Origin of the sequence: Nonomuraea composti (assembly GCF_012034275.1) — a bacterium.
In the GTDB taxonomy this organism is placed as follows: domain Bacteria; phylum Actinomycetota; class Actinomycetes; order Streptosporangiales; family Streptosporangiaceae; genus Nonomuraea; species Nonomuraea composti.
The window spans coordinates 57,672-115,342 of sequence record NZ_JAATEP010000034.1 but is presented as its reverse complement, the minus strand read 5'-3'; the positions used below and the strand labels follow the sequence as shown (position 1 = coordinate 115,342).

Below are 57,671 nucleotides of genomic sequence, written 5' to 3'. Positions count from 1 at the left end.
ACGACACCCCTCGGCGACGGCTTGACCGTGTCCGCAATCGGCTTTGGCGCGATGGGCATGAGCGCCTTCTACGGCGGCAGCGACGAGCGGGAATCGATCGCGACGCTGCGGCACGCCGTCGACTCCGGCGTCACCTTCATCGACACCGCCGAGGCGTACGGGCCTTTCGAGAACGAGAAGCTGATCGCCCGAGCCCTCGGCGACCGCCGCGACGAGGTCGTGCTGGCCACCAAGGCCTCGGCGGAAACCGACGACGACGGCACCGTGCACGGCCGCAACGGCACCCCCGCCTACATCCGGCGCGCGGCCGAGCGGTCGCTGCGCCATCTCGGCACCGACGTGATCGACCTGTACTACCTGCATCGCGTGGATCCGAACGTGCCGATCGAGGAGTCGGTCGGAGCGATGTCGGAGCTCGTGGCCGCCGGCAAGGTCCGCCACATCGGCCTGTCGGAGGCCTCGGCGCCGACCATCAGGCGGGCGCACGCCGTACATCCCCTGGCCGCCGTGCAGTCGGAGCTGTCGCTGTTCTCCCAGGACGTGCTGCACAACGGCGAGAAGGCGGTCATGGATGAGCTCGGCATCGGTCTCGTGGCCTTCTCTCCGCTCGGGCGCGGCGTGCTCACCAGCGGCGTGCGCAGTCTCGACGACCTCGCACCCGAAGACGCCCGCCGCGGGCTGCCGCGCTTCCAGCCCGACGCCTTCGCCGCGAACCTCGCCCTGGTCGAGCGGCTGAAGGCCATCGCATCCGACAAGCAGGTCACGATCGCGCAGCTCGCCCTGGCCTGGGTGCTGGCCCAGGGTGCGGTCCCGATCCCTGGCACCCGCCGCCGCGCCCGCCTCGACGAGAACATCGCCGCCCTCGACGTCGAACTCACCGGCCCCGACCTCGGCCGCCTGGCAGGCGCGTTCACCGCCGCCGAGATCGTCGGCCATCGCGACTTCGTCGCGGTCGCCGAGGGAACCGACCGCTGACCACTCTGGCCCCACTCCGCGCTGGAGGCCACGTCGGTGATCCGGTCTCGGAGGGCGACGCGGGGGAGACCCACCGACCTCCAGGAGATCGCGGCGCTTCCAGGACGGGTCATGGCCCGTCGGTGAGTACGAACCGCGCACGGCGCGGCCAGGAAGAGTCTGCCGTCGAAGCGTATGACCGGCGACATGGTGCCCCTGACGGCGTACCGGCGGCCCTCACCTCTGAAAGGACGTATGACGATGAGCCCCGTGATCGTGGGCGTGGACGACTCCGAGGCCGGCCTGCGGGCCGTGGAGTGGGCGGCGGGCGAGGCCGTACGCCGACGGCTACCGTTGGAGATCGTGCACGGCTTCTCCTGGCCGCGCTTGGGAGTCCCCCTCGGACCGGCGCCGGGCGCGCCTGCCGGCCAAGGCGGGCTCCGGCACGCCGCCGAGCGGATCGTGGCCACCGCGCTGGACCGTGCGCAGGCGGTCGCGCCCGGTCTCGACGTGACCGCCGCCATGATGGAGCAGGCACCCGCGTCCGCTCTCCTGCGACGTTCCCACCACGCGGAACTTCTCGTCGTGGGCAGCCGCGGACTCGGCAAGATCGGCGGCCTGGTGCTCGAATCGGTCGGTGCCGAGCTCGCCACCCGGGCCCCCTGCCCGGTGGTCGTCGTGCGCGGCTCGGTCACGCCACGTGGTCCCGTCGTGGTGGGCATGGACGACCGCCACGACAACGACGCGCTGATCGCCTTCGCGTTCGCCCACGCCGCCCGGACCGCGAACGTCGTGACCTTCGCGCATGTCAGCGGGGGATCCACGAGCCCCACGAAGCCGACCCTGCCCGCACACCTTCTCCTGAGCTCCTGGTACGAGCGATTCCCCGAGGTCGCGGTCGTCCAGGAGGACCTCACCGGTCGCCCCGGCAGGACACTCGTGCGTACCGCGCAGCAGGCGTCCCTGCTCGTGGTCGGCTCCCGCCACCATTCCGAGTTCGGCGCGTTGATGAAGGGGTCGGTCAGCCAGACGGCACTGCATCAGGCGGCACTGCATCAGGCGGCCTGCCCAGTGGCGATCATCAGCCTCCACCCGTAGACCTCCTCAACCTGATCTCGACGAGCAGGTGGCGCGGCGACCGCGCCATGAAGAGCACCCGAACGGGTCGTTCCTCCAAGGAGAACCATGAAACACCCCAGAAAGCGGCCATCATGACCGACTACGGACATCCCATGAGCTTCGGGCTGAGTCTCGATCCCGACGCGGACCGGCTCACCCGGACCAGGCAGCTGGCCAGGGCCGCCGCGGACGGCGGCCTGGACTTCCTCGCCGTGCAGGACCACGCCTACCAACCCGGTCACCTGGACGCCTGGACGCTGATCACGCACCTCGCCACGCAGACCGAGCGCATCTCGTTCCTCACCGACGTCGCGGATCTGCAGCTGCGCCCGCCGGCCATGCTGGCCAACGCCGCAGCGTCGCTCGGCGTGCTGGCCGAGGGCCGGATCACCCTCGGCGTCGGCGGCGGGGCGTTCGCCGACGCCATCGCCGGGATGGGCGGCGGACGGCGCACCGGCCGCGAGATGGTGGCCTACACCGAACAGGCGCTGCACATCATGCGCGCCGCGCTGACCGGCGGCGCCGTCCGGCTGCACAGCGACCAGCACACGATCGAGGGCTACACCGCCGGCCCCGTCCCGGCGTCGCCCATCCCGCTGTGGCTCGGCAGCCAAGGGCCCCGGATGCTCGCCGTCACCGGCCGTTCCAGTGACGGCTGGATCTCGCCGCTCAACATCTACGTCCCCCCGGACGAGGTCCCCGCCAAACAGAAGATCATCGACGACGCCGCTCGCTCGGCCGGGCGCGACCCGGCGGCGGTCCGCCGGGTCTACAACGTGATCGGCGTGATCGGCGATGTGCGTGGCGGCCGCGGCCTGGTCGGCGACGTGCGGCTCTGGACGGAGACACTCGCCACGTGGGCGACCGAGCTGGGTTTCGACACGTTCGTCTTCTGGCCGATGACCGCACCCCTGTCCCAGCTCGCGGTGTTCGCGGCCGAGGTCGTCCCCGCCGTCCGGGAGCGAGTCGGCCAGATCCGGGGACGACGATGACGCCGAAGCCGTCCACGGTTCCGCCCGAGCTGGAAGGCAGAATCGTCACCCCTGGGGACGCGCGGTATCGCCTTCTGCGCTCCACGTACACCACAATGGCCGAGCCCGCGGCCGTCCTGATTCCCGAGAGCACCCGCGAGGTCGTCGCGGCGTTGCGCTTCGCCCGCGAGCAGGGCCTGCCGCTGAGCGTGCGCAGCGGAGGGCACGGCTTGTCCGGGCGTTCCTCCAACAACGGCGGCGTGGTCATCGACCTGTCGGCGCTGAACCGCATCGAGGTGCTCGACCGCGAGGCGCGGCTCGTCCGGGTGGAGGCCGGCGCCCGCTGGGCCACGGTCGCGCAGGCTCTGGCGCCGCACGGGCTCGCGATCAGCTCCGGCGATCACGGCAACGTGGGTGTCGGCGGCCTGGCCACCGGAGGCGGCATCGGCTGGCTGGTCCGCCGCTACGGACTGACCATCGACCACGTCCGCGCGGCGGAGGTGGTCCTGGCCGACGGCACGACCGTGCGGACCGACGCGGAGCATGAGCCGGACCTGCTGTGGGCGGTTCGCGGCGCCGGGTCCGGGGTCGGCATCGTGGTGGCGTTCGAGATCGAGGCAATGGAGCTGCGCGACGTCGGGTACGCGCAGATCGTCGTGCAGATCGACCGGGGCGGCCACGCGCTGCGGCAATGGGCCGAGCACCTGGCATCGGCCACCCGCGACGTGACCACTGCCGTCACTCTGCAGTCTCATGGCTCGGCCCTGATCGCCGCCATCACCGCCGTCGTCGCCGACGCGGACGAGCCTCGCCTGCGGGCAGCGATCGAACCGCTGCTGAAGATCGGCACCCGGTTGCTCGACCTGCACGCGCAACTGGCTCCGTACCCCGCTCTGGTCTCCACCGCGCACCTGCATCCCAACACCGGCCAGCAGCCCAGCACGACCACCAACGGCCTGCTCATGGCCATGACCGACGATGACGCCGCGGCCCTCACGGCCACCGCGACCCTGCCCTCGCACCCTTTGGTCCAGCTGCGCTCGGTGGGCGGCGCGGTCAACGACGTCCCGGCCGACGCGACCGCCTATCCGCACCGGCATCAGAACACCCTGGTCATCGTCTCGACGTTCCCGCCGCAAGGCGGCGTGGAACTCGACGCCGCCTGGCACCTGCTGGCCGGACGAGTCGACGGAGCCTACACCGGCTTCGAGAGCCGCCCAGGACCGGAGGCCTTCTCCCGCGTCTACCCGGGTGCGACAGGCGAACGCGTCATCGGCTTGTGGAACCGGTACGACCCCGACCGCATCTTCCGTGCCTTCTGAGCCGCACATGCGAATCCCGTTCACGGCGCGGACGTGGCCGACAGACGCCAAGCGGAAAGGACCCCGGTGCACACATGGATGCCTCCAGCCAGCACGACCCTCCGACCGGCCCGGCGAGGGCCTCCGTCACCACGATCACGCTCAGCCATCGGCATCTGCCCGGCACGAGCGTGATCGCGGTCGGCGGCGAGGTCGACCTTGCCAGCAGCGGCCGGCTGGCCGACTACGTCAAGGGTGTGCGCCGGCCCGGCGACCATGTGGTCTTCGACCTGACCGGCTTGCTGTTCCTGGACTGTTCCGGTCTGCGGGTTCTGATCGCCAGCGCTCGGCAGGCGGCCGCGGACGACGCGATGGTACTCCTGGCGGGGGCGCACGGCGTACCCGCCAGGCTGATGCACATTGTCCGGATGCACTCGTTGCTCCCTATGGTGAGCACGGTCGAGCAGGCCCTCATCACCCTGCCCATCACCGCCTGCGCAGGGACCAGGTGAACCCTGACGGCCAGTACCACAAGCCCTGCGCACGGCTCTCCGGCAGCCTTCCCGTACGCGTCCGCATACCCGCCGAGCGCGCTCGCCCGCGCACCCTTGGCCCAGGTGAAGCCCGCACCGGCCAGTCAGGCCGTTCCCGCGGGCCACATCACCTGAGCGGAGATGCGACCGGGTCCGCCTGTCGCCACAGGCTCAGCCGGTCCTGCCCGCGATCCACGCACGAATCACACCGACGCATGACAGGCGGCCACCATGACGCTGCAGCGAACTCGCCACGATCACGCCCCACGCCCACCCCTGCGCTGGATGACCCGCGCCGCCTGCCAGGATGCCGATCCCGGCCTCTTCTTCCCGATCACCGGGGAGACCTCGCAGCAGGGCCCGGCCGACGATCAGGCACGGCGCATCTGCCAGGCCTGCCCCGTACAGCCGGCCTGTCTCGACTGGGCCCTGCGCACCGGCGAACCGGACGGCCTGTGGGGCGGTACCACCCCGGCGGAACGCCGACGGCTACGCGCCCGCCGGCAACAGGCCCCGGCCACGGCATGACTGTCCGCCGGGCCCGCCGCGCAGGCCCCGCCGACGCGCCGGACCGGGCGTTTGACTTGAAGCGCTTGAGGTGATGCAGGCTGTGGACATGGCAACGACGGGGAAGAACGCAACCGTCTCCGCGGTGTCGATTCAGGACGTCTCTCGAGTGAGCGGCCTGTCCGAACCGACGCTGCGTTACTACGAGAAGATCGGCCTGATCGGCCCGGTACCCCGGGACGAGAGCAGCGGCCACCGGCGCTACGACAGCAGGGCCGTCGAGACGATCGAGGCACTGAGCTGCCTGCGGGCGGCCGGGATGAGCGTGCAGGACATGCGCGCCTACCTCCGGTACCTGGACGGTGCCGAGGGCAACGCGGCCGAGATGCGGGATCTGTTCCTGAGGAACGCCGAGCGGGTGGCGCAGGAAATCGAGCAGATGCAGGTCCGGCTGCGCTATCTGCAGCTCAAGGCCGACTTGTGGGCCGCCCGCCAGGACGGCGACACCGCCAGGGAACGCCAGGTCGTGCAGGACATCACCAGCACCATCGCTGACCTTCGATAAAGAAAGAAGAACAACATGTCCCACAGTACGGGCCTTCAGCAGGCCGAAGAGTCAGGCGACGGAGAACTGGTTCTGGTGACCGGAGGTAACGGTTACCTGGGGTCGCATGTGATCAGCTCCTTGCTGCGGGCCGGTTACCGGGTGCGCACGACGGTGCGTTCGCTGGAACGGGCCGGCCAGATCCGTGCGACAGCGGCCGGCGCCGGTCCCGATCCCGGAGAACGACTGGAAGTTGTCCAGGCCGATCTGAACGCCGACGAGGGCTGGCACGAGGCGGCGCGGAACTGCACCTACGTCCTCCACGTGGCCTCGCCCTTCCCGGCGGGTCAGCCGCGGCACGAGGACGAGGTGATCGTCCCCGCTCGTGACGGCGCGCTGCGCGTCCTGCGGGCGGCACGGGACCAGGGCGTCGAACGGGTGGTGATGACGTCGTCCTTCGCCGCCATCGGCTACACCCGCAAGCCGGGCGACGAGTACGACGAGAACGACTGGACCGACCCCGACGACGACCTCACCCCGTACATCAAGTCCAAGACCGTCGCCGAGCGGGCAGCATGGAACTTCATGCAGGCCCAGGGCGGTGACCTGAACTTGACCGTGATCGCACCCACCGGCATCTTCGGCCCGGTCCTCAACGACCACCTGGCCGTGTCCGTGGCCTTCGTCAAGGCGATGCTCGAGGGAGCAGTCGCGGTCGTGCCGCCGCAGTACTTCGGCGTGGCGGACGTCCGTGACGTGGCCGACGTCCACGTGCGGGCGATGACCTCCCCGGAGGCCGCAGGGGAGCGGTTCCTCGTCAGCAGCGGTGAGGCGATCAGCTTCCTGCGGATAGCGAACATCCTCGCCGAGCACCTGGGCGAGCGCGCCGCCCGGGTACCCGTCCGGGAGCTGACCGCGGAGCAACTGCGCGAAGCCGCGCGCACCAATCCTGCCCTCCGGGAGGCTCTCACCCAACTGGGCAAGATCCCCGTCCTGCGCACCGACAAGGCCCGCAAGCTGCTCGGCTGGCAGCCACGCGACGTGGTCACCACCATCGTCGACACCGCCGAGAGCCTCTTCCGGCACGGGCTGATCGACGGTCAACCGGCTCCTCGGCCGGCAGAGCACGATCAGGCCTGATCCGGCAGGCGTCCAGAAGTTTCAGCAGCGGCCCTTGGACGCGGGGTGGCAGGCCATGCCGCGAGGCCCGGCGGGTGAGCTCCACCCAGCCGACTTGTACAGAATCGCGGGGTTGGCGAGCGACGCTCGACAGCGGCCGCTTGGCTGCGAGGTGCTGGTAGGCGTCCTCGACCCACTCGCGCAGGCCGACGGGGGCGATCCGGTCGGCCGGGACGGCCGCCGGGAGGAGGGCGGACATCTCGGGGTCCGCGATGCGCGGCCATCGCAAGGCGCAGACCGCAGAGCGGCTGGCCGCAGGGAAGATCTGGCAAGACAGCGGATTCGTCTTCACTGGCGAGCTCGGCCGCCCGCTGCATCCGCGGCACGTCAGCGACCAGTCCTACCTGCTGTCTGCGTCCCTGATGGTGGCGGCCGGAGTCGACCTGACGATCGTGCGGGAGACGCTCGGGCACGTCTCCTCCACCTTCACGCGCGACACCTACACCAGCGTCTACCCGGAGGTGGCTCGCGCGGCCGCCGAGTCCACCGCCGCACTCATCCACGCCGTGCCGGACACCGGTCACGACCCCTTCGCCTCGACCTACCACGGGGCGGCCGGCGGCGGAAGGGGAACCGGCCATTACTCCATTCGGGCCGTCAACAGCGGTCACAATGACATGCATGGCCGCGCGCTGAAGGCATCCAGCGACAAATGCGAATCTCATCGGGTCACACCTTGCCTTCGGAAAGCAGCGCCGGCTCGGTGATCAGCGAGATGCTAGGCGCGTTGTGGCGCCGTCATCTGCGCGTGCACCTGCGCCACGAGCCGCTCGACGGTCTCGGGAGCGATCCGGCCGCCGCTGTAGAGCGCCATCTGCTGGAGGGACATGCCGAACGCCGGCGCGAGCGTCTCCTCGTCGGCTCCCTGGAGCAGGCCACGGAGCAGGTCGCCGCCGACCGGGTGCTCGAGCCACTCGAGGACGGTGTTGTCGCCGGAGAGCGGAGCCGCTGTGCGGAGCGCGGCGGCACGCGCGGCCGCGCTGCGCGCCGCCGTCTCGGGGGCGACCGGGATCACCGACACCGAGCTGGTGAGAGCGCGGTCCGCGCCCGGGTGGTGAACGCCGCCGGTGAGCGTGACCGACGTGCGCAGGTGAATCTGCGCGGACGACCCGCCGATGAAGAGCTTGATCTTCCCGGGCTCGACGAGCCAGCCCTCCTCGGGATCCCACAGCGCGAACATGCTCGCGGGCACCGTCGCGGTGACCCGCACCGCGGCACCGGCCTCCAGCGACACCCGCCGGAAGGCGACCAGTTTGCGGCGGGGGCGCACGCTGCGTGCGATCACATCTTGGCCGTACACCTGGACGACCTCGTCGCCGGCGCGGTCCCCGACGTTCGCCACCGTGAACGACAGCTCGATCTCGCCGTCGGCCGGCACTTCCGGCCGGCTGATGTCGAGGTCACGGTAGGCGAAGGTCGTGTAGCTCAGCCCATGCCCGAACGGGAACGTGGCCCCCGCGCGTCCCTCGACGTAGGCGGGAGTCTGCGCCGCTCGCCAGTAGGGCAGGGGCGCGCTGCCGGCGAAGTCGAGGAAGGAGACGGGCAGCCGCCCGGCGGGGTTGACGTCGCCGAAGAGCACGGCGGCCACGGCACTGCCGGCCTCCTCCCCGCCGAACCAGCTCGTGACGATCGCGGGTACGGACTCGGTCATCCACCGCAGCGAGTAGGGGCGGCCGTGGCTGAGCACGACGACGGTCGGCGTGCCCGTGGCCGCGACCGCCTCGACCAGTTCTCGCTGCACGCCGGGCAGCTCGCACGTGGCGCTGTCCAGGCCCTCACCGACGGTGCCGAAGGCGTTGATGCCCGCCTGGTCTCCGACGACGACCACGGCGACCTGCGCGGACCTCGCCGCTTCGACGGCCGCGGGGATGCCCGAGCGGTCCTCGTCCTGGATGGGACAGCCGGGCTCGTACAGCACCGTCGCCCCGGGGGCCCGGTCGCGGATCCCGTCGAGGAAGGTGACCACCGGGACGGACTCCACCATCAGGCGGGCCCGGTCCGCTCCCGTCGAGCCGCCGAATTCGGCGGCCTCGTCCGCGCGGGCCGTCGGGTCCGCGGCGAGCGCGAACCGCTTGGCCATGCTGTCGAGCACCGGGTAGCTGTAGTTGCCGAGTTGCCCCAGCAGACGGTCGGCGTTCGGGCCGATCACCGCGATCGTGGCGATGCCCGGATCGAGCGGAAGGAGGGGACCGCCGTTGACGGGCTCGTTACGGAGCAGGACGACCGACCGCTCGGCGATCTCACGGGCCAGGCCGCGCGTCTGCGCGGAGTCGAGCGTCTCCGGCACCGCGTCCAGGTCGACGTAGGGCCGCTCGAACAGCCCCAGCTCGAACTTCGTCCGCAGGACCGTGCTCACCGCCAGGTCCAGGTCGGCCATCGGCAGGAGCCCGGACTCGACCGCCTCGATCAGATGGCCGGTCGCCGGCCGGGGGACGAGGTCCAGGTGCACCCCGGCGCGCACGGCCTGGGCGCTGGCGGCGGCGTCGCTGTGCGCGGTGCCGTGCTTGGTGCGGAGCTGGTTGACGGCGCCGAGGTCGGAGATGACCAGCCCGTCGAAGCCCAGCTCGTCGCGGAGCAGGCCGGTGAGGTGCGCGCGCGAACCGGTCACCGGAACGCCGTCGATGTCGGCGTACGCCGGCATGATGCCGCGTGCCCCGCCGTCGCGGATCACCATCTCGAACGGGACCGCATGCACCTCGCGCAGCTCACGCGGGCCGATCGAGACCGAGTCGGTGTTACGGCCGCCGGCGCCGGCGCTGTAGCCGAGGAAGTGCTTCACCGTGGCGACGAGCGGCGTCCCGGCATCGGCCTCCTGCATGCCGCGGACGAACGCGGTGGCCATCAAGCCGACGAGGTACGGCTCTTCTCCGTAGGTCTCCTCCACCCGCCCCCAGCGTGGATCCCGCGCCGTGTCGGCCAGCGGCGACAGCGCCTGCCGGACGCCGGTACGCGCCATCTGGGCCCCGATCGCGGTGCCCATCCGCTCGATCAGCTCCGGGTCCCAGGTGGCGGCCTGGGCGATCGCATCGGGGTACATGGTCGCGCCCTGGATCTTCAGCCCCACCAGAGCTTCCTCGGCGACGAGAACGGGAATGCCCAGCCGCGTGTCCTCGACGTGCTTGCGCTGCAGTTCGTTGACCGCCGCGGCACTCTCGCGCGGGGACCTTTCGAGGGTCGCCAGCGCCGCGACGACGGCCCCCCATCCGGTGGGCGGCGGGTCGTGGACGTCGATCGCCGGTGCGGTGGGCGCGGCGAGTTGCGCGGCCTTCTCCTCGAGGGTCATCCGGCCGAGCAGGTCCGCGACCCGGTCGGCGACCGGCAGCGAGGCGTCACGGTAGGGCGGTTCGGAATGCAAGATGAATGTCCTTTCAGCGCGTACGTGAGGTCGCGGCCAGCTCTTCCAGCCGTTCGACGGGCAGGTCCAGGCCGGAGATGGTGATGAACTGGCGCATGGTCATCGACCTGACCATCGCCATGTGCTCGTCGGAGATCGTCGCGTCCGCGAATCCGAGCGCTTCCAGGGTGGGCGCCGAGATGACGGGGTGTTCGAGCCAGGCGCCGATGGTGGAGTCGAGCGTGACCTGCCGGGCGACGATCTCACCGGCCAGTTCGACGCTCACCGTCACCTCGACCGTGTGCGCGTCCGGGCCGACCTGCACCTCGTACGTGCCCGGCGCGACGACCCACGCGCCGGCGTCGATGTCCCAGTACGCGAACGCCCGCCGGCCGAGCTCGAACCGGACGGTTTCTCTCTGCCCGGGGCTGAGATCGATCTTCGTGAACGCTCGTAGCTCCCGTACGGGGCGCCGCACCGGGCCGGCCGTGGTCGCCACGTACACCTGTACGACGTGCTTGCCCTCCCGCCCGCCGGTGTTCTCCACCTCGACCTCGACCGTGACGCTGTCCGGACCAGTGGCCCGTGCCGTCACCGAGCGGGTGACGAAGCTCGTGTACGACAGCCCGTGGCCGAACGGGTACCGGACCGGGGTGCCGAACGTGCTGAACTGCCGGTAGCCGACGTAGATCCCCTCGCCGTAGCGGACGTGGCCCTGTTCGCCCGGGAAGTTCAGCGAGCTGGCGTGGTCGTGCAGACGCACCGGAATCGTCTCCGCGAGGTGGCCCGAGGGGTTGCGCACGCCGAACAGCAGCTCGGCGATCGCGCGCCCGCCACCCTGCCCGAGGACGAAGGCCTCGAGCACGGCGTCGACGTCGTCGTGCCACGGCTCGAGCGAGACGACGCCGCCGTTGGACAGCACCACGACCGTCCGCGGGGCGACGCCGGCGGCGGCGCGGATCAGCTCGACCTGCTCGGCGGGCAGGTCGAGCGAGTCGCGATCGACGCCTTCGGACTCCCGGCGCTCGCTGAGCCCGGCGAAGACGACGGCGGCGTCGCACTGCCGGGCCGCCGCCACCGCTTCGGCGAGGAGCTCCGGGGAGCCGGACGCGTCCAGGCGATAGCCGGCGGCGTAGGCAACGGCCGATCCGTGTGCCGCGGCCACCGCCCGGATCTCCTCCACCGGGATATCGACCCGGTAGGCGTTCACGTGCGCGCTGCCCCCGCCCTGGATGCGCGGGCGCTCGGCCAGCTCTCCGAGCACGGCGATCCGGGCGCCGCCCGTCAAGGGCAGCGTGTCGTGCTCGTTGCGGAGCAGGACGGCGCATTCGGCCGCCAGCTCGCGGGCCAACGCATGGTGGGCGTCAAGGTCGGCCTCGGCCGTGCCTGCGGCGCGCCGGGCATCAAGCACGGCGATGCGGCGCACGCTCGCATCGACGACGGACGCGTCGAGGTCGCCGGCGCGGACGGCTCGGAGCACCTCGTGGTCGCGGCCCGCGTCACCCCCCGGCATGTCGAGGTCGAGGCCGGCTCGCAGTGCGGCGACGCGGTCGACGACGGCGTTCCAGTCGGAGACGACCGCACCCTTGAAACCCCACTCCTCGCGGAGCAGGTCCGTCAGCAGCCAGCGGTTCTCGCAGGCGAAGACGCCGTTGATCTTGTTGTAGGCCGCCATGACGGTGGCCGGTCCGGCTTCGCGCACCACGTGCTCGAACGCCGGCAGGTAGATCTCCCGCAGGGTGCGCGGATCGACGTCCGCGCTGATCGTCTGCCGGTTGGTCTCCTGGTTGTTGGCGGCGAAGTGCTTGACCGACACGCCGGGTCCCTGCGCCTGCAGGTGCCGGACGAACGCCGCTGCGAGCGCTCCGGACAGGTACGGGTCCTCCGAGTAGTACTCGAAGTTGCGTCCGCACAGCGGGGAGCGCTTGATGTTGACTCCGGGGCCGAGCACGAGGTGGACCCCTTGGGCGACCGCCTCCCGGCCGATGGCGGCGCCGACGCGCGCGGCGACGTCGACGTCCCAACTGGTTCCGACGGCGACCGCCGGAGGAAAGCAGGTGGCCGGGTCGCTGTCGTACATGGCCAGGTGGTCGTGCTCTCCGGACTGTTTGCGAAGTCCGTGGGGCCCGTCCGCCATGGTGACGCCGTCGATGCCTGCCTCCGGCAGGCTCTGGGTGGCCCAGAAGTCACGGCCGGACAGCAGGGTGACCTTCTTCTCCAGCGGGATGCCGTCGAGGGCAGCGGGGTGCTGCTCGTGTGTCACAGGTACTCCAGGAATCGAGAATCAGCGCACGCTGCGGATCTTTGCCGCGGTCACCACGGCACCGAGGCCGAGGACCGCGCCTGACAAGAACAGGCCGCCGTAGTTCCCGCCGCCGCCGAGCCGCAGGATCACGGAGGCGATCAGCGGGGCGAGGACGCCCGCCAGGGTGCCGGACAGGTAGTAGATGTTCATGTACTTGCCCGCCTTGTCCTTCTCGGGCATGACGTCCGAGGCGAGGGCGAGGTCGACCGAGTTGAACGCTCCGGTGCCGGCCGACAGCAGGATCCCGCCGACGGCGAAGAGCAGCATCGAGGGTGCGCTCGCGGCGACCGCGAGGCCGGCCACGATGAGCCCGGTCGCGAGGAAGATGAACGGCTTGCGCCGCTTGAACCGGTCGGAGAGTGTCCCGCCGGCGATGGAGGAGCCGACCAGCGCCAGCAGGCTGAGCCCGCCGACGGCCCCGAGCTGACGTCCCGCCTGCTCGGGGGTGAAGCCCAGACGATCTTGCAGGAGGTACAGCTGGTAGGTGCTGAAGAAGGTGGACCCGAACGACAGGCAGAATTTCCCGAGCCAGACCAGCGCGAAGTCCGAGTGCTTGAGCGGGTTGAACCAGATGTTCCTGAACACGTCGAGGATCGATCCGACCCGCACGTCCTCGGACGCCGGCCGGTCGGGGATCACCACCAGGTACAGCAGAGCCGCGATGCCGAGAACGGCCACCGGAGTCAGGAACAGCACAAAGATGTTTCCGGTCAGGAAGCTGCCGAGCAGCGTCGCCCCGACGCCGGCCACCGCGGCGGTCACTCCACCGAGCGCCCCTACCGTGCCGCGCTGCTCCGCCGGCACCTGTTCGGCGAGGAACGGGTTGATGGCGGTGCCGATCGCGGCGTTGGCCAGTCCCACGACGACATAGCCGGCCAGCATGAACGTGATCGCCGGGGCTACGGCGATGATCAGTGCGCCGAGAGCCGACAGCACGAGACCCGCCGCGAGGAAGGGCCGCCGGCGGCCCCATGCCAGCCGGGTGCCATCGCTCAGCACGCCCGCAGGCAGGCCCACGAGCAGGCTGATCAGCCCGCCGACGCCGAGGACGAAGCCCAGGCTCGCATCCTTGCCCGCCGGATCGATCAGTTGCACCTTGTAGGCGAGGCTGAACAGAGCGGGCAGCAGCAACGTCAGCTGGAAGCCGAACATCGTCAGCGCGTAGACCGCGATGGTCCAGACACCGACACGGGGCGGGTTCTCCGGGGGCGCGGCGCTTGCGATGAGCTCCTCGTGACCGGCGAGGACTGCCTCGGCGGCGGCTTGCGGCGGTTCGGCAGGAGGGGTGGGAGTGGTCACGATGCCTCCATGGGCGAACGGGGTGGGGCTAGGACGTCAGAGCGTTGGCCTGGGCGATCTGTCCGAGCCAGCGAAGGCTGGGCTTGGGCCGGCGTTCGAAGGTTTCCCGGTCCACGGCGATGAGGCCGAAGGTGGGTTCCCAGCGGCCCCATTCGAAGTTGTCGAGCAGGCTCCAGTGCAGGTATCCCCGCACGTCGGCGCCCTCGCTGATGGTTTCGTGCAGCGCCGTGAGCGCGCCTTGGGTGTAGGCGATGCGCCGGGAGTCGTCGGAGGTGGCGATGCCGTTCTCCGTGACGACGAGGGGGACGTCGCCGACGACGTCGCGGGTGTGCCGTACGGCGATGCCGAGCGCGTCGGGCCGGTAGGCCCAGCCCATGATGGTGTTGTCCGGGTGGTCGGGGTGCGGGACGACGCCGTTGTCGTCCACGAGCTGGCTGGTGTAGGACTGCACGCCGACGAAGTCGTCGCCGCGGGCAGGCTCGAGGTACATGTCCTCCCAGATGTGCCGCACCTCGGCGTGCTTGCTCTCACAGCCGGGGGCGGGCAGGAACGCCTGGTTGGCGACCGTCCAGCCGACCTTGGCGCCGGTCGCCGCGCGGACCAGTGGCGCGGCGGCGCGGTGGGCGGCGATGAGGGCCTGCCCGATCTCGGCGTCGGGCAGGGCGCCGACGAACTGGTACTCCTTGCCTTCCGCGAGGCGTCGCTGCTGGCCGTGGTTGACGGCGACGATGTTCGGCTCGTTGATCGTGCAGACCCACTCGACGCCGTCGAGGATGGTGCAGGCCTGCTCGACATAACGGCAGAACGCGTCAACGGCGCCGTCGCCGAGCCACGCCCCGCGCTCGCCGAACCAGATCGGATGGGTGAAATGGTGCAGCGTGACCACAGGGGTGAGACCCAGCCCGAGAGCCGTGTCGATCATGCGGCGGTAGTGGGCGAGTTCGGCTCGGGAGAACCTGCCGGGACTCGGCTCGATCCGGGACCACTCGATGCTGAACCGGTAGGCGTTGCAGCCCGCATCGGCCAGTAGGCGCATGTCTTCCTGGTAGCGGTGATAGCTGTCCGCCGCGTCCCCGCTGAACTGCACCCCGTGGTCCGCGGCGGCGTGCTCCAGTTGCCACCAGTCGTTGTTGAGGTTGTTGCCTTCGATCTGGTGAGCAGCGGTGGAGGCTCCCCACAAGAAGCCGTTCGGAAAGGATCGGGACATCGGATTCTCCGGGGTCGGTACTGATGAACGGCCGAGCGTCCGCGGCGGGTAGGCGGCGCGTTTCGCTGGGGGCGACCACTCCGGTCGCGGTGGCGAGTCAAGCGGCAACTTTCGCGTGCAAGCTTGCCGGTTACCGTAGCTTCCTCAACTTTCACGCACAAGTACTTGCGCGCGAAAGTTAGTCTGCCTACAGTGGGGGCCTCGTCCGCCCGGCAGGCGGAGGCGCGTGGGACGCGGGGCATGCGTCAGGGACGCCGAGCCGCGCCGGCCATGCGTGGCGACGCCCGCACCCACTCAGGGAGACTTCCGTTGAAACGCCTGCCCATGAGCGCCTTGCGCCGGGCCCCCGACATCGTTCTCGATGGCACGTGGGAGTTCCGTCTCCTGCCGGATGAGCAGGAGTGGAAGCGGGTCCAGGTGCCCGACCTGTGGACCATGAGGGAGAAGGCCGACCCGCCCCACTACCTCAACATCGCGATGCCGTTCGACGAGGTGCCCCCCGCCGTCCCGGAAGCCAACCCGACCGGTGTCTACCGGCGAACGGTGGATCTGACGCCATCTGCGGGACGCCGGATGATCCTGCACGTCGGTGCGGCCGAAGGTCACCTGAGCGTCACCGTCAACGGCCATGCCGTCGGGACCAGCACCGACTCACACCTGGCGGCCGAATTCGACATCACCGACGTCGTGACGGCGGGCTCCAACACGATCGAGCTCGAGGTGGCCAAATGGTCGGAGGCCACCTATCTGGAGGACCAGGACCACTGGTGGCAATCCGGCCTGTCCCGGACGGTGTTCCTGTACTCCGTGCCGCAGGTGCATGTGGCCGACGTCGCCGTCGTCGCGGACTACGAGGCGGAGCACGGAAGCCTACGCGTGACGGTGGCCACGGCCGGGCTGGACCATCTCCACGAGACCGACTGGTCGGCGCGCATTTCGGTGCTCGGCCGGACACAGACGCGCAGGATCACCCCGCGTGTTGTCGAACCGGCCTTCGCGCCGCCGTTGACCGATCGCACCAAGCGGCCCGAGCCGCTGGGCGTTGCCGACGGTGTCATGGATCTGCTCAGCTTGCGCGCGGCCGGCGCCCCCATACCCGCGGAACTGCGCCCGGTGGCTGAGCACGTGATGCCCTCCGGGAAGAAGGCGGGCACCGCGGTGTTCACCCTCGACGCGCTCGACGTGCGTCCGTGGACCGCGGAGACGCCGCATCTTGAGGAACTGCTGGTCGAGTTGATCTCTCCTGAGGGCGGGGTGGCGGATACGGCACGGCTGCGGATCGGCTTTCGCCGGGTGCGGATCGAGGGGCGTGATCTGCTGGTCAACGGCGAGCGTGTGCTCATCCAGGGTGTCAACCGCCACGATGTGGATCCGCGCACCGGCCGCGTCGTCTCCCGGGATCTGATGCTCGCGGAGCTGTCCCTGCTCAAGCGATTCAACGTCAACGCGATCCGCACCTCGCACTATCCCAACGACCCGGACTTCCTCGACCTGTGCGACGAGATCGGCTTCTACGTCATCGACGAAGCCGACATCGAGGGGCATGCCTTTACCGCCACGCTCGCCCACGACCCGCGCTACCTGCCCGAGTTCGTGGAGCGGGTCTCGCGGATGGTGCTGCGCGACCGCAACCATCCCTGCGTCATCGTCTGGTCGCTCGGCAACGAGACCGGTTACGGCCCCAACCACGACGCCGCCGCCGCATGGGTGCGCGGCACGGATCCGACCCGGCCGCTGCACTACGAAGGCGCCATCGCGCGCGACTGGCACGCCGGTCACGCGGCCACCGACCTGGTGTGCCCGATGTACCCCTCGTTCGAGGCGCTGGCGGCGTTCTCGGCCGACCCGAGGGCCGACCGGCCGGTCATCGTGTGCGAGTACGCCTACTCCCAAGGCAACTCGACCGGCGGCCTGGCCGAGTACTGGCGGCTGTTCGAGAGCCTGCCGGGCCTGCAGGGCGGCTTCATCTGGGAGTTCAAGGACCACGCGCTCGACCCCGACGGTGACGGCCGCTACCGCTACGGCGGCGACTTCGGCGACGAGCCCAACGACGGCATCACGCTCCTCAACGGAGTCGTCTTCCCCGACCTCACCCCCAAGCCGGCACTGTACGAGGCGCGCGGCCTGTTCAGCCCGATCCGCATCACCTCGAGCGCCGAGGAGGCCAGGGCCGGGACGCTGCGCATCCGCAACCGGCAGACCTTCGCCGGCCTCGACGCCTACGAGCTGCGATTCCAGGTGGAGACCGAGGCCGGGCCGGCGGGCGCGGTCACGCTCGCCGCACCACCCGCGACCCCGGGCGCCGAGACCGCGATCGAGTTGCCGGATACGATCCGCGCCCTGCTCGGCACCGCCCTGGCCCTCACCGTGACCGTGCACACGAGGCAGGACGCCGTGTGGGCGCCGGCGGGAACGGAAATCTCCGCCCATCAGGTCACCATGCCCCGCCCGCTGCCGCACCTTCCCCGCGGCACCGGCACCAGCCCCGCCGAAGTGCGTCACCCGCTGCTGCGCCGGGCGCCGCAGCTGTCGCTCTGGCGGGCCCTCACCGACAACGACCAGTCGTTCGCCCTGGACAACCGGTTCCTCCGCAGCGGCTTCTTCCACCTCACCCCCATCGACGTCCGCGCCGACGGGGCCACGACGACCATCCGCTACCGCGCCGCCTTCGGGGACGAAGTCGTGCACACCCGCACCGTCACCGTGCTGGAGGAGGGCGACTACCTCCTGGACGAGCACGTGACGCTGCCCGGCACCGGCGCCGACGGGCTGCGGGTGGGCATGGAGTTCGAGCTCGCCGACGGCTTCGACCAGGCCCGCTGGGTCGGGCTGGGGCCCTGGGAGAACTACCCCGACCGGCGCGCCTCGGCCCTGCTCGCCGCCTGGGAGAGCCCGATCGACGAGCTCGCCGTGCCCTACCTGAAGCCGCAGGAGAACGGCACCCGCGGGGAGGTCACGGAACTGCGGCTGTCCGGCCCCGCCGGAACCGTGCGGACCCTGCACGCGACACCCCTGCACATGAACGTGAGCCGGCACTCGGTCAGCGAGCTGGAGACAGCCGGCCACTGGTGGGAACTGCGGCCGAGCGCCAAAACCATCGTCCACCTCGACATCGCCCACCGCGGTGTCGGCACCGGGATGCTGGGCCCCGACACCCGGCCCGCGCACCGGCTGTCAGAGCCTGAATACCGCTGGCAGTGGCGCCTGACGCTCTCAGCGGCCGGCCGAGACGACGCCGAGCCCTCACCTCCGGCCTACGTGAGATCATGAGAAAGACTTACGCGTGCAAGCCCTGCCCTCCTCAGAGGTGAAGCTCCCGTGACGCAACGCAAAAGGCGAGTCACCGCAACCGACGTGGCCCGCTCGCTGGGATTGTCCCGCGCCACTGTGGGCTACGTGCTGAACAACACCCCCGGGCAGAGCATCCCCGCCGCCACCCGCGAGCGGGTCATGGCCGAGGCCGCTCGCCTGGGCTACCGGCCGCACCGGGCAGCCCAGGCCCTCGCCAGCGGACGCAGCATGATCATCCTGCTGGTGCTGCCCGACTGGCCGATGGAACACAGCCTGCGCCTGACCCTGGAGACCGCCTCGCACGTCCTCGACGAGGCCGGCTACGCCCTGGTGACCTACACCCGCCACGAAGGAGGTCAAGCCCGGCCCCTGTGGGAGTTGCTCAACCCGGACGTCGTCATCGCCTGGACGGCCATCAGCGCCGCCGAGCGCACCTCCATGCAGGCCAGCGGCATCACCAAGATCCTGCCGGTGCTGCAGCAGGAGCAGGCCGTACTGTCCTCACCCACGCTCACCGCAGGCACGCACCTGCAGATCGCGCACCTGTACGAGCAAGGTCACCGGCGGCTCGCCTTCGCCACCAGCGTCAACGAGCGCTTCTCCCTGCTGGCCCGAGGACGGGCGGCAGCGGCACGCGAGGAAGCCGACCGGCTCGGCGCCGAACTGCTCGACCTGCGACCCGTCGATCACCGCGACGGCAGCGTCGTCCGAGCCGTACGGGAATGGCATGCGCAGGGCATCACCGCCGTCGCCGCCTTCAACGACGACATCGCCGCGATGACCGTGGCCGCCGCGCAGCGGGCGGGGCTGTCCGTCCCCGGCGATCTGGCGGTCATCGGTCACGACGACACGCCCATGGCCGGCATGCTCTACCCGTCCCTGTCCAGCGTCAGCATCGACAACGTCGGCCAGGGGCACTACCTCGCCGACCAGGCCCTGCACGCGGCCGAGGATCGCCCCCTGCCCGAAGCGCCGCCAGACCTGCACGCCGCCATCGTGGTCCGCGAATCCACCCGGCGGTAATCCGCACCCCTCGTCCCCTCGGGGACGACAGAGCGGCCTCGCGACAGAGGCCGCCCAGGAGCCACATCATGACGACAACACCCATCATCGCCGGGTTCCACCCCGACCCGACCATCTGCCGTGCGGGAGACACCTACTACATCGCCAACTCCAGCTTCGAGTACGCGCCGGGAGTGCCGATCCACCGCAGCACCGACCTGGTGGCCTGGACGTTGGTGACCAACGCGCTGCGACGTCCCGGCCAGTTGACCGTCAGCGCCGCCCCGGCGAGCACAGGAATCTACGCACCGACGCTTCGCCACCACGAAGGAAAGTTCTGGCTGGTCACCACGAACGTGGTGGAGATCCACCGCGGCCAGCTGATCGCCTCGGCCGACGACCCGGCTGGGCCCTGGTCGGAGCCGGTCCATGTGGACGGCGCTATCGGGATCGACCCGGACCTCGCCTGGGACGAGAACGGCACATGCCACCTCACCTGGGCGTCATCCGGACCCGAGCTGACCGGCATCACCAGCGCGCCGATCGACCCCGCGACGGGCACGATGCTCGCTCCGCCGAGGGTGCTCTGGACCGGCACCGGGCTGGCCTATCCGGAGGGCCCCCACCTCTACCGACGTGACGGCTGGTGGTACCTCATGCTCGCGGAAGGCGGCACGGAACGGGGGCACGCGGTCACCATCGCACGTTCCCGCTCTCTGCATGAGCCCTTCGAGGGGGCGCCCGCCAATCCGATCCTCACCCATCGCAGCACGAGTCACCGCGTGCAGAACACCGGCCATGCCGACCTCGTCCAACTGGCCGACGGATCCTGGGCGATGGTGTATCTCGGGGTACGTCCCCGTGGCCAGAGCCCGATGTTCCATGTCAACGGCCGCGAGACGTTCATCGCGGGCGTGGAGTGGATCGACGGCTGGCCGGTGGTCGATGAGGAACGCTTCACGCCCGATCCGCCGGACCACTCGTTCGTCGATCGGTTCGACTCGCCTGACCTCGACCCGCGCTGGGTGTCGCCCAACGTGTTCCCGCACACGTTCGCCAGGTGGCAGGCGCCCGGCCGCCTGGTGCTGACAGCACCTGCCGAAGGCGAGCCGCGGCCGGTGCTGGCGGCACGAGCACGCGATCTCGAGTGGACCGCGGAGGCCCGGCTCGACACCTCCCGGGGCAGCGGGCGCCTGCTCGTCGGCATCGACGGTGCCCACTGGTACGGGCTGACGGCCGACGCCGGGACGGTGGAGGCCACGCTCGTCATCGGACCTGCGAGCACGACCGTCGCGCGGGTGCCGGTTCCCCCGGGCGACGGCGTGAGGCTGCGCATCTCGGTCCGGGAGCCCGCGGCGGCCGGCCTCATGCCGCCGCGGGAGCCCGACATCGTGGAGCTGGCGGTCCTGGCCGCTGACGGGACGCCGCAGGTCCTCGGCGCTTTCGACGGACGCTACCTGTCAACGGAAGTGGCCGGCGGCTTCACCGGTCGCACGTTCGGTGTCGAGCCGGTCGCCGGCGAGGTCGTGCTCCACCAGGTCTCCTACCGCGCCCACACCTGACGGGCGGCTCGCGCCCCAGCGCGTCGGCCCCGCGACCGCCCCCATCACCCCCGCACCCTGTCTTTCACACCTGTCCGCTGAGGAGCTTGCCTCATGTCGTTCGTCACAGCGCCGTTCCCCGCCGAAGCGCCCTACTTCCGGCGCGAGTTCACCTCCGGCGGGCCGCCGGACCACGCCCGGCTCCAGGTGACCGCCCTGGGCATCGTCGAGCCGTACCTCAACGGCACCCGCGTGGGCGATGAAGTGCTGGCGCCCGGCTGGACCTCCTACCGGCACCGGCTCCAGGTCAGCACCTATGACGTCACCCCGCTGATCCGCTCGGGCGCCAACGCCCTGGGTGCGATCGTCGGCGCGGGCTGGGCCGCCGGCCGCCTCGGCTACGAGGGCAAGAGCCAGCACTACACGCAGCGGCCCGCCCTGTACATGCGGCTGGAACTCACCTACGGCGAGCACACGGTCATCGTCACCACCGACGGGCAGTGGACGGCCGGCACCGGCGCGGTGCTGGCCGCGAGCCTGTATGACGGCGAGGACTACGACGCACGCCGTGAACCGGACGGCTGGAACCTGCCCGGGTTCACCGGCGCCTGGTCGCCGGTGGAACTCCTCGACTGGGACCTCGGCGCGCTCGTCCCCACGGTCGCCACCCCGATCCGCCGGGTCGAAGAGCTGACCCCGGTGGAGACGTCCGTCAAGGACGGCAGGACGATCGTCGACTTCGGCCAGAACATCTCCGGCTGGATCCGGCTGACCACCACCGGTGAGGCGGGGCAGAGCGTGACGATCCGCCACGCGGAGCTCCTGCGAGCCGGTGCCCTCGACACCGAAACCCTGCGCACGGCCAGAGCCACCGATCGCTACACCCTGCGCGGCGGCGGCCAGGAGGTCTGGGAGCCGCGCTTCACCTTCCACGGCTTCCGCTACGCCGAGATCGACGGCCCGTTCGACGAGGTCAAAGCCGTGGTGGTGCACAGCGACATGCGCCGGACCGGCTGGCTCGACACCTCCCACGACCTGCTCAACCGCCTGCACGCGAACGCCGTCTGGTCGATGCGGGGCAACTTCGTCGGCGTGCCGACCGACTGCCCGCAACGCGACGAACGGCTCGGCTGGACCGGCGACCTCAACGCCTTCGCCCCCACCGCGGCCTTCCTGTACGACGTTCGCGACGTTCTCGCCTCCTGGCTGGAAGACCTCGCCGCCGAGCAGCGGGAGAAGGGCTACGTGCCCTGGGTGGTGCCGGACGTGCTGTCCACCCCCTCGTCACCCACCGCCCTGTGGAGCGACGTGGCGGTCAGCCTGCCCTGGGTCCTGTACCAGGAGTACGGCGACGAGGAGATCCTGCGGCGCTGCTACGACTCCATGGCCGCCTTCATCCGCGACGTCGAGACCAGGCTCGACGACAAGGGGCTGTGGAGCAGCGGCTTCCAGTTCGGCGACTGGCTCGACCCCGACGCGCCCCCGGAGAACGCCGGCGGCGGCAAGACCGACCGGCATCTGGTGGCCGCCGCCTACCTGGCCAAGACCACACGCGAGATGGCCGACACCGCCCGGATCCTGGGCACCGCCGATGCCGCACACTTCGCGTCGCTGGCCGAAAGGACGCGGGAGGCCTTCCGCGCCGAATACGTCACCAAGAACGGCCGTGTCGCCGGTGAGACCGCCACCGCCTACGCGCTGGCCATCTGTTTCGATCTGCTCGACCCCGCCCAGGAAGCGCACGCCGGCACCCGCCTGGCCCAGCTGGTCGCCGAGGCCGGATTCAAGATCTCCACCGGCTTCGCCGGGACCCCGCTGATCCTGCCCGCCCTCAGCCGGACCGGTCACCTGGAGGAGGCGTACCTCATGCTCCTGGAGACCGGCTGCCCCTCCTTCCTGTATCCGGTCACCATGGGCGCGACCACGATCTGGGAGCGCTGGGACGCCGTCCGCCCCGACGGCAGCCTCAACTCCACCGGCATGACCTCGCTCAACCACTACGCCCTCGGCGCGGTCTGCGACTGGCTGCACAAGACCGTCGGCGGGCTGACCCCGCTCGAACCCGGCTACCGGCGCATGCGCATCGCCCCCCAGCCCGGCGGCGGTCTCACCCACACCACCCTCACCCACACGACTCCCCACGGCGAGGTCCGCATCGGCTGGCGCGTCACCGACCGGTTCACCCTCGACGTGAGGGTTCCCGACGGCACCGATGCCCTGGTCGAACTGCCCGACGGCCAGACCGCCGAGATCACCGGCGGCAGCCACTCCTTCGGCTGCGAACTGCCCGGCCGCGACGGCCCCCGCGAGCCGTACACCATGGACACCCCCTTGCAGACGCTCGCCGGCGACCTGGCGGTGTGGCGGGCGCTGACGGAGGTGTTCGCCAAGCACTTCCCCGGCATCCCCCTCGACGGCACCGCCCCCGAGGCGGCCGCATATTCGCTCAACCAGATCGTCGGCTTCGTCCCCGGTGATTCCGAAGAGCTGCGGAACGACCTGGAGACCGTGCTGGAAGGTTCGCGGTGAGTTCCCAATCAGTGGAACACCCGCGTCCGCTGTCGCCGGCCGGCCGGTGTACTGGCCTTCGCCGGGACTCGCCCCTTGTCAGGAGGAACCATGGCTCTACAAGGCCAGCGCTTCGCGTTCACCAAGATCCTCGTCGGCGACGTCGAAGCCGAGGTGGGCTTCTACTCGGCGGTCCTGGGCCTGGTCACCAGGCACCGGCTGCCCGCCGGAGAAGGTGAGGAGGTGATCCTGTGCGCCGAGGGCCACGAGGAGCCTTCCCTCGTCCTGCTCCACCGCCCGCACCAGGCACGCCCCGAGCCCGGTGAGGCCGTGCTCGGCTTCGTCGTCGACGACGTCGAGCAGGTGGTGCGGGCGGCGGAAGGAGCCGGGGGAGTCGTGCGGGTCGCGCCCAGGGTCGTGCCGCAGGCCGGCGTGACCGTCGCGCAGGTGGAAGACCCCGATGGGCACCTGGTGGAACTGCTGCAGCGCCAATGACCGGCCGGTGCGGCGACGAACAGGGCCGAGCGTCCAAGAACGCAGAGGAGAGGGAAGAGATGATGTTCGATCTGTCGGGCCGCACCGCGTTGGTGACCGGAGCCGGTCAGAACGCCGGTGCGGGCATCGCCCGCGCGCTGGCCGCGCAGGGCGCCGCCGTGGCGGTCAACGACCTGGTGCCGGAGCGCGCCGAAGCGGTGAGCAAGGAGATCACCTCCGCGGGCGGGCGCGCCGTGCCCGTCGTCTTCGACGTCACCGATCTGGAGGCGGTGCGGGACGGCGTCGGACGGGCCCGCGCGGAGTTCGGCCGTCATCTCGACATCCTGGTCCACAACGCGGGCATCCCCGCCGACTTCGGGCAGGGACCGTTCCGCACGCTGGCGCCGGACCGGTGGCGGGCGCCGGTGGAGATCAACCTGTACGGGGCGATGAACTGCGTGTCGGCGGTCGCCGACGACATGTGCGAGGCGGGCTGGGGACGGATCGTGCAGATCTCCTCCGGAGCGGCGCGCACCGGCTCGGCGGCGGGCATCTCGCTGTACGGGGCGGCCAAGAGCGGGGTGGAGGGCTTCATCCGGCACCTGTCCCAGGAGTTCGCCCCGTTCGGCGTGACCGCCAACTCCCTCGCGCTCGGGCTGCAGAGCAACGCCGCCGGAGACAGCACGGAGGAGTTCGCGCGGCGCATCCCGACCCGCAGGCTCGGCACTCCGGAGGACGTCGGAGCGGCCGTCGTCTATCTCGCCTCGCCGGAGGCGTCCTGGATGACCGGCCAGACTCTCAACCTCAACGGCGGCAGCGTCACGAGCTGAGCCCCGCGGCGCGTGCGGGGCGGCTCAACCCCTACGGTGGAGGGGATCGTGAGGAGTGCCATGCCGTCCAGGAAGACTTCACCCACCGCCGCACCCACCGCCGCACCTGCCGCCGGCCAGGTGGTGGCCCGGGTGGTCGACGAGATCACGCAGATGATCGTGTCGGGGGAGTTGCTGCCCGGCCAGCAGATCCGGCAGGAGCACATGGCGGCCGCCCTCGGGGTCAGCCGGCTGCCGGTGCGCGAGGCACTGCGCCAGCTCGCCGCGGACGGCCTGGTGGTCCATGAGCAACACGTCGGTTTCGCCGTGACCCGGCTGAGCCGATCGGAGTTCGACCAGGTGTATCTCATGCGCAGGCTGCTGGAGACGGAGGTGATCCGCAGCCTGCCCCGGCCCGGCACTGACGAGCTCGACCACATCGCGGCCCTGGCCGAGGAGGTCGAGCGCGCCGCCGCCGAGACGGACCTGCCGCGCATGCGCGTCCTCAACACCCGGTTCCACTTCGCGATCTTCGACTTGAGCGAGCTGAACCTCGTCGTGGGCCAGATCAAGCGCGTCTGGACGTGGGCGCTGCCCTATCACGCGGTCTACCTCCACGACGAGGCGGGACGGGCGCGGATCCTGGCCGAGCACCGGGAGATGGTCGCCGCGCTCGGTGCCGGCGACGTGGAGCGGCTGGTGGAGCTGATGGACACGCATCGCGCGGGATCGGCGGACCAGCTGAGCCTGATGCTGGCCCCAGGCGTGCCACGCTGACCGTCCGCTCAACGGAACATCGTCCCCTTGGGCGGGCTCCGGCCCCATAGCGTGAACCGGACCGAAGGAGGAGTCCGGTTGACGACGAGCATCCATCTTCCCCCGCACCGCCTCGGTGAAGCCGCCCGACGGCTTCGCGACGACGTCCGGAGCTTTCTGGACGGCGAGCTGGCGGCAGGCACCTTCGTCCCGCGCTGCGACGCGTGGATGTCGGTGGCCGATCCCGCCTTCAGCCGCCGGCTGGGCGCGCGCGGCTGGATCGGCATGACGCTGCCGAGCGCCTACGGCGGCCATGACCGCTCCCCGCTGGAGCGGTTCGTGGTGACCGAGGAGCTGCTGGCCGCGGGCGCGCCCGTCGCCGCGCACTGGATCGCCGACCGGCAGATGGCGCCGTCCATCCTGCGGCACGGCAGCCCGGCGCAGCGCGAGCGCTACTTGCCGGCGATCGCCCGCGGCGAGTGCTCTTTCGCCATCGGGATGAGCGAGCCCGACGCCGGCTCCGACCTGGCGTCCGTACGCACCCGCGCCCGGCAGGTCGACGGCGGCTGGGAGATCACCGGCACGAAGGTGTGGACGACCGGGGCGCACTTCGCCCACGCGATCGTCGTCCTGGCCCGCACGGACGGCTCGCCGGCGGACCGGCACGCGGGGCTGTCGCAGTTCATCGTGGACCTGCCGGCACCGGGCGTCGAGATCCGGCCGATCCGCACGATCGACGGGGAGCACCACGTCAACGAGGTCATCTTCGAGGCGGCCGTCGTCGCCGAGGACAGCCTGCTGGGCGAGCGCGGTGCGGGCTGGCGGCAGGTCACCGCCGAGCTGGCGCACGAACGGTCCGGGCCGGAACGCTACATGAGCACGGTGCCGCTCCTGCGAGCGTGGGCGGAGCACGTGCGGCAGCAGGGCGACGCGTCCGCCGAGCGGGAGCTGGGCGGGCTGACGGCACGCGCCTGGACCCTGCGGCAGATGTCGCTGTCGGTGGCGGCGGCCCTGGCCGAGGGGCGGCCGCCGGAGATCGCCGCCGCGCTGGTGAAGGATCTCGGATCCCGCTTCGAAGCCGACGTGGTGGAGACCGTGCGGAGGCTGGCGGGCATCGAGCCCCGCAAGAACGGGCCGGGCCTGGACGGGCTGCTCGCCGAGGCGATCCTGCACTCCCCGGCGTTCACCCTGCGCGGCGGAAGCAACGAGATCCTGCGCTCGGTCGTGGCGCGCGGACTGGGGGTCCGATGAACGACGATCCGCGCGCGGAGATCCGCGCCACGGTGACCGCCATCGTGGACCGGCGGGGCGAGGACCGTACCGGCAGGGCGTGGAAGGAACTGAGCGAGGGCGGCTTCCACCTCATCGGTGTTCCGGAGGAGGCCGGCGGCAGCGGGGGCGGTCTCGGCGAGCTGTCGGTGGTGGTGGATGTCGCGGCCTTCCACGCCGTGCCTGTGCCGGTGGCGGAGACCGCTTTCCTCGCCGGTTGGCTGCTGGCCCGCGCCGGGCTGTCCGTGCCCGCGGGCATGACCGTCGCCTCGCTCGACGAGGCTATCGGGCACCGGCAGGACGGTGTGCTGCGGCTGTCGGGGCGCCTGCGCGTGCCGTGGGCCCGGCACGCCGGCCACGTCGTCACGATGGTGCGCTGCGCGGAGGAGAACCTGGTCGCCGTCATCCCCGGCGATGCCGGGGTTGACCTGGTGACGGCGGAGAACCTGGCGGGCGAGCCGCGCGACCTGCTGGTCCTGGACGGAGTGGCGGCAGCCGCGTCCGCCGCCGCGCCGCCCGGCCTGGACGCCGCCGCGCTGCTGAGGCGGGGCGCGCTGGCCAGGTCCGTCCAGCTCGCGGCGGCGGCCCGCGCGGTGCTGGTCTCGGCCCGCCGCCACGTCACCGAACGCGAGCAGTTCGGCCGCCCGCTGGCCCGCTTCCAGGCGGTGCAGCAGCACCTGGCGGCGCTGGCCGCGCAGGTCACCGCGATGCAGGTGAGCGCGCAGGCCGCCGTGGCCGCGGTCGAGCACGGGGACGCGGACGCCGCCGTGGCCGTCGCCGCGGCGAAGGCGACGACCTCGGCCGGCGCGCGGCAGGTCGCCGCTATCGGCCATCAGCTGCACGGCGCGCTCGGCTACTCCAGCGAGCACCACCTCGGGGCGGTGACCACGCGGTTGTGGGCCTGGCGCGAGGAGTTCGGCAACGAGAGCCACTGGCACGACCACCTGGCCGCCGCCCTCCACGACCGCGCCTGGTGGCCGCTGCTGACCGGGGACGCCGGATGAGCGGTGCCGCCCGCGGCGTGCGGGTGCTCGACCTCAGCCGGGTCCTGGCCGGGCCGCTGTGCGCGCAGATGCTCGCCGACCATGGCGCGGACGTGGTCAAGGTGGAGGCGCCCGCCGGCGACGAGACCCGCCGGTGGGGCCCGCCGTTCGTCGACGAGGCCGAGACGACCAGCGCCTACTACCAGGGCCTCAACCGCAACAAGGCCAACGTCGTGCTCGATCTGCGCACGCCGCCGGGCCGTGAGGTGCTGCACGATCTCATCGCCCGGGCGGACGTGGTCGTGGAGAACTTCAAGCCGGGCACGATGGAGGGATGGGGGCTGGGGTACGAGTCCCGGCTCGCGCGGGAGTTCCCCCGGCTGGTCTACTGCCGCATCACCGGTTACGGCGTGGACGGCCCGCTCGGCGGCCTGCCCGGCTACGACGCCGTGCTGCAGGCCTACGGCGGGCTGATGAGCCTGAACGGCGAACGCGACGGCGACCCGCTGCGCGTGGGGGTGCCCATCGTGGACCTCACCGCCGCGCATCAGGCGTTCGCGGGCGTGCTGCTGGCGTTGCTGGAACGCGCCGGCAGCGGGCGGGGCCAGCTCGTGGACGTGACGCTGTTCGACGCGGTCCTGTCGATCCTCCACCCGCACTCCGCCACCTACCTGCAGTCCGGTGCGGTGCCCGAGCGGACCGGGGCCGCGCACCCGACCGTGGCGCCCTACCAGGTGTTCCGGACGAAGGGGCAGGGCCGCCTGTTCGTCGCCGCCGCCAGCGACGCCCAGTTCGCCGCGCTCACCGAGGTGCTCGGACGCCCGCACCTGGCCGGCGATCCGCGCTTCCGGCGCAACAAGGACCGGGTGAGCCGGCGGGCGGAGCTGCTGGCGGAACTGGAGCCGCTCTTCCTGCGCCGCGATGCCGGCGACCTCGCCGGAGAGCTGGCGGCGCGCGGCGTGCCGGCGAGCCCGGTGCACGACATCGACGGCGCGCTGTCCGCGCCGCACACCCGCCATCGCGCCATGGTCGTCCAGGACGGGGCGTACCGCGGGATCGGGGTGCCGATCAAGCTGAGCCGGTCGGCGGCGGCGCCGCCGCGTGCCCCCGCGGCGGCAGGGGCCGACACCCGCCGCGTCCTGACCGGGCTGGGCTACAGCCCGGAGCGGATCTCGGCGCTCCGCCGTTCGGGGGCCTTCGGGCCGCACTCACCCTGACGAGGCCCGGACGGCGGCGACCGTGCGGACGCCGTCGAGCACCATGCGGAAGGCCTCCCGCAGCAGATCGGCGACGTCCTGGCCGGAGTCGGAGGTGATCCACCGCATGAAGACGTGCCGGGTGGCCTGCACCACGAGGTAGGCGGGCAGCGAGCGTTCCAGCGGGCGCTCGCCCCACCCGAGACGCTTGCCGAGGAACTCCGCCACGGCCTCGGACAGCTCCTCGTCGACCTCCATCCAGCGCAGCCGGTACTGCGGGCTGGCCGCCATCACCGCCAGGAAGCGGCGCTCGGAAGGACCGACGGTCTCCTCCTCGAGCGCCGACATCCACACCCCGACCAGCACCTCGATGAGATCCCCTTCGCAGGGCGCCTCCCGCAGAGCCCTGATGACCAGCCGCGAGCTGTGGCGGAACAGCGGCCGGACGACGTCCTCCTTCACCGGGAAGTGGCGGTAGAACGTGCGGGTGGCGATGCCCGCCGCCTCGGCGATGCGCTCGACCGTCGCCGAGGTGTCGCCGTCGGAGACGAAGATCTCGGCCGCCTTGCGAGCGATCGTCATGCGCAGTTCTTCGGTACGCCGCTCCGTCAAGCTCTGCCGGATGGGCTTGGTCATGGGCAACACCTCACAGCCTCCCAGTCTCCCAGAGGCTCGGCACCATCCCGATCCACATTTCGTATGCGGAAACTGGATCCAATGTGTTTACACCGCTGCAACCGGGTCGTAAGCTCACGAGGTGTCAGTTTGTGCCATGCAGGCACAATGTGCAACCGGCGATGCGGCCGGGGAGGCGGAGCATGACCACGGCACAGAGCCCTGGCTCACCCATCACCATGATCGACAGGGTGGCGTCCCTGCTGCAGGTCTTCGACGGTCACCCTCGCCTCACCCTGGCGCAGATCGCGCGGCAGGCCGACCTGCCGCGTTCCTCGGCGCACCGGATCCTGCAACGGCTGGTGGAGCTCGGCTGGGTGGAACGGCAGGGCTACCAATACCGCCTGGGCCTGCGCATGTTCGAGCTGGGCAGCAAGGTCGTCCAGCGCGAGCGCCTGCACCAGGCGTGCCTTCCGTTCATGTACGCCCTGCACCGCTCCACCGGCTTGACGGTGCACCTCAGCACGCTGATGTCGGGCGAGGTCCTGCATCTGGAGCGCATCGGCGACTGGCCGGAAAGAGGGGAGACCTGGCGTCCCGGAGGCCGCCAGCCCGCCGTGCACTCGGCCGCGGGCCGCGCCATCCTCGCGCACCTCACCGAAGCCGACTGGCCGGACCTCACCTTCCCCCCTCCGGCCACCGTGTACGGCGTCCGCACCCGCACCCAGCTGCGACGCGACCTGGAACGCGTGCGCGACCGCGGCGGCGTCGCCGTCGACGTCCAGGGCTGCACCGCGGGCATCATCGCGGTGGCGGCCTCCATCGGCCCCTCCGGCGGCAGCCTGCGCGCGGCCCTGTCGCTGTGCGGGCCCGCCGAGACGATGCCGGTCCAGGAAGCCGGCGACGCCGTGCGCATCGCCGCCATGGACGTCTGGTACGCCGCCTCCGGCCTGACCCGCCGCACCGCGCGGGTCCCGGCGATCACCCGCGCCTGCTGAAACCCCCCATGCGAAGGAACCACTGACCCATGACGCTGATATCCCCGGACCAGCCCACCTACGTCCTGGCACCGGTGACCGACATCGATCGCCAGGCCCTCGACGCGGCCATCGACGTCGCCGAGCCGGGCGCCCTGCTGATGGCGCTGGTCCACCACAGCGGGGACACCGCTCTCCTCGACGAGTTCAGGGCCAGACTGGAGCAGGAGCGAAGCCGCACCCAGGCGATCATGGGGGAGTACCCCGCGACGGTCGCGGCCGAGGTGCGCGAGCGCGCCCGGCACCTGCTCGCAGGACCGCTGATCCCCCGGATCGCCGTACCGGACGACGCGCTGTTCCGCCGGATGGCCGAGCTGTGCGTGGCCGACACCGTCGGCGAGGAGTACGTCCCCCACCTGCGCGAGCAGGGCGGCTTCGAGCCCGCCCGCCGGGTCGTTCCGGCCACCCGCAAGCCGCCGGCCGGCTTCACCGTCGCGATCATCGGCTGCGGCATGATCGGCCTGAACGCCGCGATCGAACTCGGTCGGGCGGGCTTCCGCTACCAGGTGTTCGAAGAACGCGACGACCTCGGCGGAACGTGGTCGCGCAACACCTATCCGGGCGCGGCCGTCGACACGCCGAGCCACTTCTACTCCTACTCCTTCGAGCTCAACCCGGGCTGGTCGAAGTACTACCCGACAGGACCGGAGTACCTGCAGTACCTGCACCACGTGGCCGGTAAGTACGGCCTCCACCCGCACATCACCTTCTCGGCCAAGGTGCTCGGCTGCCGCTGGCAGGAGGACGACCAGATCTGGGAGATCACCGTCCGGCACAAGGACGGCTCGGTGCGCACGCACCACGCCAACGCCGTGGTCACCGCGACAGGCGTGCTCAACGCGGCGGCCATCCCCGACATCGACGGCATCGACACCTTCGACGGTGAGACGATGCACACCGCCGAGTGGCGCCATGACGTGGACCTCAGCGGAAAACGGGTGGTCGTCCTGGGCACCGGCTGCACGTCGGTCCAGGTGGTGGCCGCGATCGCCGAGCAGGTGAAGTCCCTGGACGTCGTGATGCGCCAGCCGCACTGGGTCATCCCCGAGCGCAAGGTCGCCGCCGACGTGCCCGAGGGCATGAGATGGGCGCTGGAGCACATCCCCTATTTCCACCAGTGGTTCCGCGTCAAGACCTACTGGTGGGCCGCCGACAAGGGCTATTCCATCCCGCGCATCGACGAGGAGTGGTACGCCACGCACGTCTCCTCGTCCCCGGCCAACGACATGGTGATGCGGGTCTGCCTGGACTACCTCGACCGGTCCTTCGCCGACCGTCCCGATCTGAAGGAGATGCTGACGCCGGACTTCCCGCCGTTCGCCAAGCGGATCGTCAAGGACCCCGGCTTCTTCGAAGCCGTCAAGCGCGACAACGTGTCGCTGCACCGCGGCTCGTTGCGGCGGATCCGCCCGGACGGCGTGGTGACGACGGAGGGCGAGTTCATCCCCGCCGACGTCATCATCTGGGCCACCGGCTTCAGGCTCGAATACCTCGGCTTCCTCGACGTCGTCGGCCGCGGCGGCATCAGGCTGGCCGAGGAATGGGCCGAGGAGAACCCGAGGGCGTACCTCGGCATCACCGTGCCGGGCTTTCCCAACTTCTTCGTCACGGCGGGCCCGAACGCCGCGCCCAACCACGGCGGCGGCCACAACGTCACCAGCGAGGAGCACGTCCACTACGTCGTGGAGAGCCTGCAGTACCTCGTCGAGCACGGCCACACCGCGATGGAGCCGACGCGGGAGGCGACCGAGGACTACAACCGGCGCGTCGATGAGGAGCTGGACAAGACCGTCTGGAAACACGGCGGCACGGCGAACGGGTACTACCGCAACAAGGCAGGACGCGCCTGGGTGGCCTGCCCGTGGCGGCTGGTCGACTACTGGGCCATGCTGCGCGCGCCGGAGCCGCGCGACTACGTGTTCACCGGCTGATCACCACCCCCGGGGGTGCGGGCGGCCCGCATCCCCGGCGCGGTCATTCCCCGCGGAACACCGGTGGCCGGCGCTCCAGGCTCGCCGCGATGCCCTCGGCGCAGTCCGCGGTCGCCCACAGCCGCGCCTGCTCGGCCAGCTCGTGCTCCAGCGCCTCGGCGACCCGGCGCGCCAGACCGGCCCGCAACGTCGAGCGGATCGACCGCACCGCCAGCGGGGCAGCCGACGCCAGCTCGCGGGCCCAGGCCAGCGCCTGCTCGCGCGGCCGGCCGGGCTCGGCCAGCCGATCGGCCAGACCGATGCGATGGGCCTCCTGGCCGCGCACCGGCCGGCCGCTCAGCAGCATGTCGGCCGCCGCCTGCCGGCCGACGATCTCCGGCAGCGTCACGCTCAGCCCGAACCCCTGATGAAAGCCCAGCATCGCGAAGTTCGCGACGAACCGGGTGTGCTCATCGGCGACCCGGAAGTCGGCCGCGCAGGCCAGCCCCAGCCCTCCGCCCACGGCGGCGCCCTGGACCGCGGCGATGATCGGGGTCCGGATCTCGAACAACGGCGCCGCCCGCCGGTACAGGCGCCGCGCCACGGCCACCCGGTCGCCGTCGAAGGCGCCGCCCGTCCCGAAGTCGGCGCCGGCGCAGAAGTGCCTGCCCTCGGAGGCCAGGACGAGCACCCGGCAGTCCGCGCTGCCGTCCAGTTCGCGGGCGGCGTCCACGAGCAGCCCGATGAGCTGCTCGTCGAAGTAGTTGGCGGGCGGCCGGCGCAGCTCCAGGAGCCCGACCCCGTTCTCCACCGTGACCGACAGGTCCTCGCTGTCTGCTCGCACGAGCGGCCTCCGCAACGTCGGGGACGAGTACGCCTCTCACCCTGCCCGACACCGGTCGCCGCTTCCGCCGAAGCGTCCGCTCAGTGGACGTCCGCCCTCAAGACGACCGGGATCAAGAGGACAGTACCTCTCCATGACCTCCGACATCGCCAACCTCCTGCACGCGTTCGCCCGCCTGGCCGACGAAGGAACCCCGCACGACCTCGGCGCCCTGCTCACCGACGACGTCGAGTGGGCGATGGCCGGCGCGCGCTGGCGCGGACGCGAGCAGACCGTCGCCGGGCTGACCCGGATGCGCGAGCTCGGGCACGCCGGCCCCGGCTCGGGCAACCGGCACGTGATCACCAACCTGGAGGTGCACACCACCGGCGACCGCGCCACGGCGCTGTCGTCCTTCCTGCTCGTGTCCGCCGGCCCGCCCGCGGCGATCGTCGCCATCGGCTCCTACCGCGACGAGCTCACCCGCGGCGGGGACGGCCGCTGGCTGCTGGCACGCCGCGAGGTGACGACCTGAGACGCACAAGCCGTCCACTCACCGGAACACCGTCCAGCAACGGCGTCGCCTCCGCCCTAGCGTCGGGTCACCAGCCCGCAAGCGACGCCGCTCACCGCAGGGGGACAGCACATGACCACCACCGATCCTCGCCTCGGCAAGGCTCTTGATCGCGCGCTTGACCTGGGGGAGATCGGCATCGCCGTGGCCGCCTACCACCGCGGCGAGCTGATCGCCGACGCGGTCGCCGGAGTCACCGACACCGCCACCGGCGCGCCCGTCGACGAGCGCACCCTGTTCCCGGTGTTCTCCGTGACCAAGGGCGTCACCGCGACCGCGCTCCACCTGCAGGCCGAGCGCGGGCTGGTCGACCTGCACGCGCCGATCGCCCGGTACTGGCCGGAGTTCGCCGCGGGCGGCAAGCAGGCCATCACGGTCGAGCAGGCCCTGTCGCACCGGGCGGGCATCCCGCAGATGCCCGAAGGCGTCACCCCGGAGCTGCTGGCCGACTGGGAGTGGATGACGGACCGGATCGCCGCCTTCACCCCGCTGTACGAGCCGGGCACGACCAGCGCCTACCACGTCCTGGTGTGGGGCTGGATCGTCGGCGAGGTCGTACGCCGCACCGATCCGGCGCACCGGCCCTTCGACGTCTTCGTCGCCGAGGAGATCTGCGCGCCGCTCGGCGTCACCGACTTCCACCTCGGCGTCCCCGATGACGACCTCGCACGGGTGGCCACCCTGTACGGCGGCAACACGTTCGCGATCACCGACGAGCACAACATCAGCCCCCAGGCCGTCTTCCCCGGCTCCGACGTGCACAACCAGCCGGTCATGCAGCAGGCCGTGGACCCCGGGGCGGGCGCGATCGCCACCGCGAACGCGGTGGCCAGGATCTTCGCGATGCTCGCCGAAGGCGGGCGGCTCGACGGCGTCCGGCTGCTGTCGCCCGACCGGGTCGCCACGTTCACCCGCCCACGCACGGACCCGCACGCCCCCGACCAGGTGCTGACCATCCCGGTGTGGTTCGGCGCGAACGGGTTCTGGCTCGGCGGCGAGCCGGGCGCCTCCGACCCGCTCGTGGGCGATCACCGCTCCGTCATCTACAGCCCCGGCGCGGGCGGCTCCGTCGCCTGGGCCGATCTGCGCGACCGGCTCGCGGTCGCGATCTGCCACAACAACATGGACGCCCCGGTGAGCGCGGGACCCGGCAGCACCTTCGAGCCCGTGGTGCGCGCCATCCGCGAGATCGTCGCCGAGCGTGAAGGGAGCCTGCGATGAGCACGCCCAAGGACCTGTTCGGCGGCGGCGTCGCCGTCATCACCGGAGCCGGTGCGGGCATCGGCGCCGGCCTGGCCCGGTACGCCGCCCGCGAGCTCGGCATGACGGTCGTGCTCGCCGACGTCGACGCCGCCGCGATCGCCGCTCTGCGCGCCGAACTGGAGCGGCACGGCGCCCGAGCCCTCGACGTCGTCTGCGACGTGCGCGACCCCGACGCCGTCGAGCGCCTGGCCGCGACCGCCTTCCGGGACGCCGGTCCCGTCAGGCTCCTGGTCAACAACGCCGGCGTCGAACAGTTCGGCTACCTGTGGGACACCCCCGTCGCCAACTGGGAACGCCTGGTGTCGATCAACATCAGCGGCGTCTTCCACGGCATCAAGGCGTTCCTGCCGCGCATGATGGCCGAGCCCGGCCGCTCGTGGGTGTGGAACCTGTCGTCCATCGGCGGCGTCAGCGCCGCCCCGCTGCAGGCGCCGTACATCATGAGCAAGCACGCCGTCCTGGCGCTCACCGAATGCCTGCGCCAGGAGGTCGAGCTCGCCGGGCACGGACATCACGTCCACGTCCAGGCCGTTCTTCCCGGCGCCGTGGCCTCGAACATCTTCGAGTCCGCCGGCGCCGTCGAGGACGGAGACGTCGCCGCCGCCGAGGACCACCGCGCGGCCATGCTGCGGATCAAAGCCCAGGCGATGGACCCCATCGACGCCGCCCGGGTGTTCTTCGACCAGGCCGCCGCGGACGAGTTCTACCTGCTGTCGCAGCCCTTCGTCGCCGACACCATGGCAGAACGCGCCGACACCCTGACCCGCCGCCGCGCCCCGCGCCTGCCGCAGGGCGAGTTCACCGTCCCCGCCTCATGACCTCGCCCGCCGAACTGGACCCGGACGCCGCCGCCATCGCCGCCGCCCTGGCCGACGTGCCGCCCATGCGCGAGCGCGGGCTGGCCGCGATCCGCCACGCCATGGAGACGATGCCGCTGCCCGCGGACCTGCCCGTCATGGCCGTCACCCAGGACCATCTGATCGACGGGCCGTGGGGGGAGATCCCGCTGCGCGTCCACCGCCCCACCCTCGACGAGCGCGCACCGGTGCTCGTCTACTTCCACGGCGGCGGCATGTGCCTGGGCTCCAACCACTCCTTCGAGCCGCTGGCCAGGCACCTGGCCCGGCACAGCGGCGCCACGGTGGTGTCGGTCGGATACCACCTCGCGCCCGAGTCGCCGCCCCCCGCCCAGTTCGACGACGCCTACACCGCCACCGTCTGGACCGCCGAACACGCCGCCGACCTGCACATCGACCCGGACAGGCTGGCCGTCGTCGGCGACAGCGCGGGCGGCACCCTCGCGGCGGCGGTCGCCCTGGCCGCGCGGGACCGGGGCGGGCCGGCGATCAGCTGCCAGGTGCTCGCCTACCCCGGCCTCGACCGGGACCTGGCCGCCCGGTCGATGGCGCGGTACGCGCAGGCGCCGATCCTCAGCCGGGACGACGTCCTGTTCCTCAACGAGAACGCCGACGCCGGGCAGGGCCACCCGGACAGCGCCTACCGCATCCCCGCCTACGCCGCCGACCTGAGCGGGCTGCCGCCGGCCATCGTGGTGACGGCCGCGTGCGACCCGATCAGGGACTGGGGCGAGCGCTACGCCCGCCGGTTGCGCGAGGCCGGCGTCCAGACCACCCACACCCGCTACCCCGGCACCTATCACGGCTTCCTCGCCCAGTCGGACCACCTCGCCCGAGGCCGGCTCGCCGTCGCCGAGATCGGCGCGCTGCTGCGCGCCAAGTTCGCCCACCCGCTGCCCTTCTGACCTAGGAGAACCCGTGGCCGATCCGTTCGCCCACGCCCGCGTGCTGGCCGCCGAACAGCTGTCGAGCGGCTACACCTGGGCCGAATGCCCGCGCTGGCACGACGGCGCGCTGTGTTTCAGCGACATGTACGCGCACCGCGTCGTCCGCCTGGACGACGACGGCACCCCGCACACCGTCCTGGACCTGTCGCGGCGCACGTCCGTCAACGGCACCGAGGTCATCCCCGGCGGGTTCGGCTGGCTGCCCGACGGCAGGCTGATCGTCACCTCCATGCACGAGCGGCTCGTCCTGGCCTTCGACGGCGAGCAGGTCACCGTCCACGCCGACCTGCGGGAGCTGGCGAGCGGGCCGATCAACGACATGGTCGTGGACGGCGACGGCCGCGCCTACGTCACCCAGCTCGGCTTCGAGCTGTTCCAGGGCGAGGAGCCGCGCGACTCGCCGCTGCTGGTCGTGGAGCCCGCCGGCACCGCACACGCCCTGACCGGCCTGGGCGGCATGTCCGGCGCGAACGGCATCGCGATCACCGCCGACGGCAGCCGGGTGCTGACCGCCGAGGCGTTCGCCAACCGCATCACCGTGCTGGACCGCGACAAGTACGGCCGCCTGACCGGCCGGCGCGTCTTCGCCGAGACGCCCTCCTTGCCGGACGGCATCTGCCTGGACGACGACGGCGGGGTCTGGGCCGGAATGCCCGGAGTGGCCGTCGCGCGCTTCGCCGACGGCGGCGCCATCACCGACGTGGTGCCCTTCGACCCCGCCGAGGCCCTGCCGCCCGCCTGCGTGCTCGGCGGCGCCGACCGGCGCACCCTGTACATCTGCACCGGCCTGGACGTCATGGACTGGGAGGAGTCCCGGCGCAACCGCCGCGGCACCATCTGGCAGGTACCGGTCCAGGCGAGCGGCGGGGCGAACCGCCCATGACCGAGAAGGGATCCACTGTGGACCTGCTTTCCTTCCATGACCGCGTGATCGTCGTGACCGGCGCGGGGCGCGGCATCGGCCGGGCGCACGCCCTGCTGCTGGCCGCCCGTGGCGCCGCCGTCGTCGTCGCCGACCTCGGCGCCCGCGTGGACGGCTCCGGCGTCGACGGCGACGACCCGGCTGCCGACGTCGCCGCCGAGATCCGCGCGGCCGGAGGGCGGGCCGTCGCCTGCCGCGCCGACGTCGCCACCGAGGACGGCGCCGCCGCCGTGGTCGAAGCCGCCCTGGCCGCGTACGGCCGGCTCGACGCGGTGGTGAACAACGCCGGCATCGTCCGGACCGGGCACTTCGACGAGATCCCGATCGAGGAGTACCGGCGCCACCTCGACGTGCACTTCTTCGGGACGCTGTACCTCTGCCGCGCCGCCTGGCCGCACCTGATCGCCTCCGGCAGCGGCCGGGTGGTCAACACGGTCTCCGCCGCGATGCTCGGCAACCCGCTGATGACCCACTACGGCAGCTCCAAGGGGGCCGTCTTCGCCCTCACCCGCAACCTCGCCATCGAGGGCGCCCCGCACGGCGTGCTGGTCAACGCCCTGGCGCCCGGAGCCGGCACCCGCATGGCCGAGAACTCGGCCGACTCGCTGTCCCCCGACGTCATGCAGTACCTGCGCACCCAGCTCCTGCCCGAGCACGTGGCCCCCGTGGCCGCCTACCTCACCCACCCCTCCTGCCGGGTGAGCGGCGAGGTCTTCAACGCCGCCGGCGGCACCGTCAACCGGCTCGCCGTCGTCACCACCGAGGGCATCCACGAGCCCGGCCTGACCATCGAGACGGTGGCCGAGCGGTTCGACGACATCATGGCCCTCACCCCGCAGGCGCGACCGGAAACCATCACCCTGACTTCGACGGAGAGATGATGACCACCCCCATCGAGTTCCCCTTCGCGCCCCGGCCCCCGGCCGAGGCCGTGGAACACCTGCGGCGCCTCATGGCCGACCGCCCCATGACCAAGGTCACCATGCCGTACGGCGGCGACGTCTGGATCGTGCACCGCAACCGGGCGGCCCGGCAGATGCTCAGCGACCGGCGCTTCGTCCGCGAGCCGTTCCGCACGGGGGAGCGGGAGGTGCCGTTCTTCGTGCCCTTCCCCGGCTTCCTGCGCACGACGCTGCAGTTCGAGGACCCGCCCCAGCACACCAGGCTGCGCAAGCTGGTGCAGAAGGCGATCTCGCCGCGGCGCGTGCGCGACATGCGCGACTCGGCGGTCGCCTTCGCAGGCGAGCTGATCGACGGCATGGTCGCGCGGGGCGGCGTGCGCAACCTCGTCGCTGAGTACGCGGTACCCCTGCCCATCGAGATGCTCAGCTCGCTGCTGGGCGTGCCCTCGTCGGACCGGGAGAAGTTCGAGCGGTGGAGCTCCTCCACCCTGTCGGTGGCCGGGAAGTCCGAGCAGGAGATCGCCGCCGACATGGGCGAGCTGGCCGCGTACATGACCGACCTGATCGCCAAGCGGCGCGCCGAACCCCGCGACGACCTGCTCAGCTCCCTGGCCCACGCCCACGAGCGCGACGAGACGCTCACCGACGCCGAGATCCTGCCCATCGCGTTCCTGCTCATCGTCGGAGGCTTCGACAACACCGCCAACTTCCTGACCACCGGCGTGCTGTCGCTGCTGCGCTCCGACGAGCAGCGGGAGCTGTTCCTGACCGACCCCGACGGCCTGGCACCCACGGCCGCCGAAGAGGTGCTGCGCCACGGCGGCTTCATGATGGGCGGCCCCGTAGGAGGCGGAGGCGGCCTGGTGCCGTTCGTCGCGACCGAGGACGTGGTCATCGACGGGCAGCTGATCGCCGCCGGGGAAGCGGTCAGCATGGACCCGGGCGCCGCCAACCACGACCCCGACGTCGTACCGGATCCGGGCCGCTTCGACATCACCAGGGCCGACAACCCGCACCTGATGCTCAGTTACGGCATGCACCACTGCCTCGGCGCGCCGCTGGCCCGCATGGAGCTGCAGGTCGGCCTGGCCGAGATCTTCAAGCGGCTGCCACAGCTGCGGCTGGCGGGCGAGCCCGTGGTCCGCCACGACGTGCTGACCCAGCCGATGACCGACCTGCCCGTCACCTGGTGAACGCGAGGAACAGCACCTTGCCGAAAGTGTTCTACACCCAGCCCGACGGCCGCCAGGACGTGATCGAAGCGGCCGCCGGTGACTCGGTGATGCAGACCGCCGTCCGCAACGGCGTCTCCGGCATCGTCGGCCAGTGCGGCGGGTCGCTGTCGTGCGCGACCTGCCACGTCTTCCTGGCCGAGGAGAACGCCGACGACTTCGCCCCCGTCGGCGACGACGAGGACGAGATGCTCGACTGCGCCGCCACCGAACGCCAGGGCAACTCCCGCCTGTCCTGTCAGCTCATCCTGCGCGACGGCCAGGAGGTCCACGTGACCGTCCCGGAAGCCCAGCTGTGAACCTGCTCATCGTGGGCGCCGGCCAGGCCGGCGCGCAGCTCGCCGGGACCGCCCGGGACCTGGGCTGGGAAGGACCCATCACCCTCGTCGGCCAGGAACCGCACGCCCCCTACGCCCGGCCCCCGCTGTCGAAGGCGTTCCTCAAAGGCGAGGCCCCGCTCGCCTCCCTCGCGCTGCGCAGCGCCGCCTTCTACGCGGACAAACGCATCGACCTGGTGACCGGGGAGCACATCGACCGGATCGACCTCGCCGGCGACGGCACGGGCACGGCCACCTCCGCCACCGGCCACCGCTGGAGGTTCGACCGGCTCGTGCTGGCCACCGGCGCGCGCCCCCGCCGCCTGCCGATCGAGGGCGCGGGCCTCGACGGCGTGCTGACGCTCCGCGACGTCCGCGACGCACAGGCCCTCGCCGGGCGCCTGGCCACCGCCACCGCCGTGGTCGTCATCGGCGGCGGCTTCATCGGCCTGGAGGTGGCCGCCACCGCCGCAACGGCCGGCATCCCGGCGACCGTGGTCGAAGCCGCGCCCGCCCTGATGAACCGCGTCGTCAGCAGGGCCACGGCCGACCTCGTCGCGACCGCGCACCGCGCCGCCGGCATACAGGTCCGCACCGGACTGCGCCCCGTCCGCCTGCGCGGCACGGACGGCACGGTCGACGCGGTGGAACTGGACGACGGCGAGGAGCTGCCCGCGGACCTCGTCGTGGTCGGCGTGGGCGCCCGGCCCCGCGACGAGCTGGCCCGCGCCGCCGGGCTGCGCTGCGACGACGGCATCGTCGTGGACGCCCGCTCCCTGGCCTCCGACGGCCGCACCATCGCCATAGGTGACTGCGCGAACCTGCCCGACCCGTCCCCCTGGTCGCACGACGCTCCACGGCTGCGGCTGGAGAGCGTCGACAACGCCATCGAGCAGGCCACCTCGGCCGCCGCCACGCTGGCCGGCCTGGACCGCCCCTACCGTGGCGTCCCCTGGTTCTGGTCCGACCAAGGCAGGCTCAAGCTGCAGATCGCCGGGCTGGCCCGCCCGGACGACGAGGTCGTCCTGCGTCCCGGCCGGCGCCCGGGACAGCACACGGCGCTGCGCTACCGGGGCCCGCGGCTGGTCGCCGCCGAATGCGTCAACAGCCCCGCCGACTTCCTCGCCGTGCGCCGGGCTCTCGGCGAGGGCATCTCACTGCCACCGGCGACGGCCAGGGACACCGCTCTGCCGCTGAAGGAGCACCTCGCCGCCGCACAACGTGCCGACACAGGTGAGCGAGAGCGCCGAGCATGAGTCGCGGCGGGCACCAGCTCGCAGGGGGCGGTGCTCATGTGGCCGGGCAGGTGTAGTGGTGCAGGCCGGGGCCGACGTCGACGGTGGTGCCGTCCGGGAGGGTGACGGTGGCGCGGGTGCCGGGCGGGACGGTGGCGGTGAGGTGGAACGTGCCGTCGTCGATCCGCCAGCGGCTGGCGATCCGCCCGTAGGGGCAGTCGAGCCGGGCTTCGGCGGAGGTGAGGCCGCCGCCGGGCCGGGGATGGAGGTCGAAGTGCCGGTAACCCGGCGCGTCGTCGCGCGGCCGGATGCCGGCGACGTAGCGGTGCAGGAAGGAGATGACGGCACCCTTGCTGTAGTGGTTCTGGGACGATTTGGGGGTGCCGTCGTCGGCGATGGCGTCCCAGTCCTCCCAGATCGTGGTGGCGCCGCGGTCGATCATCGCGAGCCACGACGGGACGCTGTCCTGGAACAGCAGCTCGTAGGCGACGTCGAGGTGGCCGGTGTCGGCGAGCACCGGCAGGAGGAACGGCGTGGCGAGGAACCCGGTGCCCAGGTGCGTGCCGGCCGCGCGGATCAGCTCGACCAGGCGCCGCGCGGTCCGCTCCCGCAGCGGCGGCGGCACGAGGCCGAACGCGAGCGCGCGCACGTGGGTGGCCTGGGTGTCGACGGTCAGCGTGCCGTCGGCGCGGATGAACTCCGCCCGCCACGCGGCCAGGACGTTGTCCGCGTAGGCCGCGTAGCGGGCCTCGTCGGCGTCCTTGCCCAGCACCGCGGCGGTGCGGGCGAGCAGCCTCGCGGACAGGTGGAGGTACGCGGTGGCCACGATCCCCTGGTCGATGGCCCAGAACGGCTGATCCTGCTGCGGCTCGGTCCATTCCCCCCAGTGGAAGCCGCTGTCCCACAGGTACTCCTCGTGCGGAGCCGGTCGCGGGCGGGCGGCGGCGCGCTCGGGATGGCGGCCCTCGCGGGCACGGGTGGCGGCGAAATCGACCCATCGGGTCATGGACGCGTACTGCTCGGCCAGAACGCGCTCGTCGGCGTAGGCGAGGTAGGTCTGCCAGGGCACGATGACCGCGGCGTCACCCCATCCCGCCGACCCGTTCATGTAGGCGTAGGTCTCGTCGGCGCGCCGGTCGTGGCCCGGTTCCGGGGCCCAGTTGGGGACGCGTCCGTCCGGCCACTGGTCGGCCGCGAGGTCGCGCAGCCACTTGATCGAGAACCCGGCCACGTCGTACAGGAACGCGGCCGTGGGCAGGAAGATCTGCCAGTCGCCGGTGAAGCCGGCGCGCTCGCGGGTGGGGCAGTCGGTGGGGATGTCGCAGGCGTTGCCGCGAAAGCTCCACACCGCCGCCTCGTGCAGCCGGTTGATCCGCTCGTCGCTGCACCGGAACCAGCCGGTGCGGCGCAGGTCGGTGTGGACGACCACGGCTTCGACATCCGGTGGCCCGTCGTGGCCCTCGACGCGCACGTAGCGGAAGCCGTGCGTGGTGTGGCGCGGCTCGAACACCTCGCCGCCCGCGGCGGTGACGCGGTCCCGCTGCCCGGTGTCGAGCTTCGTCCCGGTGGCGTGGTCCACGGCCGCCAGGTGGTCCATGGTGAGGTCGCCGTCGGGGCCGAGCGCCTCCCCGTGGGTCAGGGTGACCTGCCCGGGCGGTGCGCTCAGCCGTACCCAGCCGTTGATGGTCTGCCCGAAATCCACCACCTGCACGCGGGGACGCGGGCTGGTGATCGCCACCGGCGCGAGCGTCTCGATCCGGCGGACGGGCGGGGCGGGGCTGGTGGTCAGCCGGCCCTCGGTCGTCAGGTCCGGCAGCCTCACCTCCTGCCAGGCGCTGACGTCCAGCCCGGGGCGCGACCAGCCCGGGATCGCACGGGAGAAATCGCTCTCCTGGCCGTCCATGAGGTCGGCGGCGACGATCTCCCCGATGGTCGAGCGCCAGGCCGGGCCGGTACCGATCACCGCGTCACCGGCGTGGAGTTCGGCGAGGAAGGCGGTGCGCGTGCCGTACCCGTCGGGGATCCGCTCGTAGCCGGTCCGCCCCCGGTACCAGCCGTCCGACAGCACCGCGCCGATGACGTTGGATCCCGCGCGCAGCAGCGCGCCGACGTCATAGGTCTGCACGTGCAGGCGGGAGCGGTAGGCGGTGAAACCCGGCGTGAGCTCCTGGTCGCCGACGCGCACGCCGTTGACGAACACCTCGTAGACGCCGTGCGCCGTGGCGTACAGGCGCGCCCTGGCGGGCACCGCGTCGAGGGTGAACTCGTGCCGCAGCAGGTAGGCGGGGCGTCTGCCGGGCTCGGGTGTGCCGTCCTCGGCCGGTTCGATCCAGCGGGCCGTCCAGGTGCCGATCGTCCGCTCCCAGAACGAGGGCGCCGACCAGCCGCTCTCGCCGCGATCGGTCCAGACCTTGACCTGCCAGGTGACCCGCTGACCGGCGGCCGGTTCCGGCCCGGCGTAGGGAACCAGCACGCTCCGGTCGCTGTCGATCCGGCCGGAGTCCCAGTCCTGGGTGCGGATCCGGTAAGCGAGCTGATGGGCCGATCCTGCGGGCAGCCACCAGGACAGGCACGGCCGGGCGACGTCGGTGCCCGGCGTTTCGCCGAGGTGGTCCACCCTCAGCCGGCTCGGCGTGTTCACTGGGGCCTCCGGCTCAGCTCGATCATCTCCCGCACGGCCTGGTCCGGGAGCCGCACCCCCATGGGGCTGAGGAACTGGTGCATGGGCAGCGACTCGATCATCTTGAGCAGGTCCTGGTGCTCGGCGGCCGCGGCCCGCTGCTCCTCGGTCATGGTGGCCGCGACGTGCCGTATGAGCACCGGGCCCACCTGCGGGTGGGCGAACCATTCTCCGACGCTGGAGTCCATGGTGAGCTCCTTGGCGATCACTTCACCGGCGAGCTCGATCGTCTCCTCGACGACGACCTCCGAGGCGTTCTCACCGATCTGAACGGTGTAGTCGCCCGGCGCGACCAGCCAGCGGCCCTCCTTGACGTCCCAGTAGGCGAAGGCGCGGGCGTCCAGGTCGAAGGTCACGGTCGTGGACCGGCCGGGTTCGAGGCCGACCTTGGTGAAGGCGCGCAGTTCGCGAGCCGGGCGGCGGACCGGCCCGGCCTGCGTGGCGACGTAGAGCTGGACGACGTGCTTGCCGTACCGCCGGCCGGTGTTGGCGACGGTGACGGAGACGCGCGCGCTGTCGTCGCCGGTGACCCGCACCGTGAGGTCGCTGACCGCGAAGGTCGTGTACGTGAGCCCGTGGCCGAAGGGATAGCGGACCGGCCGCCCGGCCGTCTCGTGGTAGCGGTAACCCACCATGACGCCCTCGCCGTAGCGGACCACGTCCTGCTCACCGGGGAAGTTCAGGTAACTGGCGGTGTCCTGCAGGCGCATCGGGATGGTCTCCGCCAGCCGCCCGGAGGGCGCGGCGACGCCGAACAGCAGATCGGCGATCGCGCCCCCGCCCGCCTGGCCGAGCAGCCACCCCTCCAGGATGGCGTCCACCTCGTCGTGCCAGCCCTCCAGCGACACCACCCCGCCGTTGGACAGGACCACGACGGTACGGCGGGCCGCGGCGGCGGTGGCACGGATCAGCTCGACCTGTTCGGCGGGCAGATCGAGGCCCGCCCGGTCGTACCCCTCCGATTCGTCGAGGTCGGCCGGCCCGGCGAAGACGATCGCCAGGTCGGCGTGCTCGGGGTCGGCGGTGATGACCCGGTCTCCGGCGAGCCTCCTGATCTCCTCCAGCGGGCTGTCGACGCGGGTGGGGGTGACGTGGGAGCTGCCGCCGCCCTGGAAGCGCGGCTCGGTGGCGAAGGGGCCGAGGACCGCGATCGTCTGTACGTCCGCCCTGATGGGCAGGGTGTCACCGTCGTTCTTCAGCAGCACGGCGCATTCGGCGGCCAGCTCGCGGGCCAGCGCGTGATGGGTGTCGGCGTCGAACGCGGCAGGCTCCGGCCGCCAGGCACGCGCCATGGCGCTCACCCGCGCGACGGAGCGGTCGACGACCGCCTCGTCCAGCTCGCCGTCCCGGACCGCTTGGACGATCATGGCGTCGTTCGCGGGGTTGCCGGGCATCTCCAGGTCCAGCCCGGCCTTCAGCGCCGCGACCCGGTCGTTGACGGCGCCCCAGTCGGAGACCACGACGCCCTCGAACCCCCATTCCTCGCGCAGCACCCGGGTGAGCAGCCAGGGATGCTGGCTGGCGTAGACGCCGTTGACCTTGTTGTAGGCGGCCATGACCGTCGCGGGCGCGGCTTGCTTGACGACGCGTTCGAAGGCCGGCAGGTAGATCTCGCGCAGGGTGCGCTCGTCGATCTCGGCGCTGACCCGCATGCGGCCGGTCTCCTGGTTGTTGGCCGCGAAGTGCTTGACCGACGCGCCGACGCCGCCCGCCTGCAGCGCCTCGACGTGGGCGGTGGCCAGCACACCGGTGAGCAGCGGGTCCTCGGAGTAGTACTCGAAGTTGCGCCCGCACAGCGGCGAGCGCTTGATGTTCACCCCCGGCCCCAGGCTGATCTGGACGTCCAGCGCGCGAGCCTCGATGGCCACGGCGGCGGCCAGGCGGCCGGCGACGGCCGGATCCCAGCTGGAGCCGACCGCCACCGCGGGAGGAAAGCAGGTGGCGGGCAGGCTCTCGTGGATGCCGACGTGGTCGGCTTCCCCGGTCTGCCGGCGCACGCCGTGCGGGCCGTCGCTCAGCACGGCGGAGGGCACGTCGCCGACCGGCTCGGTGCTCCAGAAATCCCGGCCGGACAGCAGGGACGCCTTGTCTTGCAGGTTCACGAGAGGGCTTCCTTCAGGTCGTTGCGCAGTTCGTCGGAGACGCCGGGGATGAACGCGAGGGGAGTACGCGGCGGCCTCAGGTCACGGACGGCCGCTCCTCAGCGGACGGACTTGATGCGAAGGACGATCAGGCCGCCGGCCAGCGTGCAGGCGGCGGCCACGAGGTAGAGCAACGTGTAGTTCTTCTCCGCGCCGCCCGCTCCGACGGCCAGGAGCAGGGGCGCGAGGAACGGCGCGGCGGATTGCGGTATGGAGGTGGCGAAGCCGAAGACGCCCAGGTAGCGGCCCGCGTGGGTCTCCCGCTCGGGCAGCACGTCGAGGGCGAGGGCCTGGTCCACGGCGGAGAACACGCCCAGGCCCAGCGAGCTGATGATCGATCCGGTGAAGAGCAGCGGGACGTCGGACGACAGCGCCATGGTGACCGTGCCCAGGGCATAGATCACGCCGGCGGCCAGGACGAACGCGCGGCGGCGGCGCAGCTTGTCCGACAGGAAGCCGCCGCCCAGCGCGCCTCCGGCGGTGGCCAGCACGCCGATGCCGGAGATCGCCGCGATGGTGCCCGCGACCTGCTCGACGGTGACGTCCAGCCGGGAGGCGAAGAAGAAGGCGGTGAAAGTGGTGTTGAGCGTGAGCCCGAAGTAGAAGGCGAAGCGGCCCAGCCAGTTGAGGGAGAAGTCGGGAAAGCGCCGGACGCTCCAGGTGTACTTCAGCAGCAGCGACCGGGCGGTCAGCGGCTCGGCGGCGGGCAGGCCGCGGCTGTCGGCCTCGCCGGCCAGCCAGACGAACAACACCACGGACAGGACGCCGACCGCGCCCGGAACGAGGAACAGCAGCAGGGGGTCCCCGCCCAGGGCTCCGGCCAGGGCGACTCCCGCAACCGGTGCGACCAGCGTGGCGAAGCCGCACAGCCCGGCCACCTTGCCGCGCTGTTCCTCGGGCAGCCGGTCGGCCTGGGAGCTGTTCAATCCGCCGAAGGTGGTGCCCCAGCCGAGCTGGGCCAGCACCCAGCCGGCGCCGAGGACGAGGACGCTGGGCGCCGTCGCCATGACGACGAGGGAGACGACGCCCAGCAGCATGCCGCCGATGATGAAGGGGCGGCGGCGGCCCAGCCGGGTGCGGGTGCGGTCGCTCCACGTGCCGGACAGGGGTCCGATCAGGAGCGGCACGAGAGCGCCGATGCCGGTGATGTAGCCGAGATACTCCTCACGTCCGGGTGCGAGCTGGCTGACCTTGACGGACAGGGAGATGGCCAGCGGCGTGATGAAGGCCATGAAGACCCCGAACTGGCCCAGGACCATCAACCAGATGTATCGAGGGCCCACTCTCGGGAGGGTGGGTGTTGGCGATGCGCTGTCACCGGGGTGCAGGCTCATGTGGACCCCACAGAGGGAAGAGGCGGAGATGTGTCCCGGATGTTAACCACGTGCTACTAACACGTGCAAGTAGGTGTCGGAACATCATTCCGGGCAGGCTTCCGTCGCGCCGATCGTCGGCGGGTTGACGGTCCGGCTCGTCCAGGGTGTACGGTGACAGCACTAACACGTGTAAGCAGGGAGGGTTCGTCCGAGTGATCACCGTCCGATTCGAGCACCTGCGTGAACCGCTGGGCATCGGCACCCCCACACCCCGCCTGTCGTGGGCCGTCGAGACCGGCACGCCGGACTGGCGGCAGGGCGCCTACGAGGTCGAGGCCAGGGGCGAGCGAGTCCGGGTCGAGTCGGCCGAATCGGTCCTGGTGCCGTGGCCGTTCGCGCCGCTGGCGGCGCGCGAGCGCGTGGCGGTGCGGGTGCGCGTCGAAGGCCCCGGCGGGTGGTCGGCGTGGAGCGAGCCCGCGCACGTGGAGGCGGGGCTGCTGGCGCGGGAGGACTGGTCGGCCGCGTTCGTCAGCCCGGGGGAGGGCTCGCTGCTGCGCGGCGAGTTCGAGGTCCGGCGGGGCGTGCGCGCCGCCCGGCTCTACACCACCGCGCTGGGCGTGTACGAGGCGGAGCTGAACGGCGAGGTCGTCGGCGACCACGTGCTGGCACCCGGCTGGACCGCCTATCAGCACCGCCTGCGCTACCAGACCTTCGACGTGACGGACCTGCTGCGCGAGGGGACCAACTGCCTGGGCGCGACTCTTGGCGACGGCTGGTACCGGGGACGGCTGGGCTTCGAGGGCAGGCGGGCCTTGTACGGCGACCGGCTCGCCTGGCTGGCCCAGCTGGAGGTCGTCTACGACGACGGCACGGCAGAGCGGTTCGTGACGGATGAGTCGTGGCGGGCCGCGTCCGGGCCCCTGCTCTCCTCCGACCTGTACGACGGCGAGATCCACGACGCCCGGCTGGAACGCCGGGGCTGGTCGTCGCCCGGCCATGACGACTCCGGCTGGTCGCCGGTCGAGATCGTGGACCGCGACCTGGGCACCCTGGTGGCGCCGGAAGGGCCGCCGGTGCGCCGCACCGAGACCCTCGCCCCCGTCGAGAAGCGCGTCACCCCGAGCGGCGCCACCGTCTACGACTTCGGCCAGAACCTGGTCGGCCGCCTCAGGATCACCGCCACCGGTTCCGCCGGCGAGCGGGTGACGCTGCGGCACGCCGAGATCATGCAGGACGGCGAGCTGTGCGTCGCACCGCTGCGCACCGCCAAGGCCACCGACACCTACCTCCTGCGCGGCGACGAGCAGGGGGAGACGTGGGAGCCAAGCTTCACCTTCCACGGCTTCCGCTACGCCGAGATCTCGGGACCGGTGGACGACGTGGTGGCCGTCGTGTGCCATTCCGACCTGGAGCGCACGGGCTGGTTCGACTGCTCCGACCCGCTCGTCAACCGGCTGCACGAGAACGTCGTGCAGAGCATGCGCGGCAACTTCCTCGACGTGCCCACCGACTGCCCGCAACGCGACGAGCGCCTGGGCTGGACGGGCGACCTGCAGGTCTTCGCCCCCACGGCCTCCTTCCTGTTCGACAGCGCCGGCCTCCTGTCCTCCTGGCTCGCCGACCTGGCCGCCGAGCAGCGCGAGGACGGCCTGGTGCCGCACGTCGTGCCGAACGTCACCACCGCCTCCAACGCCGCCGCGGCCTGGGGCGACGCCGCCGTGATCGTCCCGTGGGTGCTGTATCGCCGCTACGGCGACACCGGCATCCTGCAACGGCAGTTCGCGAGCATGCGCGCCTGGGTCGAGCACGTCGCCCGCCTGGCCGGGCCGGACCGGCTCTGGGACAGCGGCTTCCAGTTCGGCGACTGGCTCGACCCCGCCGCGCCCGCCAACCGGCCCGAGCAGGCCCGCACCTACCCCGAGATCGTGGCCACCGCCTACTTCGCCCGCTCGGCCGACCTGCTCGCCCGGGCGGCCGAGGCCATCGGGCAGGACGCCGCTCCCCATCGGGAGCTGGCCGAGCAGGTGCGCCGCGCCTTCGCCGCCGAGTACGTCACCGGCTCCGGACGGCTGCTGAGCGACTCGCCCACCGCCTACGCCCTGGCCCTGGAGTTCGCCCTGCTCCCCGAGCCGGACCGGCGCGCCCGCGCCGCCTCCCGCCTGGTGGAGCTGATCCGCGCGAGTGGCTACAAGATCGCCACCGGCTTCGTCGGCACCCCGCTCATCTGCGACGCCCTGGCCGAGGCGGGCGAGACGGAGGCCGCGTACCGGCTGCTGCTGCAGCGCGAGTGCCCGTCCTGGCTGTATCCGGTCACGCAGGGCGCCACCACGATCTGGGAACGCTGGGACAGCCTGCTGCCCGACGGCACCGTCAACCCCAGCGGCATGACCTCCTTCAACCACTACGCCTTCGGCGCCGTCGCCGACTGGCTGCACCGCACGGTCGCGGGGCTGGCCCCGGCCGCGCCGGGCTACCGGGAGATCTCCGTACGTCCCCGGCCCGGCGGCGGGCTCACCCATGCCGCCGCCCGGCTGCGCACCCCCTACGGCCTGGCCGCCGCCTCCTGGCGTCTCGACGACGGCACGCTCGCCGTCGAGGCCGTCGTCCCGCCGAACACCACCGCGCACGTCACGCTGCCCGGCGGCGACCGGCACACGGTCGGCTCCGGCACCCACCGCTGGACCACCCCCTACGCCGAGACCCGAGCCGCCGCCGCGCCGCTCACCCTGGACAGCACCCTGGCCGAGGTGGCCGACCGGCCCGGCGCGATGCGCGTCGTCACCGGCGCCATCGTCCGGCACCTGCCGGAGATCGCCGAGTACGTGGAGACCGGCCTGGACTCCGCCGCCCAGAACATGACCGTCCGCGAGGCCATCGCCCTGATCCCGAACGCCGACCACCTGCCCGCCGAGATCGAGACCGGCTTCGCCGGGCTCCAGAAGGACTGACACCGTGCCGTTGATCGATGAGGCGGACCTGCTGCGCCGCCTCGCCGCCATGACCCTGAAGGAGAAGGTCGCCCTCCTCACCGGGGCCGACGCCTGGACGCTGACCCCGGTGGCGTCGGCCGGGCTGGCCGCGCTGGCCCTGTCGGACGGCCCCGTCGGGCCGCGCGGCACCTCCTTCGGCGGTGACACGCCGCCCTCGCTGCTGTTCCCCAGCCCCACCTCCCTGGCGGCGGCCTGGGACGAGGAGACCGCCTACGAGGCCGGGCGGCTGATGGGCGCGCGGGCCCGCGAGATGGGCATCCACGTCCTGCTCGCCCCCACGGTCAACCTGCACCGCTCGCCTCTCGGCGGCCGCCACTTCGAGTGCTACTCCGAGGATCCGCTGCTCACCGCCCGCATCGCCGTCGGCTTCATCCGGGGCGTGCAGTCGGCGGGGGTGGCGGCGACCGTCAAGCACTTCGTCGGCAACGACTCCGAGACCGACCGGATGACCTACGACGCCCGCATCGACGAGCGCACGCTGCGCGAGGTGTACCTGCCGCCGTTCGAGGCGGCGGTGCGCGAGGCCGGCGTCTGGGCGGTGATGGCCGCCTACAACCGCGTCAACGGCCAGAGCATGACCGAGCACCGTGACCTGCTGACCGGCGTGCTCAAACAGGAGTGGGGCTTCGACGGCGTCGTGGTCTCCGACTGGACCGCCGCCCGATCCTGCGAGGCCACCGCCCTGGCCGGGCTCGACCTGGTCATGCCGGGCCCGGACGGGCCCTGGGGGGACGCGCTGGTGGCGGCGGTCGAGGACGGCCGCGTCCCGGCCGAGGTCGTGGACGACAAGGTGCTGCGGATCCTGCGGCTGGCCGCGCGCACCGGCGCTCTCGAAGGCGTCCCCGCCACCTCCGCCCCGCCCGTTCCGGGCGACGTCCGAGACCGGCTGCGCGAGCTGGCGATCCGCGGCTCGGTCCTGCTGCGCAACGACGGCCTGCTGCCCCTGCGACCGGGCCTGCGCAAGGTCGCGCTGATCGGGCCGAACGCGGTGCGGTTCACCGCCCAGGGCGGCGGCAGCGCCCACGTCACCCCCGAGCACGTGGTCACGCCGCTTGAAGGGCTGCGCAGGGTGCTCGGCGAGGACACCGAGATCACCGTCCACGGCGGCGTCTTCCCGCACGCCAAGCTGCGGCCCCTGCCCGCCGGTATGGCCACCGACCCCGAGACCGGCGAGCAGGGCGTACGACTGGAGCACCGCACGGCCGGCGGCACCGTGCTGACGGCCGAGCACCGCGACCCCGCCCCCTGGTGGTTCCCGATCATCCTCGCCGACGAGGTCGCCGAGCTGGTCGTACGCACCCGCCTCACCCTGCCCGCCGCCGGCCTGCACCGGCTGTCGGTCCTGGGCACCGGACGCCACATCCTGCGCGTCCCCGGCAACGCCGACCAGTCCCATGAACGGCTCCAGGACGGCGACGACATCGCCGCCCTGCTGCTGAACCCGCCCTCCCACACCTTCACCTTCACCGCCGACGCGGGCCCGATCGACATAGAGCTGCTGATCCGCCCGCAACGCAACCTGCCCTACCCCGTCACCCTGACCGGGCTCGGCTACGAACCGCCACGCGGCACCGACGAAGAAGAACTGGAGGCCGCCCTCTCGGCGGCCCGCGCCGCCGACGTGGCGATCGTGCTGGTCGGCAGCGACGCCGACACCGAAACCGAGAGCCTCGACCGCACCGGCCTGACCCTGCCCGGACGGCAGGACGACCTGGTCCGCCTGGTCTGCGCGGCCAATCCCCGCACCGTGGTCGTGGTGAACGCCGGAGCGCCGTGGCTGATGCCCTGGGCGCACGAACCGGCCGCGCTGCTGTGGTCCTGGTTCCCCGGCCAGGAAGGCGGCGACGCCATCGCCGACGTCCTGACCGGCGCCGAACCCGGCGGCCGGCTGCCCACCACCTTCCCCGCCACCGAGGCCGACGTCCCGGTCCTGTCCACGCGGCCCGTCGACGGTGTGCTCGACCACGCCGAGGGCGACCGCATCGGCTACCGCGCCTACCGGCCCGAGGGCGTGCTGTTCCCGTTCGGCCACGGCCTGTCCTACACCACCTGGGAGTACCTGTCCGCCGCGCCCGCGGGCGACGCCGTCGAGGTGATGCTCTGCAACGCCGGCGACCGCCCGGGCCGCGAGGTCGTCCAGGCCTATCTGGAGCAGGACGGCGCTCTGCGCCTGGCCGGCTTCGCCGCCGCCGAAGCCGCACCGGGACAGACGATCACGGTACGGATCGGCATCGCCCCGCAGGAGCCGTCCGGCCGCCCGCACCGGCTGCGCATCGGCCGCTCCGCCTCCGACCTCCCTCTGACCTGCACTCTCTGACCTGCACCATCGGACCTGCACCATCGACTGAAACGGAGTGAACCCTCTCATGCAGCGACTCACCGACCGCCGCATCCTCATCACCGGCGCCGCCTCCGGCATCGGCCAGGCCACCGCACTGCGGCTGCTGGCCGAGGGCGCCCGCGTGGTGGCCGCGGACATCGCCGAGGACGGCCTGAAGCAGACGCTCGCCCTGGCGACCGAGCAGGGCACCGCCGACCGGCTCACCGTCACCCCCGTCGACATCGCCGACGAAGGCTCGGTCACCAAGGTGGTCTCCTCGGCGGTGAGCGCGCTCGGCGGCCTGGACGCCCTGGTCAACACCGCCGCCATCCTGCGCGGCGCGCACACCCACGATTGCTCCCTGGAGCTGTGGAACCGCATCATCACCGTCAACCTGACCGGAACCTTCCTCATGACCAGGGCCGCCCTGCCGGCCCTGCTGGAGTCCGGCCGGGGCGTCGTGGTGAACTTCAGCTCCACCGCCGCCTTCTACGCCCACCCGTTCATGGCCGCCTACTCGGCCAGCAAGGGCGGCATCGCCTCCTTCACCCACAGCCTCGCCCTGGAGTACTCCAAGCAGGGACTGCGCGCGGTCAACGTCGTGCCCGGCGGCATCAGCAGCGGCATCACCAACAACATCGGCTCCCTCGTACCGGAGGACACCGACTGGAACCTCTTCCTCAAGCTGACCTCCGCCATCAGCGACGGCCTGCCCGGCCCCGAGAACGTCGCCGGCGTCGTCGCCATGCTCGTCTCCGACGACGGCGCGTTCATCACCGGCACCGAGATCCGCGTCGACGGCGGCGCTCACATGTGACCTGCGACGCTCATCTGACCTCGGCCACGGCGGCCGGCCCTGCCCTCGCCGACGCGCCAGGCCCGCCGCCGGGCGCCTATCGGGACAGCCGCGTGCGGAAGGTGCTGATGATGGAGTTGACGATCAGCGTCGGCGGGCAGCCTGTGAGGGATCTGCACCACTTACACGTGATAGTAACCGTGACCTAGGGGCGCTATGAACGGCCGAGCGTGAGTCGCCCGCCGTGGCCCCTTCAGGCGGACTCGCGCTCGACCACCCGGATCCCGGCATCCGGCAGCACGTCAAGCTGTGAGGGCTCGCCGTTCAGCGCCCTGAGCAGGGCGGCGGCGATGCGCGCGCCGAGCTCGCCGCTGTCCTGGGCGACCGTGGTGAGCGGCGGGACCGCGAAACGGGCCGCCGGGATGTCGTCGGCGCCGATCACCGGCAGGCTCGTGCCCAGCTCCCGCATCCCGGCCAGCAACGCCAGGGCCACCTCGTCGTTGTAGGCGCACACGGCGGTCCGAGGCTGCCGCCAGCCCGCCACCGTCTCGGCCGCCGCGGCGGTGTCCAGGGGGATGGTCGAGACGATCGGTACCGGCAGGCCGGCCTCCGCGCACGCCTGCGCCGCTCCCTCGGCCCGCCCCTGACCCAGCGCGCTCAGTCGGGGGTCGTCGGGCAGGACGTAGGCGAGCCGGGTATGCCCCTTCCCGATCAGGTACTGCGCTTGGAGCCGGCCCACGCCATTGAGCCACAGCGTCGAGCCGACATCGTGGCCGCTCTGTTCCGGGGACGGCAGCACGGCCGCGATGTTCGCGCGCTTCATGCCGGCCCTTTCGCCGGCCGTGAACGGCCGCATGCCGAACACGGCCGCCGGGGCGAGCGCGGTCCACAGCCGCGCGAGATCGTCGTCCCGGCCGGTGTGCACGTGGGTGACGAGGGTCAGCCCGGCGCCGGCCAGCACCTGCGCGGCCCGGTCGACCAACTCCGCCATCGTGGGCCCCTGCGGCCAATCCGGCAGGACGAACAGCACGACGTCGCTGCGGCCGCTGCGCAGCGTACGGGCAGGCGCGTAGGGCGTGTAACCCAGTCGGGCCGCCGCCTGCAGCACCCGCTGCCGGGTGGCCTCGGGGATGGACTGTCCCGGCGTGTCGTTCAGGACGAAACTGACCGTGGCCCGCGACAGCCCCGCCTCCCGCGCGACGTCCACGCTGGTGATGCGGCGCTTGGTCTTCTTCTGGTCCGTCACTCTGCCCTCGTCCCGCCGTCCGTCCGTCGGGACGATGCTAACGCCCGCACGCTCGCTGGTAACACGTGCCAGTAATGCGGGCCCCTTAGGAGGAACCGGACCCTCAAGGATGCTGTGGCAGGCTGACGAAAGCGTGCTTCGAGGGTGCCGGCGGCAGTTCGGTGCTGGCACAGATGGACCGCAGAACTGTCGCGGTCCACGTGGTCTCGTGACAGGACACCGCCTGTTAGGCCCGCACGTTACCCGGCCGGTGGCACCTCAGAAGATCGAGCCGACCCGCGAGACGCTGCGCCACGCGGTGGCGGTGGTGGCGCGCCCGGATGGACGGCCGGTGCCGGCGTACCAGGGCCAGGTCAGGGCCAGCGACGAACACGTCCCTCGCGGCCTGCTGCTCCGCGGTCGGCTCAAGGGCCGTATGCGTCCTCTCGGTGGTTCGGCGAAAGTGCCGCACTATCGAGGGTGACCGCAAGGCTTCTCGTTTGCCGGCGGTTCGCGGGGTTTTGTGCTGCGATCACGGCTCCGGTGACTCCTCGCGCAGGGCGTTGCGCGGAGGTTCGGCCATCATGCCGCTGACCGGGACGGTGGTGGGCAGTTGGGGCTCGTCGAAGTAGCGGGCCTTATATCGGCGCAGCAGCGACTCCCCGTGCTCAGGCCAGGAGAAGTCCTTCTTCTTGAGGAGCTTGCCGAAGGCGACACCGGCGTTGTCCAGGTCGGGCTCGGTCGGGAGTTCGATGGCGGCGGGGGAGATGTCGTCGCCGCGGAGGTAGAAGGTCACGGTTTGGCGGTAGCGGCGCCGGTTGATCAGGGTGGGGTTGTCGAAGAGTTCCTCCAGAAACCGAACTCTAGGTAGAAGCTGATGCCTGTTTCCGGGTCAAGTGGATGGCCACCGTCTTTGCGTCAAGCAGGTCACCAGGAAGGGTGTGACGGGCAGAGAGGAGGTGTTGCGGGGCTGGGCCCGGTCCGCGCAAGCCCGCATGAAGGCGTCGTGGACATGCCCTGGATGCACGGCACCTTCGTCGCCGGCCCGGCCTTCGCCAAGGTGAAGCCGCTCTTCGATCGAGAGCTGGAGCTTTTGGAGCGGGACGACGATGATCTGGAGGCGTGGGAGGCGGCATATGACAGGTGGTGCGTCGTCGTGTGGCTGGGCCAGGCTCGCTGTCCGGTGACGCCGGTCTGTTGGGCTCGGGTGCAGGCGAGCCGGTAGGAGTCGGTTCCGGTCTCTCGATGATGGTGGCGTTATGGGCGAGCCGGTCAACGATCGCGGCACTCGTCTCCACCTGACCGGCCCCGTGCGACCAGTCCACCCGCGCGCCATCTGCTGGATGCGCCGTGCTGTTCCGACCTGGCTCCTGAGCGCCAGTCTCAGCAGAACCTGAACCCGATCACCGACGAGTTCGCCGCCTGGCATCGCGATCGAGAGGACCGCGGGCCGGAACGAGAAGACGCTGCCACGCTCGCCGACCACTGGTGGGTCGAACGGTGCATCGAACAGCGATGGCGGTCTCGCATCCGTCAGCCTGTTCGCCTTTCGGCTCGTCGGGTCAGCATCAGGCCGATGGCCATGCCTGCGCCGCAGACGAGGAAGGGCCAGCCGTACGGGCGGCGGGGCGCCCATCGGTCACGTGAACGGAGTATTGACACCCTTCAGGCCGAGTTCCTGGCACCCACGCGACCCCGGGGCGGACGGGTGGTTGCGCCCGAGCAGCGAAAAGCGAGATCATCACGCATGCTCGACCCCTTGCCCGAGGACGATGGGACTTCACCGACGGTTTCTGCGCCGCATTTCGTGGGTCGTGATCGGGAGATGGCGGCGCTTCGGGTCGCCTTGGCCCGGCCACCGGCGATCGTGCTGGTGGAGGGCGAGGCGGGGATCGGGAAGAGCAGGCTGCTGCGAGAGTGGCTGGCCGCGCCGGACCAGCGCACTGCCTTGGTCTCGGTGTGCCCACCGCTTCGCGAGTCGCTGACGTTGGGGCCGATCGTCGACGCGTTCCGTGGGATCGATCGCCCGGTGTCGCGATTGCGGCTCACCGAGCTCGCGGGCGCGTTACGGCCCCTGTTTCCTGAATGGTCCTCGGACCTGCCGCCCGCGTTGCAGCCTTTGCACGATGCGAAGGCGGCACGGCATCGCCTGTTCCGCGCTCTGGAGGAGCTGCTGCGGGCTCTGCGTGTCGACGTTCTCGTGCTCGAGGACGCTCACTGGGCCGACGAGGTGACCTTGGAGTTCCTGCTGTTCGTCGCCTCCCGGCAGCAATCGGACGGGCCGAGCCTCGTGATCTCCTATCGGCCGGAGGAGGTGGACGCCGGATCGCTGTTGCTGCGGCTGACGTCCCGGTTGCCTGCCGGCGTGACCCAGCTGAGGATCGCTCTGGCGCCGATGCGACCCGACGACACGGCAGCGCTGGTGTCCTCGATGCTGGACGGCAACCCGATATCGCAGGAGTTCACGACGTTCCTGCACGAGCGGAC

The 57,671-nt window shown here is 71.7% G+C and carries 47 protein-coding genes (2 of these 47 cut by a window edge); 35 read left to right on the top strand and 12 right to left on the bottom strand.

Annotation, left to right across the window (positions count from 1 at the left end):
* The 9 genes from HCN51_RS37540 to HCN51_RS37500 all read left to right on the top strand — a co-directional run.
* Nucleotides 1-975, top strand: partial view of an aldo/keto reductase gene (locus HCN51_RS37540; protein WP_168016472.1) — the 3' portion only. It extends 6 nt beyond the left edge of the window; only the last 975 of its 981 coding nucleotides appear in the window; the start codon falls outside the window, past its left edge; the stop codon is at nucleotides 973-975.
* Nucleotides 976-1,215: 240 nt separating this feature from the next.
* The gene (locus HCN51_RS37535; RefSeq protein ID WP_168016471.1) at nucleotides 1,216-2,052 is read left to right on the top strand and encodes a universal stress protein; all 837 of its coding nucleotides are present in this window, start codon (nucleotides 1,216-1,218) and stop codon (nucleotides 2,050-2,052) included.
* Between the two features lie 113 nt (nucleotides 2,053-2,165).
* The gene (locus tag HCN51_RS37530) at nucleotides 2,166-3,065 is read left to right on the top strand and encodes an LLM class flavin-dependent oxidoreductase (RefSeq protein ID WP_168016469.1); all 900 of its coding nucleotides are present in this window, start codon (nucleotides 2,166-2,168) and stop codon (nucleotides 3,063-3,065) included.
* A 95-nt stretch (nucleotides 3,066-3,160) separates the two neighbouring features.
* The gene (locus HCN51_RS37525; RefSeq protein WP_168016467.1) at nucleotides 3,161-4,366 is read left to right on the top strand and encodes an FAD-binding oxidoreductase; all 1,206 of its coding nucleotides are present in this window, start codon (nucleotides 3,161-3,163) and stop codon (nucleotides 4,364-4,366) included.
* Between the two features lie 74 nt (nucleotides 4,367-4,440).
* Nucleotides 4,441-4,857 (top strand): STAS domain-containing protein, encoded by a 417-nt coding sequence (locus HCN51_RS37520; RefSeq protein ID WP_168016465.1) that lies wholly within the window; start codon nucleotides 4,441-4,443, stop codon nucleotides 4,855-4,857.
* Nucleotides 4,858-5,109: 252 nt separating this feature from the next.
* Nucleotides 5,110-5,406, top strand: coding sequence for a WhiB family transcriptional regulator (locus tag HCN51_RS37515; protein WP_428981565.1), 297 nt, complete (start codon nucleotides 5,110-5,112; stop codon nucleotides 5,404-5,406).
* A gap of 88 nt (nucleotides 5,407-5,494) precedes the next feature.
* On the top strand, nucleotides 5,495-5,950 hold the full coding sequence (locus tag HCN51_RS37510) for a MerR family transcriptional regulator (RefSeq protein WP_168016546.1): 456 nt from the start codon (nucleotides 5,495-5,497) through the stop codon (nucleotides 5,948-5,950).
* Nucleotides 5,951-5,965: 15 nt separating this feature from the next.
* Entirely contained in the window at nucleotides 5,966-7,069 is a 1,104-nt protein-coding gene (locus HCN51_RS37505; RefSeq protein ID WP_168016463.1) for an SDR family oxidoreductase, read from the top strand.
* Nucleotides 7,070-7,320: 251 nt separating this feature from the next.
* Nucleotides 7,321-7,815, top strand: coding sequence for a site-specific integrase (locus HCN51_RS37500; RefSeq protein ID WP_168016462.1), 495 nt, complete (start codon nucleotides 7,321-7,323; stop codon nucleotides 7,813-7,815).
* Nucleotides 7,816-7,826: 11 nt separating this feature from the next.
* Here HCN51_RS37500 and HCN51_RS37495 read toward each other — a convergent pair whose 3' ends face one another.
* From HCN51_RS37495 to HCN51_RS37480, 4 genes are read right to left on the bottom strand one after another with little or no spacing between them, the layout of a single operon-like run.
* Nucleotides 7,827-10,463, bottom strand: a complete 2,637-nt coding sequence (locus tag HCN51_RS37495; RefSeq protein WP_206068341.1) for a glycoside hydrolase family 3 N-terminal domain-containing protein — start codon at nucleotides 10,461-10,463, stop codon at nucleotides 7,827-7,829.
* 13 nt (nucleotides 10,464-10,476) lie between these two features.
* Nucleotides 10,477-12,705 (bottom strand): glycoside hydrolase family 3 C-terminal domain-containing protein, encoded by a 2,229-nt coding sequence (locus tag HCN51_RS37490; protein ID WP_206068340.1) that lies wholly within the window; start codon nucleotides 12,703-12,705, stop codon nucleotides 10,477-10,479.
* 21 nt (nucleotides 12,706-12,726) lie between these two features.
* Nucleotides 12,727-14,046, bottom strand: coding sequence for an MFS transporter (locus HCN51_RS37485; RefSeq protein WP_206068339.1), 1,320 nt, complete (start codon nucleotides 14,044-14,046; stop codon nucleotides 12,727-12,729).
* A 28-nt stretch (nucleotides 14,047-14,074) separates the two neighbouring features.
* Nucleotides 14,075-15,253, bottom strand: coding sequence for a glycoside hydrolase family 1 protein (locus tag HCN51_RS37480; protein ID WP_168016460.1), 1,179 nt, complete (start codon nucleotides 15,251-15,253; stop codon nucleotides 14,075-14,077).
* Between the two features lie 324 nt (nucleotides 15,254-15,577).
* Between HCN51_RS37480 and HCN51_RS37475 the strand changes: the two genes are divergently transcribed.
* The 10 genes from HCN51_RS37475 (at nucleotide 15,578) to HCN51_RS37430 (ending at nucleotide 29,103) form a co-directional block, all read left to right on the top strand.
* Nucleotides 15,578-18,523, top strand: a complete 2,946-nt coding sequence (locus HCN51_RS37475) for a glycoside hydrolase family 2 TIM barrel-domain containing protein (RefSeq protein WP_206068338.1) — start codon at nucleotides 15,578-15,580, stop codon at nucleotides 18,521-18,523.
* Between the two features lie 48 nt (nucleotides 18,524-18,571).
* Complete coding sequence (locus HCN51_RS62580) at nucleotides 18,572-19,567, top strand: substrate-binding domain-containing protein (protein ID WP_168016458.1); 996 nt, start codon at nucleotides 18,572-18,574, stop codon at nucleotides 19,565-19,567.
* A gap of 68 nt (nucleotides 19,568-19,635) precedes the next feature.
* Complete coding sequence (locus HCN51_RS37465; RefSeq protein WP_168016456.1) at nucleotides 19,636-21,108, top strand: glycoside hydrolase family 43 protein; 1,473 nt, start codon at nucleotides 19,636-19,638, stop codon at nucleotides 21,106-21,108.
* Nucleotides 21,109-21,201: 93 nt separating this feature from the next.
* Complete coding sequence (locus tag HCN51_RS37460) at nucleotides 21,202-23,616, top strand: alpha-L-rhamnosidase (RefSeq protein ID WP_168016454.1); 2,415 nt, start codon at nucleotides 21,202-21,204, stop codon at nucleotides 23,614-23,616.
* Nucleotides 23,617-23,706: 90 nt separating this feature from the next.
* Nucleotides 23,707-24,090 carry a VOC family protein gene (locus tag HCN51_RS37455; protein ID WP_168016452.1) on the top strand — a complete coding sequence of 128 codons (384 nt, stop codon included), beginning with the start codon at nucleotides 23,707-23,709 and terminating at the stop codon, nucleotides 24,088-24,090.
* A gap of 59 nt (nucleotides 24,091-24,149) precedes the next feature.
* Nucleotides 24,150-24,899, top strand: coding sequence for an SDR family NAD(P)-dependent oxidoreductase (locus tag HCN51_RS37450; protein WP_206068337.1), 750 nt, complete (start codon nucleotides 24,150-24,152; stop codon nucleotides 24,897-24,899).
* A gap of 60 nt (nucleotides 24,900-24,959) precedes the next feature.
* A complete protein-coding gene (locus HCN51_RS37445; protein WP_168016449.1) occupies nucleotides 24,960-25,655 on the top strand; it encodes a GntR family transcriptional regulator in 696 nt (231 codons plus the stop codon).
* Nucleotides 25,656-25,733: 78 nt separating this feature from the next.
* Complete coding sequence (locus tag HCN51_RS37440; RefSeq protein WP_168016448.1) at nucleotides 25,734-26,885, top strand: acyl-CoA dehydrogenase family protein; 1,152 nt, start codon at nucleotides 25,734-25,736, stop codon at nucleotides 26,883-26,885.
* Complete coding sequence (locus tag HCN51_RS37435; RefSeq protein ID WP_168016446.1) at nucleotides 26,882-27,907, top strand: acyl-CoA dehydrogenase family protein; 1,026 nt, start codon at nucleotides 26,882-26,884, stop codon at nucleotides 27,905-27,907. Before HCN51_RS37440 ends, HCN51_RS37435 begins: the two co-directional genes overlap by 4 nt.
* Complete coding sequence (locus HCN51_RS37430) at nucleotides 27,904-29,103, top strand: CaiB/BaiF CoA transferase family protein (RefSeq protein WP_168016444.1); 1,200 nt, start codon at nucleotides 27,904-27,906, stop codon at nucleotides 29,101-29,103. Before HCN51_RS37435 ends, HCN51_RS37430 begins: the two co-directional genes overlap by 4 nt.
* On the opposite strand, the gene HCN51_RS37425 is transcribed toward HCN51_RS37430, so the two are convergent.
* Entirely contained in the window at nucleotides 29,095-29,718 is a 624-nt protein-coding gene (locus HCN51_RS37425; RefSeq protein ID WP_168016442.1) for a TetR/AcrR family transcriptional regulator, read from the bottom strand. The two genes, HCN51_RS37430 and HCN51_RS37425, sit on opposite strands and share 9 nt — an antisense overlap.
* Nucleotides 29,719-29,900: 182 nt before the next feature.
* On the opposite strand from HCN51_RS37425, the gene HCN51_RS37420 reads away from it, so the two are divergent.
* Together HCN51_RS37420 and HCN51_RS37415 are read left to right on the top strand one after the other, a co-directional pair.
* Nucleotides 29,901-30,695, top strand: a complete 795-nt coding sequence (locus tag HCN51_RS37420) for an IclR family transcriptional regulator (RefSeq protein WP_168016440.1) — start codon at nucleotides 29,901-29,903, stop codon at nucleotides 30,693-30,695.
* A 29-nt stretch (nucleotides 30,696-30,724) separates the two neighbouring features.
* Complete coding sequence (locus HCN51_RS37415) at nucleotides 30,725-32,665, top strand: flavin-containing monooxygenase (RefSeq protein WP_168016438.1); 1,941 nt, start codon at nucleotides 30,725-30,727, stop codon at nucleotides 32,663-32,665.
* 43 nt (nucleotides 32,666-32,708) lie between these two features.
* Here the strand turns inward: HCN51_RS37415 and HCN51_RS37410 are convergent, their stop codons facing one another.
* Nucleotides 32,709-33,488 carry an enoyl-CoA hydratase-related protein gene (locus HCN51_RS37410; RefSeq protein ID WP_168016437.1) on the bottom strand — a complete coding sequence of 260 codons (780 nt, stop codon included), beginning with the start codon at nucleotides 33,486-33,488 and terminating at the stop codon, nucleotides 32,709-32,711.
* A gap of 133 nt (nucleotides 33,489-33,621) precedes the next feature.
* Here HCN51_RS37410 and HCN51_RS37405 point away from each other — a divergent pair, with 133 nt between their 5' ends.
* The 9 genes from HCN51_RS37405 (at nucleotide 33,622) to HCN51_RS37365 (ending at nucleotide 41,737) form a co-directional block, all read left to right on the top strand.
* Nucleotides 33,622-34,002: a nuclear transport factor 2 family protein gene (locus tag HCN51_RS37405; protein ID WP_168016435.1), complete on the top strand. Its 381-nt coding sequence runs from the start codon at nucleotides 33,622-33,624 to the stop codon at nucleotides 34,000-34,002.
* Between the two features lie 111 nt (nucleotides 34,003-34,113).
* Entirely contained in the window at nucleotides 34,114-35,262 is a 1,149-nt protein-coding gene (locus HCN51_RS37400; protein WP_168016433.1) for a serine hydrolase domain-containing protein, read from the top strand.
* Nucleotides 35,259-36,122, top strand: a complete 864-nt coding sequence (locus tag HCN51_RS37395) for an SDR family NAD(P)-dependent oxidoreductase (RefSeq protein WP_168016431.1) — start codon at nucleotides 35,259-35,261, stop codon at nucleotides 36,120-36,122. The genes HCN51_RS37400 and HCN51_RS37395 overlap by 4 nt, the downstream gene beginning before the upstream one ends.
* On the top strand, nucleotides 36,119-37,066 hold the full coding sequence (locus HCN51_RS37390; RefSeq protein WP_168016429.1) for an alpha/beta hydrolase: 948 nt from the start codon (nucleotides 36,119-36,121) through the stop codon (nucleotides 37,064-37,066). Before HCN51_RS37395 ends, HCN51_RS37390 begins: the two co-directional genes overlap by 4 nt.
* A 13-nt stretch (nucleotides 37,067-37,079) precedes the next feature.
* Nucleotides 37,080-37,991, top strand: coding sequence for an SMP-30/gluconolactonase/LRE family protein (locus HCN51_RS37385; RefSeq protein ID WP_168016427.1), 912 nt, complete (start codon nucleotides 37,080-37,082; stop codon nucleotides 37,989-37,991).
* 17 nt (nucleotides 37,992-38,008) lie between these two features.
* Nucleotides 38,009-38,911 (top strand): SDR family NAD(P)-dependent oxidoreductase, encoded by a 903-nt coding sequence (locus HCN51_RS37380; RefSeq protein WP_206068335.1) that lies wholly within the window; start codon nucleotides 38,009-38,011, stop codon nucleotides 38,909-38,911.
* The gene (locus HCN51_RS37375; protein WP_168016423.1) at nucleotides 38,908-40,125 is read left to right on the top strand and encodes a cytochrome P450; all 1,218 of its coding nucleotides are present in this window, start codon (nucleotides 38,908-38,910) and stop codon (nucleotides 40,123-40,125) included. The genes HCN51_RS37380 and HCN51_RS37375 overlap by 4 nt, the downstream gene beginning before the upstream one ends.
* Before the next feature lie 26 nt (nucleotides 40,126-40,151).
* Nucleotides 40,152-40,463 carry a 2Fe-2S iron-sulfur cluster-binding protein gene (locus HCN51_RS37370; protein ID WP_346433930.1) on the top strand — a complete coding sequence of 104 codons (312 nt, stop codon included), beginning with the start codon at nucleotides 40,152-40,154 and terminating at the stop codon, nucleotides 40,461-40,463.
* Nucleotides 40,460-41,737, top strand: a complete 1,278-nt coding sequence (locus tag HCN51_RS37365; protein ID WP_168016419.1) for an FAD-dependent oxidoreductase — start codon at nucleotides 40,460-40,462, stop codon at nucleotides 41,735-41,737. The genes HCN51_RS37370 and HCN51_RS37365 overlap by 4 nt, the downstream gene beginning before the upstream one ends.
* 34 nt (nucleotides 41,738-41,771) lie before the next feature.
* Here HCN51_RS37365 and HCN51_RS37360 read toward each other — a convergent pair whose 3' ends face one another.
* The 3 genes from HCN51_RS37360 to HCN51_RS37350 form a co-directional block, all read right to left on the bottom strand.
* On the bottom strand, nucleotides 41,772-44,357 hold the full coding sequence (locus HCN51_RS37360) for a family 78 glycoside hydrolase catalytic domain (protein WP_168016417.1): 2,586 nt from the start codon (nucleotides 44,355-44,357) through the stop codon (nucleotides 41,772-41,774).
* Complete coding sequence (locus tag HCN51_RS37355) at nucleotides 44,354-46,498, bottom strand: glycoside hydrolase family 3 C-terminal domain-containing protein (protein WP_168016415.1); 2,145 nt, start codon at nucleotides 46,496-46,498, stop codon at nucleotides 44,354-44,356. The genes HCN51_RS37360 and HCN51_RS37355 overlap by 4 nt, the downstream gene beginning before the upstream one ends.
* Nucleotides 46,499-46,596: 98 nt before the next feature.
* Nucleotides 46,597-47,820, bottom strand: coding sequence for an MFS transporter (locus HCN51_RS37350; RefSeq protein WP_206068334.1), 1,224 nt, complete (start codon nucleotides 47,818-47,820; stop codon nucleotides 46,597-46,599).
* A 245-nt stretch (nucleotides 47,821-48,065) separates the two neighbouring features.
* On the opposite strand from HCN51_RS37350, the gene HCN51_RS37345 reads away from it, so the two are divergent.
* From HCN51_RS37345 to HCN51_RS37335, 3 genes are read left to right on the top strand one after another with little or no spacing between them, the layout of a single operon-like run.
* On the top strand, nucleotides 48,066-50,801 hold the full coding sequence (locus HCN51_RS37345; protein ID WP_346433928.1) for a family 78 glycoside hydrolase catalytic domain: 2,736 nt from the start codon (nucleotides 48,066-48,068) through the stop codon (nucleotides 50,799-50,801).
* Nucleotides 50,802-50,805: 4 nt separating this feature from the next.
* Complete coding sequence (locus HCN51_RS37340) at nucleotides 50,806-53,160, top strand: glycoside hydrolase family 3 protein (RefSeq protein WP_346433927.1); 2,355 nt, start codon at nucleotides 50,806-50,808, stop codon at nucleotides 53,158-53,160.
* 49 nt (nucleotides 53,161-53,209) lie between these two features.
* Complete coding sequence (locus HCN51_RS37335) at nucleotides 53,210-53,980, top strand: SDR family NAD(P)-dependent oxidoreductase (protein ID WP_168016411.1); 771 nt, start codon at nucleotides 53,210-53,212, stop codon at nucleotides 53,978-53,980.
* A gap of 232 nt (nucleotides 53,981-54,212) precedes the next feature.
* Here HCN51_RS37335 and HCN51_RS37330 read toward each other — a convergent pair whose 3' ends face one another.
* From HCN51_RS37330 to HCN51_RS37320, 3 genes are all read right to left on the bottom strand, one after another.
* Complete coding sequence (locus HCN51_RS37330) at nucleotides 54,213-55,205, bottom strand: substrate-binding domain-containing protein (protein WP_168016409.1); 993 nt, start codon at nucleotides 55,203-55,205, stop codon at nucleotides 54,213-54,215.
* Between the two features lie 258 nt (nucleotides 55,206-55,463).
* Nucleotides 55,464-55,613 (bottom strand): hypothetical protein, encoded by a 150-nt coding sequence (locus HCN51_RS37325; RefSeq protein ID WP_168016407.1) that lies wholly within the window; start codon nucleotides 55,611-55,613, stop codon nucleotides 55,464-55,466.
* 103 nt (nucleotides 55,614-55,716) lie between these two features.
* Entirely contained in the window at nucleotides 55,717-55,980 is a 264-nt protein-coding gene (locus tag HCN51_RS37320) for a hypothetical protein (RefSeq protein ID WP_168016405.1), read from the bottom strand.
* A 210-nt stretch (nucleotides 55,981-56,190) separates the two neighbouring features.
* Between HCN51_RS37320 and HCN51_RS37315 the strand changes: the two genes are divergently transcribed.
* Both HCN51_RS37315 and HCN51_RS37310 read left to right on the top strand, forming a co-directional pair.
* Nucleotides 56,191-56,409, top strand: coding sequence for a hypothetical protein (locus HCN51_RS37315; RefSeq protein WP_168016403.1), 219 nt, complete (start codon nucleotides 56,191-56,193; stop codon nucleotides 56,407-56,409).
* 522 nt (nucleotides 56,410-56,931) lie between these two features.
* Nucleotides 56,932-57,671, top strand: the beginning of a protein-coding gene (locus tag HCN51_RS37310; RefSeq protein WP_168016401.1) for an ATP-binding protein. It continues 2,215 nt past the right edge of the window; only the first 740 of its 2,955 coding nucleotides appear in the window; the start codon lies at nucleotides 56,932-56,934; the stop codon falls past the right edge of the window.

What these genes read in the sequence shown, in the direction of transcription:
- HCN51_RS37465 (WP_168016456.1), top strand. Translation starts at nt 19,636, where the DNA reads ATGACGACAACACCCATCATCGCCGGGTTCCACCCCGACCCGACCATC.
- HCN51_RS37445 (WP_168016449.1), top strand. Translation starts at nt 24,960, where the DNA reads ATGCCGTCCAGGAAGACTTCACCCACCGCCGCACCCACCGCCGCACCT.
- HCN51_RS37435 (WP_168016446.1), top strand. Translation starts at nt 26,882, where the DNA reads ATGAACGACGATCCGCGCGCGGAGATCCGCGCCACGGTGACCGCCATC.
- HCN51_RS37480 (WP_168016460.1), bottom strand. Translation starts at nt 15,253, where the DNA reads ATGTCCCGATCCTTTCCGAACGGCTTCTTGTGGGGAGCCTCCACCGCT.
- HCN51_RS37475 (WP_206068338.1), top strand. Translation starts at nt 15,578, where the DNA reads ATGAGCGCCTTGCGCCGGGCCCCCGACATCGTTCTCGATGGCACGTGG.
- HCN51_RS37405 (WP_168016435.1), top strand. Translation starts at nt 33,622, where the DNA reads ATGACCTCCGACATCGCCAACCTCCTGCACGCGTTCGCCCGCCTGGCC.
- HCN51_RS37425 (WP_168016442.1), bottom strand. Translation starts at nt 29,718, where the DNA reads ATGACCAAGCCCATCCGGCAGAGCTTGACGGAGCGGCGTACCGAAGAA.
- HCN51_RS37500 (WP_168016462.1), top strand. Translation starts at nt 7,321, where the DNA reads ATGCGCGGCCATCGCAAGGCGCAGACCGCAGAGCGGCTGGCCGCAGGG.
- HCN51_RS37460 (WP_168016454.1), top strand. Translation starts at nt 21,202, where the DNA reads ATGTCGTTCGTCACAGCGCCGTTCCCCGCCGAAGCGCCCTACTTCCGG.
- HCN51_RS37430 (WP_168016444.1), top strand. Translation starts at nt 27,904, where the DNA reads ATGAGCGGTGCCGCCCGCGGCGTGCGGGTGCTCGACCTCAGCCGGGTC.
- HCN51_RS37395 (WP_168016431.1), top strand. Translation starts at nt 35,259, where the DNA reads ATGAGCACGCCCAAGGACCTGTTCGGCGGCGGCGTCGCCGTCATCACC.
- HCN51_RS37505 (WP_168016463.1), top strand. Translation starts at nt 5,966, where the DNA reads ATGTCCCACAGTACGGGCCTTCAGCAGGCCGAAGAGTCAGGCGACGGA.
- HCN51_RS37515 (WP_428981565.1), top strand. Translation starts at nt 5,110, where the DNA reads ATGACGCTGCAGCGAACTCGCCACGATCACGCCCCACGCCCACCCCTG.
- HCN51_RS37420 (WP_168016440.1), top strand. Translation starts at nt 29,901, where the DNA reads ATGACCACGGCACAGAGCCCTGGCTCACCCATCACCATGATCGACAGG.
- HCN51_RS37510 (WP_168016546.1), top strand. Translation starts at nt 5,495, where the DNA reads ATGGCAACGACGGGGAAGAACGCAACCGTCTCCGCGGTGTCGATTCAG.
- HCN51_RS37450 (WP_206068337.1), top strand. Translation starts at nt 24,150, where the DNA reads ATGATGTTCGATCTGTCGGGCCGCACCGCGTTGGTGACCGGAGCCGGT.
- HCN51_RS37530 (WP_168016469.1), top strand. Translation starts at nt 2,166, where the DNA reads ATGACCGACTACGGACATCCCATGAGCTTCGGGCTGAGTCTCGATCCC.
- HCN51_RS37520 (WP_168016465.1), top strand. Translation starts at nt 4,441, where the DNA reads ATGGATGCCTCCAGCCAGCACGACCCTCCGACCGGCCCGGCGAGGGCC.
- HCN51_RS37455 (WP_168016452.1), top strand. Translation starts at nt 23,707, where the DNA reads ATGGCTCTACAAGGCCAGCGCTTCGCGTTCACCAAGATCCTCGTCGGC.
- HCN51_RS37415 (WP_168016438.1), top strand. Translation starts at nt 30,725, where the DNA reads ATGACGCTGATATCCCCGGACCAGCCCACCTACGTCCTGGCACCGGTG.
- HCN51_RS37400 (WP_168016433.1), top strand. Translation starts at nt 34,114, where the DNA reads ATGACCACCACCGATCCTCGCCTCGGCAAGGCTCTTGATCGCGCGCTT.
- HCN51_RS37335 (WP_168016411.1), top strand. Translation starts at nt 53,210, where the DNA reads ATGCAGCGACTCACCGACCGCCGCATCCTCATCACCGGCGCCGCCTCC.
- HCN51_RS37375 (WP_168016423.1), top strand. Translation starts at nt 38,908, where the DNA reads ATGATGACCACCCCCATCGAGTTCCCCTTCGCGCCCCGGCCCCCGGCC.
- HCN51_RS37535 (WP_168016471.1), top strand. Translation starts at nt 1,216, where the DNA reads ATGAGCCCCGTGATCGTGGGCGTGGACGACTCCGAGGCCGGCCTGCGG.
- HCN51_RS37390 (WP_168016429.1), top strand. Translation starts at nt 36,119, where the DNA reads ATGACCTCGCCCGCCGAACTGGACCCGGACGCCGCCGCCATCGCCGCC.
- HCN51_RS37525 (WP_168016467.1), top strand. Translation starts at nt 3,161, where the DNA reads ATGGCCGAGCCCGCGGCCGTCCTGATTCCCGAGAGCACCCGCGAGGTC.